The organism is Sphingopyxis sp., assembly GCF_050725655.1.
Classification (GTDB): Bacteria; Pseudomonadota; Alphaproteobacteria; order Sphingomonadales; family Sphingomonadaceae; genus Sphingopyxis.
The window spans coordinates 1-57671 of the sequence record NZ_JBOHHT010000097.1; the positions used below are offsets into that span (position 1 = coordinate 1).

47 protein-coding genes, 1 tRNA gene and 1 riboswitch (1 of these 49 running past the window's edge) are annotated in these 57671 nt (G+C 65.6%); of the genes, 27 read left to right on the top strand and 21 right to left on the bottom strand.

From position 1 onward, the window contains the following. Positions 1-37 precede the first annotated feature (37 nt). Positions 38-841, bottom strand: a complete 804-nt coding sequence (locus tag ACREBX_RS14725) for an enoyl-CoA hydratase-related protein (RefSeq protein WP_431562495.1) — start codon at positions 839-841, stop codon at positions 38-40. Positions 842-1346: 505 nt separating this feature from the next. On the opposite strand from ACREBX_RS14725, the gene ACREBX_RS14730 reads away from it, so the two are divergent. Further along, positions 1347-2114: a glutaminyl-peptide cyclotransferase gene (locus ACREBX_RS14730; protein ID WP_431562496.1), complete on the top strand. Its 768-nt coding sequence runs from the start codon at positions 1347-1349 to the stop codon at positions 2112-2114. On the opposite strand, the gene ACREBX_RS14735 is transcribed toward ACREBX_RS14730, so the two are convergent. The 4 genes from ACREBX_RS14735 to ACREBX_RS14750 form a co-directional block, all read right to left on the bottom strand. Next, positions 2111-2791, bottom strand: a complete 681-nt coding sequence (locus tag ACREBX_RS14735) for a DJ-1/PfpI family protein (protein ID WP_431562497.1) — start codon at positions 2789-2791, stop codon at positions 2111-2113. The genes ACREBX_RS14730 and ACREBX_RS14735 overlap by 4 nt on opposite strands. 21 nt (positions 2792-2812) lie before the next feature. Next, a riboswitch (ZMP/ZTP riboswitch) is annotated at positions 2813-2905 on the bottom strand. Positions 2906-2939: 34 nt separating this feature from the next. Further along, on the bottom strand, positions 2940-3158 hold the full coding sequence (locus tag ACREBX_RS14740) for a hypothetical protein (RefSeq protein ID WP_431562498.1): 219 nt from the start codon (positions 3156-3158) through the stop codon (positions 2940-2942). Positions 3159-3236: 78 nt separating this feature from the next. Beyond that, positions 3237-3566 carry an entericidin EcnAB gene (locus ACREBX_RS14745; RefSeq protein ID WP_431562499.1) on the bottom strand — a complete coding sequence of 110 codons (330 nt, stop codon included), beginning with the start codon at positions 3564-3566 and terminating at the stop codon, positions 3237-3239. 180 nt (positions 3567-3746) lie between these two features. Then, positions 3747-4079 (bottom strand): hypothetical protein, encoded by a 333-nt coding sequence (locus tag ACREBX_RS14750; protein ID WP_058536846.1) that lies wholly within the window; start codon positions 4077-4079, stop codon positions 3747-3749. A 229-nt stretch (positions 4080-4308) separates the two neighbouring features. Between ACREBX_RS14750 and ACREBX_RS14755 the strand changes: the two genes are divergently transcribed. The 6 genes from ACREBX_RS14755 (at position 4309) to ACREBX_RS14780 (ending at position 11511) form a co-directional block, all read left to right on the top strand. Then, positions 4309-5295 (top strand): ArsR/SmtB family transcription factor, encoded by a 987-nt coding sequence (locus tag ACREBX_RS14755; protein ID WP_431562500.1) that lies wholly within the window; start codon positions 4309-4311, stop codon positions 5293-5295. Beyond that, positions 5292-6233, top strand: a complete 942-nt coding sequence (gene metF, locus ACREBX_RS14760; RefSeq protein WP_431562501.1) for a methylenetetrahydrofolate reductase — start codon at positions 5292-5294, stop codon at positions 6231-6233. Before ACREBX_RS14755 ends, metF begins: the two co-directional genes overlap by 4 nt. After that, a complete protein-coding gene (locus ACREBX_RS14765) occupies positions 6230-7294 on the top strand; it encodes a homocysteine S-methyltransferase family protein (RefSeq protein WP_431562502.1) in 1065 nt (354 codons plus the stop codon). Before metF ends, ACREBX_RS14765 begins: the two co-directional genes overlap by 4 nt. A 4-nt stretch (positions 7295-7298) precedes the next feature. Beyond that, complete coding sequence (locus ACREBX_RS14770; RefSeq protein ID WP_431562503.1) at positions 7299-7823, top strand: N-acetyltransferase family protein; 525 nt, start codon at positions 7299-7301, stop codon at positions 7821-7823. A gap of 22 nt (positions 7824-7845) precedes the next feature. After that, the gene (gene metH, locus ACREBX_RS14775) at positions 7846-10464 is read left to right on the top strand and encodes a methionine synthase (RefSeq protein WP_431562504.1); all 2619 of its coding nucleotides are present in this window, start codon (positions 7846-7848) and stop codon (positions 10462-10464) included. 93 nt (positions 10465-10557) lie between these two features. Continuing rightward, a complete protein-coding gene (locus tag ACREBX_RS14780) occupies positions 10558-11511 on the top strand; it encodes a right-handed parallel beta-helix repeat-containing protein (RefSeq protein ID WP_431562505.1) in 954 nt (317 codons plus the stop codon). Positions 11512-11514: 3 nt separating this feature from the next. Here the strand turns inward: ACREBX_RS14780 and ACREBX_RS14785 are convergent, their stop codons facing one another. From ACREBX_RS14785 to ACREBX_RS14805, 5 genes are all read right to left on the bottom strand, one after another. Further along, positions 11515-12021, bottom strand: a complete 507-nt coding sequence (locus tag ACREBX_RS14785) for a YbjN domain-containing protein (RefSeq protein ID WP_431562506.1) — start codon at positions 12019-12021, stop codon at positions 11515-11517. Positions 12022-12120: 99 nt separating this feature from the next. Further along, the gene (locus tag ACREBX_RS14790; protein ID WP_431562507.1) at positions 12121-12477 is read right to left on the bottom strand and encodes an accessory factor UbiK family protein; all 357 of its coding nucleotides are present in this window, start codon (positions 12475-12477) and stop codon (positions 12121-12123) included. Between the two features lie 35 nt (positions 12478-12512). After that, positions 12513-13064 (bottom strand): TspO/MBR family protein, encoded by a 552-nt coding sequence (locus ACREBX_RS14795; protein WP_431562508.1) that lies wholly within the window; start codon positions 13062-13064, stop codon positions 12513-12515. 60 nt (positions 13065-13124) lie between these two features. Then, positions 13125-13877 carry a TlyA family RNA methyltransferase gene (locus tag ACREBX_RS14800; protein ID WP_431562554.1) on the bottom strand — a complete coding sequence of 251 codons (753 nt, stop codon included), beginning with the start codon at positions 13875-13877 and terminating at the stop codon, positions 13125-13127. 103 nt (positions 13878-13980) lie between these two features. After that, complete coding sequence (locus tag ACREBX_RS14805; RefSeq protein ID WP_431562509.1) at positions 13981-16044, bottom strand: protein-disulfide reductase DsbD family protein; 2064 nt, start codon at positions 16042-16044, stop codon at positions 13981-13983. 99 nt (positions 16045-16143) lie between these two features. Between ACREBX_RS14805 and ACREBX_RS14810 the strand changes: the two genes are divergently transcribed. Both ACREBX_RS14810 and ACREBX_RS14815 read left to right on the top strand, forming a co-directional pair. Beyond that, a complete protein-coding gene (locus tag ACREBX_RS14810) occupies positions 16144-17811 on the top strand; it encodes an alkaline phosphatase family protein (RefSeq protein WP_431562510.1) in 1668 nt (555 codons plus the stop codon). A 20-nt stretch (positions 17812-17831) separates the two neighbouring features. Then, the gene (locus ACREBX_RS14815) at positions 17832-18662 is read left to right on the top strand and encodes a pyrroline-5-carboxylate reductase family protein (RefSeq protein WP_431562511.1); all 831 of its coding nucleotides are present in this window, start codon (positions 17832-17834) and stop codon (positions 18660-18662) included. A gap of 104 nt (positions 18663-18766) precedes the next feature. On the opposite strand, the gene ACREBX_RS14820 is transcribed toward ACREBX_RS14815, so the two are convergent. Then, positions 18767-19279 (bottom strand): MarR family winged helix-turn-helix transcriptional regulator, encoded by a 513-nt coding sequence (locus tag ACREBX_RS14820; protein WP_431562512.1) that lies wholly within the window; start codon positions 19277-19279, stop codon positions 18767-18769. A gap of 79 nt (positions 19280-19358) precedes the next feature. Here ACREBX_RS14820 and ACREBX_RS14825 point away from each other — a divergent pair, with 79 nt between their 5' ends. The 10 genes from ACREBX_RS14825 to ACREBX_RS14870 all read left to right on the top strand — a co-directional run bounded on the left by ACREBX_RS14825 (position 19359) and on the right by ACREBX_RS14870 (position 27381). Further along, positions 19359-20444, top strand: a complete 1086-nt coding sequence (locus tag ACREBX_RS14825) for a branched-chain amino acid aminotransferase (protein ID WP_431562513.1) — start codon at positions 19359-19361, stop codon at positions 20442-20444. 56 nt (positions 20445-20500) lie between these two features. Beyond that, positions 20501-20575, top strand: a tRNA-Gln gene (locus ACREBX_RS14830). Between the two features lie 865 nt (positions 20576-21440). Continuing rightward, on the top strand, positions 21441-22118 hold the full coding sequence (locus ACREBX_RS14835; protein ID WP_431562514.1) for an STN domain-containing protein: 678 nt from the start codon (positions 21441-21443) through the stop codon (positions 22116-22118). Continuing rightward, positions 22115-22786, top strand: a complete 672-nt coding sequence (locus ACREBX_RS14840; RefSeq protein WP_431562515.1) for an energy transducer TonB family protein — start codon at positions 22115-22117, stop codon at positions 22784-22786. Before ACREBX_RS14835 ends, ACREBX_RS14840 begins: the two co-directional genes overlap by 4 nt. A gap of 37 nt (positions 22787-22823) precedes the next feature. Beyond that, positions 22824-23366 carry an RNA polymerase sigma factor gene (locus tag ACREBX_RS14845; RefSeq protein ID WP_431562516.1) on the top strand — a complete coding sequence of 181 codons (543 nt, stop codon included), beginning with the start codon at positions 22824-22826 and terminating at the stop codon, positions 23364-23366. Between the two features lie 14 nt (positions 23367-23380). Further along, positions 23381-24331, top strand: a complete 951-nt coding sequence (locus ACREBX_RS14850) for a FecR family protein (RefSeq protein WP_431562517.1) — start codon at positions 23381-23383, stop codon at positions 24329-24331. 72 nt (positions 24332-24403) lie between these two features. Next, on the top strand, positions 24404-24832 hold the full coding sequence (locus tag ACREBX_RS14855; protein ID WP_431562518.1) for a SapC family protein: 429 nt from the start codon (positions 24404-24406) through the stop codon (positions 24830-24832). Position 24833: 1 nt separating this feature from the next. Then, entirely contained in the window at positions 24834-25451 is a 618-nt protein-coding gene (locus ACREBX_RS14860; RefSeq protein ID WP_431562519.1) for an OmpH family outer membrane protein, read from the top strand. 365 nt (positions 25452-25816) lie between these two features. After that, positions 25817-26197 carry a nuclear transport factor 2 family protein gene (locus ACREBX_RS14865; protein WP_431562520.1) on the top strand — a complete coding sequence of 127 codons (381 nt, stop codon included), beginning with the start codon at positions 25817-25819 and terminating at the stop codon, positions 26195-26197. Between the two features lie 290 nt (positions 26198-26487). After that, on the top strand, positions 26488-27381 hold the full coding sequence (locus ACREBX_RS14870; protein WP_431562521.1) for an arginase family protein: 894 nt from the start codon (positions 26488-26490) through the stop codon (positions 27379-27381). Between the two features lie 480 nt (positions 27382-27861). Here the strand turns inward: ACREBX_RS14870 and ACREBX_RS14875 are convergent, their stop codons facing one another. Then, complete coding sequence (locus ACREBX_RS14875) at positions 27862-30885, bottom strand: TonB-dependent receptor plug domain-containing protein (RefSeq protein ID WP_431562522.1); 3024 nt, start codon at positions 30883-30885, stop codon at positions 27862-27864. A 391-nt stretch (positions 30886-31276) separates the two neighbouring features. Here ACREBX_RS14875 and ACREBX_RS14880 point away from each other — a divergent pair, with 391 nt between their 5' ends. Next, the gene (locus ACREBX_RS14880) at positions 31277-33652 is read left to right on the top strand and encodes a penicillin acylase family protein (protein ID WP_431562523.1); all 2376 of its coding nucleotides are present in this window, start codon (positions 31277-31279) and stop codon (positions 33650-33652) included. Here ACREBX_RS14880 and dacB read toward each other — a convergent pair. The 7 genes from dacB to ACREBX_RS14915 all read right to left on the bottom strand — a co-directional run bounded on the left by dacB (position 33649) and on the right by ACREBX_RS14915 (position 41916). Further along, a complete protein-coding gene (gene dacB, locus ACREBX_RS14885) occupies positions 33649-35124 on the bottom strand; it encodes a D-alanyl-D-alanine carboxypeptidase/D-alanyl-D-alanine endopeptidase (protein WP_431562524.1) in 1476 nt (491 codons plus the stop codon). The two genes, ACREBX_RS14880 and dacB, sit on opposite strands and share 4 nt — an antisense overlap. A gap of 1 nt (position 35125) precedes the next feature. Beyond that, positions 35126-36148 (bottom strand): serine hydrolase domain-containing protein, encoded by a 1023-nt coding sequence (locus ACREBX_RS14890; RefSeq protein ID WP_431562525.1) that lies wholly within the window; start codon positions 36146-36148, stop codon positions 35126-35128. Beyond that, positions 36145-37653 carry a permease gene (locus tag ACREBX_RS14895; RefSeq protein ID WP_431562526.1) on the bottom strand — a complete coding sequence of 503 codons (1509 nt, stop codon included), beginning with the start codon at positions 37651-37653 and terminating at the stop codon, positions 36145-36147. Before ACREBX_RS14895 ends, ACREBX_RS14890 begins: the two co-directional genes overlap by 4 nt. Next, the gene (locus ACREBX_RS14900) at positions 37650-38888 is read right to left on the bottom strand and encodes a dicarboxylate/amino acid:cation symporter (RefSeq protein WP_431562527.1); all 1239 of its coding nucleotides are present in this window, start codon (positions 38886-38888) and stop codon (positions 37650-37652) included. Before ACREBX_RS14900 ends, ACREBX_RS14895 begins: the two co-directional genes overlap by 4 nt. Before the next feature lie 22 nt (positions 38889-38910). Continuing rightward, positions 38911-39903 carry an N-acetyl-D-Glu racemase DgcA gene (dgcA, locus tag ACREBX_RS14905; protein WP_431562528.1) on the bottom strand — a complete coding sequence of 331 codons (993 nt, stop codon included), beginning with the start codon at positions 39901-39903 and terminating at the stop codon, positions 38911-38913. A 10-nt stretch (positions 39904-39913) separates the two neighbouring features. Further along, positions 39914-40936, bottom strand: coding sequence for an N-acetyltransferase DgcN (gene dgcN, locus ACREBX_RS14910; RefSeq protein WP_431562529.1), 1023 nt, complete (start codon positions 40934-40936; stop codon positions 39914-39916). Between the two features lie 95 nt (positions 40937-41031). Beyond that, on the bottom strand, positions 41032-41916 hold the full coding sequence (locus ACREBX_RS14915) for a LysR family transcriptional regulator (protein ID WP_431562530.1): 885 nt from the start codon (positions 41914-41916) through the stop codon (positions 41032-41034). Positions 41917-42191: 275 nt separating this feature from the next. On the opposite strand from ACREBX_RS14915, the gene ACREBX_RS14920 reads away from it, so the two are divergent. Then, on the top strand, positions 42192-43787 hold the full coding sequence (locus tag ACREBX_RS14920; RefSeq protein ID WP_431562555.1) for an N-acyl-D-amino-acid deacylase family protein: 1596 nt from the start codon (positions 42192-42194) through the stop codon (positions 43785-43787). Between the two features lie 16 nt (positions 43788-43803). Here the strand turns inward: ACREBX_RS14920 and ACREBX_RS14925 are convergent, their stop codons facing one another. Further along, entirely contained in the window at positions 43804-45225 is a 1422-nt protein-coding gene (locus tag ACREBX_RS14925) for an MFS transporter (protein WP_431562531.1), read from the bottom strand. A 229-nt stretch (positions 45226-45454) separates the two neighbouring features. Here ACREBX_RS14925 and ACREBX_RS14930 point away from each other — a divergent pair, with 229 nt between their 5' ends. Then, entirely contained in the window at positions 45455-46696 is a 1242-nt protein-coding gene (locus tag ACREBX_RS14930) for an ROK family transcriptional regulator (protein WP_431562532.1), read from the top strand. Between the two features lie 2 nt (positions 46697-46698). Here ACREBX_RS14930 and ACREBX_RS14935 read toward each other — a convergent pair whose 3' ends face one another. Next, on the bottom strand, positions 46699-48084 hold the full coding sequence (locus tag ACREBX_RS14935; RefSeq protein WP_431562533.1) for a sugar porter family MFS transporter: 1386 nt from the start codon (positions 48082-48084) through the stop codon (positions 46699-46701). 181 nt (positions 48085-48265) lie between these two features. Between ACREBX_RS14935 and ACREBX_RS14940 the strand changes: the two genes are divergently transcribed. The 5 genes from ACREBX_RS14940 to ACREBX_RS14960 all read left to right on the top strand — a co-directional run. Continuing rightward, entirely contained in the window at positions 48266-49093 is an 828-nt protein-coding gene (locus ACREBX_RS14940; RefSeq protein ID WP_431562534.1) for a class I mannose-6-phosphate isomerase, read from the top strand. After that, positions 49090-50349 carry a sugar MFS transporter gene (locus ACREBX_RS14945; protein ID WP_431562535.1) on the top strand — a complete coding sequence of 420 codons (1260 nt, stop codon included), beginning with the start codon at positions 49090-49092 and terminating at the stop codon, positions 50347-50349. Before ACREBX_RS14940 ends, ACREBX_RS14945 begins: the two co-directional genes overlap by 4 nt. Before the next feature lie 39 nt (positions 50350-50388). After that, positions 50389-52755: a GH92 family glycosyl hydrolase gene (locus ACREBX_RS14950; RefSeq protein WP_431562536.1), complete on the top strand. Its 2367-nt coding sequence runs from the start codon at positions 50389-50391 to the stop codon at positions 52753-52755. A gap of 101 nt (positions 52756-52856) precedes the next feature. Then, entirely contained in the window at positions 52857-54806 is a 1950-nt protein-coding gene (locus tag ACREBX_RS14955) for a glycoside hydrolase family 2 protein (RefSeq protein WP_431562537.1), read from the top strand. Positions 54807-55101: 295 nt separating this feature from the next. Next, a protein-coding gene (locus ACREBX_RS14960; RefSeq protein ID WP_431562556.1) for a TonB-dependent receptor crosses the window boundary here: on the top strand, positions 55102-57671 show its 5' portion. 430 nt of this gene lie beyond the right edge of the window; 2570 of the gene's 3000 nt are visible here — the first part of the coding sequence; its start codon is at positions 55102-55104; its stop codon lies off the right edge, out of view.

Genomic DNA, 57671 nt, shown 5'->3' on the forward strand with positions numbered 1-57671 from the left:
CACCCCAACCCCTCCCCTGAAGGGGAGGGGCTTTAGATTACTTCCCCTTGAACTCGGTCTTGCGCTTCTGCTGGAAGGCCATGATGCCTTCCATCGCATCGGCGGTGCCGCCCGCGACGAACTGGCCCCTGGCCTCGGCGTCGAGCGTGGTCGCGAAATCCTGTGTCAAACCGTCGCGCAGGATCTTGCGCATCGTGCCGAGCGCGATGGTTGGGCCGTTCGCGAGCCGGTTGGCGAGCGCCTTCGCCTCGGTCATCAGGTCGGCATCCTCGACGCATTTATAGATCATGCCCCAATCGGCCGCCTGCTCGCCGCCGATCTTTTCGCCGAGCATCATCATCTGCAACGCGCGCGGCACGCCGATCAGGCGCGGCAGCAGCCACGACGAGCCGCCGTCGGGGACCAGGCCGATGTTGACGAATGCCTGCAGGAAATAGGCGCTCTTGCCCGCGATGGTGAAGTCGCCCGACAAAGCAAAACTGCATCCGACGCCCGCCGCGGGTCCGTTCACCGCGGTGATTACCGGAATGTCGAGATTGGCGAGTGCAAGCAGCATCGGGTTGTAATGACCGCGCAGCGCATTGCGGCTCCGCGCCCCGCCGCCGACGGCGCTCCCCCCCGACCGGTCGCCCGCCAGGTCGGCGCCCGAACAGAAACCGCGGCCTTCGCCGGTGATCAGCAGCGCCCGCGCGCCGAGGCCGGGCAGATGATCGAGTGCTTCGCGAATGTCATCGGCCATCGCGGGCGGCATCGAATTCAGCCGGTCGGGCCGGTTCAGCGTGATCGTCGCGACATGGTCGGCGAGTTCGAGCTTGATCGTGTCGAAGGTCGGAAGGGTCATGGGGAAGAATCCTCTCGCGGCAGCTTTACCTTTACGTTCACGTAAAGTTGTGACGTATTTGCGGGGGGAGCGCAAGGGGGAAGGCCGTGAAGAACAAGCGGCGGGTTTCGGCCAAAAGGCGACATCTCTTTATCGTCATCCCGGACTTGTCTTTATCGTCATCCCGGACTTGATCCGGGATCCATCGCCGCGCTGTCGTCATGGACCCCGGATCAAGTCGGCGATTATCCCCTTACGACATGTAAGCGGCTGTTCCCCGGCGAAGGCCGGGGCCCAGGGCGTCATCGGGCAACCGTGGCTTTCCAACGCTCTGGACCCCGGCCTTCGCCGGGGAACAGCTACATGTTCGAAAGGGACAGTCACCGACTTGATCCGGGGTCCATCCGGGCGCGCGGCGTCATGGATGCCCGATCAGATCCGGCATGACGAAGGATAAGGCGGGGTGACGAAATAGGGGAGGCGGGACATTGCCAGTTAAGGCGGTGCCGCATAGCTAGGGGCGGTGATGATGTTCGTCCTCGCCTTCGCGCTGTTCGCCGACCCCGCAGTCGCCACGCCTCCGGCGCCGGCGCCGATCGAGCGTTGTGGATACCGCATCGTCGAAACCTTCCCGCACGATGCCACCAGCTTCACCCAGGGTCTTTTCTGGGACGAGGGGCATCTTTACGAAGCCACCGGCCAATATGGTCAGTCGCGCGTGGCGCGGCTCGACCTCAAGACCGGCAAGGCGCTGGCGCAGACAAAGCTGCCGGCGGACCAGTTCGGCGAGGGCATCACGCGCTGGGGCGAACAGATCATCGGCGTGACCTGGCAGGGCGGCGTCGGCAATCGCTGGTCGATCAAGGATTTGAAGCCGGCCGGCACCTTCAAATATGACGGCGAGGGCTGGGGCCTCACGATGGCCGAGGGCAGCCTGGTGCTGAGCGACGGCACGACCGAGCTCCGCTTCTTCGATCCCGCGACGATGAAGGAGCAGAAGCGCGTCACGGTGCGCTTCGGCGGCCGGCCGCTCTCGATGCTCAACGAGCTCGAGACGATCGACGGCCAGATCTGGGCGAATATCTGGATGACCGATTTCATCGTCCGCATCGATCCCGCGACCGGCAATGTCGTCTCGCTCGTCGACCTGACGGGGCTCAAGGCCGATGCGGGTGTCAGCGGGACCGACAGCGTGCTCAACGGCATTGCATGGGACGCGAAAAAGAAGCGTCTGTTCGTGACCGGCAAATATTGGCCGAAGCTATACGAAATCGCGCTCGCGGGCTGCCGCTAACCGCGCGACAGCGCCGCCTCCATTCGCGCCGCCGCGGCGTTATAGACATGTTCTTTCAGGCCCGCGGTGATCGCCTTGGGCGCGCGGTCGGGATGGCCGCCGGGGAAGGGCGGTGCCGGATCATATTCGATCGCGAGTTGGATCGCCTGCGCCACTGCATCGCCGCGCAGCCGGGAGATCAAGGTCAGCGCGAAATCCAGCCCCGAGGTCACGCCGCCGCTGGTGACGACATGGCCGTCCTCGACGACGCGGGCTTTGACCGGCTCGGCACCGACCAGCGGCAGCAGATGGGTATAGGCCCAGTGCGTCGTCGCGCGCTTGCCCGCGAGCAGTCCGGCACGGCCGAGCAGGAAAGCGCCGGTGCAGACGCTCGTCACCCACTGCGCGCCCGCGGCCTGCCGCGCGATGAAATCGATCGTCGCGGCATCGCCGAGCGCATCCGCCACGCCATGCCCGCCGGGGATGCACAGAATGTCGGCCTGCGGCGCGCCTGCGAAATCATGCGTCGGCACGATCGCGAAGCCGCTGTCGGTCATGATCGGATCGAGGGTCGCGGCAGTACCGGCGAGCGCCGCGCCGGGCATGCGCGAAAGCGCCTGTGCGGGCGCGGTGAAGTCGAGCTGGGTGATCCCGGGAAAGAGCAGGAAGACGATATTGGTGCTGGGCGTATCGGTCATGCGGATGTCCTTGCGTTGGCAGTGGATCACCCAGGCGCGCGGCTCATGACGGCCTGCCGGCCAGCCCCGCTTCCCGATGGGACCCCATCTTCAGCGCCAGTCGCGGGGCGCGCTCAATCTAACCCCTCGGTGCGACGAGGGGAAGGCGCTATTTGTCGGCGTTCGCTGGTTCGCCCGCCGTCTTGCTCGGCTCGGCCGGCGCAGCGCTGTCGCGGCTTTCGAGCATTTCGGCGGCATCGTCGAGCGCCTTCGCCTCGCTGACGGTCACGCCGCCGGGGCCGGGCTCATTGTCGGTGCGGCTGCATCCCGCTGTCGTCGTCAGGATCAGTATCGCGAGCGCGGCGCCCGTCATCCGAAGCTCGATCATCGCATGCGCTCCCATGAAAAAGGGCTCCATCCACGGTGGATGGAGCCCCCAATATCAGCCCGAAGGCGTGCCGACGACTTACTTCTTGTCGTTGGCTTCGGCCTTCTTGGTTTCTTCGGCGATATTGTCGCCGGCCTTGTCGGCGGCTTCGCCAGCGGCGTTCACGGTGCCTTCGACGGCATTGCCGGCCTTATCGGCGGCGGCGGCGGTCGCATCGGCGGCTTCGTCAGCGGCAGCAGCCGTCGCGTCGGCAGCGCCAGCGGCGGCATCGGCAGCGGCGTCGCCAGCCGCAGCGGCGTCGTCGCCCATGGAATCGGCGGTCTCGCTAGCAGCGTCCTGGGTCTTTTCCGAGCAGGCGGCGAGGCTGAAGGCCGCGGCGGCCATCGAGGCGATGATGATCTTGCGCATGATATTCCTTTCGAATGCAATGGCCGGGCGACGGCCATTGGGACTGAGAGTTAACGGCGGATCAGGGGCTTGGCAACTGCACTGCTTGATACCTGTCCCGAATGCAAAAGGGGCCACCGGCGAACCGGCGACCCCCCTTTGTCTTTGGCATTTCTTCGGCCTGAAAGGCCAAAAAGACGCTTACTTCTTGGCTTCTTCCATCGCGCCCTTGGCAGCGTCGGCAGCTTCCTTGGCAGCGTCGGCAGCTTCGGTCGCCTTGTCGGCAGCCTTGGCAGCGTCGCCCGAGGCGGCCGCATCGCCAGCGGCGTCGGCAGCAGCGCCGGCTTCGCCAGCAGCCGCGGCGGTCGCGTCGGCAGCGCCTTCAGCAGCTTCCATCGCGCCATCGGCAGCGCCCTCGACGGTCGCCGCTGCGTCTTCGGTTGCAGCAGCCGTGTCGTCGGCGGCCTTTTCGGCGCAAGCAGCGAGGCCCATCGAGGCGGCGAGGACGAGCGACAGAGTGATCGATTTCTTCATTTGGGAATACCCCTCTCGGTTTGAACTGACCGATCGGCACAGGAACTGATCGATCCCGAATTTTGCCAATCGCGCGCAGAATTACCCCCTCGCCAAATGGCGCGCAACGCCCTTTTTGCGGGAGCTTGCCTGTTTCGTCGCAATTCGGTCCCGGTTGGGGGGCGCGCGGCGGAAATTGTGGTGCGACGCTTGGTTGACCAGATATAAAGAAAGCTTTATATGTTGTTCCATGAGCGAGCTGATCGACATTTTCCGTGCCCTCGCGGACCCGACGCGATTGCGAGTCGTCGCGCTTTTGCGCGAGATGGAACTCGCGATCGGCGAATTGGCGGTTGTGCTCGATCAGAGCCAGCCGCGCGTGTCGCGCCATGTCCGGATCCTTGTCGAGGCCGGGATCGTCGAGCGGCGACGCGAAGGAAGCTGGGTTTTCCTGCGGATCGCGACCGGCGGCCCGGTCGCCGAGATTATCGGGCAAGCCGAAAAATGGCCCTTCTCCGCGCGCGAGACGCGGGTCATCGCGCATGATGCGCGGCGGTTGGCGGCGGTGCGCGACGAGCGCGCTGCGTCCGCCGAACGCTATTTCGCCGAACATGCCGCCGAATGGGATGCGATCCGTTCGCGCCACGTCGCCGAAAGCGAGGTCGAGGCCGCGATGCTGGCGATGATGCACAACCGTCGGCTCGGGCATTTGCTCGACATCGGTACGGGCACGGGCCGGATGGCCGAAATCTTCGCGCCGACCGTGCGCCGCATCACCGCGCTCGACCGCAGCCCCGAAATGCTACGCATCGCGCGCACCAAGCTGGAAGGGCAATCGGTCCCCGTCGACCTGCTCCAGGGCGACTTCTTGAATCTGCCGGTCGCCGATGCGAGCATCGACAGCATCGTCATTCACCAGGCGCTGCATTTCGCGCACGAGCCCGACCGCGTGATCGCCGAGGCGAGCCGGGTGCTGCGCGGCGGCGGCCATTTGCTCGTCGTCGATTTCGCGCCGCACGAGGACGAAGAGTTGCGCAATTTTGCGGCACACGCGCGCCTGGGCTTTTCGGACGCGCAAATCCGCGGCTGGTTCGCATCGGCCGGGCTGCTGCTGGAAAATACACAGACGCTGGAAGGCGGGGAGCTGGCCGTGAAGTTGTGGCTCGGCCGTCGTCGCAGCGACGAAGATCAACCTCCCGCCAGTGAAGGCGGACAAAGCAAAAGGCTTGCGGCATGACGTCGAATTTGAACTCGCTGGCAGAAGCGCGCCGCGCCGCGGCCTCGCCGCTGTTCGCCAATCTCGAAGGCGACATCGGCGTCAGCTTCGAATTCTTCCCGCCCAAAACCGAGAAGATGGAAGCGCAGCTGTGGGACACGTTCCGCACGCTCGAACCGCTTGGCCCCAGCTTCGTGTCGGTCACTTATGGCGCGGGCGGGTCGACGCGCGAGCGCACCCATGCGACCGTCGCGCGCATCGCCGCCGAAAGCGCCGTTCCGCCCGCCGCCCACCTTACCTGCGTCGAGGCGTCACGCGCCGAGATCGATGAGGTCGCGCATGCCTATTGGGACGCAGGGGTGCGGCATATCGTCGCGCTGCGCGGCGATGTCCCCGGCGGGGCGCCGTACCGCGCGCACCCCGATGGCTATGCCAATGCGATCGAACTCGTCGCGGGACTGAAGGCGATTGCGCCCTTCGACATTTCGGTTGCCGCTTATCCGGAGATTCACCCCGACGCCGACTGCGCCGAATCCGATCTCGATAACCTCAAGCGCAAGCTCGATGCGGGCGCGACGCGCGCGATCACGCAATTCTTCTTCTCGCCCGACAGCTTCCTGCGCTTTCGCGACGCGGCAGCGGCGGCGGGCATCACCGCGCCGATCATCCCCGGCATCCTGCCTGTATCGAACGTGTCGCAGACGCGGCGCATGGCCGATATGTGCGGCACCGCGATTCCCGGCTGGATGATCTCGCTGTTCGAAGGGCTCGACGACCTGCCCGCCGCGCGCCAACTCGTTGCGGCGACGATCGCGGCCGAAATGTGCCGCCGGCTTTACGCAGGCGGGGTGCGTGATTTCCATTTCTACACGCTCAACCGCGCCGAACTGAGCTATGCCATCTGCCACCTCCTGGGCCTGCGTCCGGCGGCGGCGCCCGCGACGGAGAAAGCCGCATGACCGTCAATTTGACCAGCAACGCACGCGAAGCCCTGCAGGCGGCGGCAAAGGAGCGCATCCTGCTGACCGACGGCGGCTGGGGGACGCAGATCCAGCTCCGCAAACTGGTCGAAGCCGACTATGCCGGCAGCCTCGGCCTGACGCACGACCAAAAGGGCAATAACGACATCCTCGCGCTGACGCGCCCCGATGTCGTCACCGCGATCGGCGAAGCCTATCTGGCGGCGGGATCGGACATTGTGTCGACCAATACGTTCAGTGCCAACACGATCAGTCAGGCCGATTATGGCGCCGAACATCTGGTCGCCGACATCAACCATGAAAGCGCGCGGCTGGGCCGCGAGGCGGCGGACAAATATGAAGCGATGGACGGCCGTCGCCGCTTCATCGCGGGCGCGGTCGGGCCGACGAACAAGACGCTGTCACTGTCGCCCGACGTCAACAACCCCGGCTATCGCGAAATCGATTTCGACGAGCTGAAAGACGTTTATCTGGGTCAGGTCGTCGCGCTGGCCGAAGGCGGCGCCGACTTCATCCTGATCGAGACGATCTTCGACACGCTCAACGCCAAGGCGGGAATCGCTGCGACGCTCGAGGCCGAGGCGAAGGTCGGGCGCGAGTTGCCGCTGATGATTTCGATGACGCTCACCGACCTGTCGGGGCGCAACCTGTCGGGGCATACGGTCGAAGCCTTCTGGTATGCCGTTCGCCATGCCAGGCCGTTGACGATCGGACTCAACTGCTCGTTCGGCGCGGCGCAGCTTCGCCCGCATGTGCGCGTGCTCTCCGACATCGCCGACGCGCTGGTGATGGTCTACCCGAACGCGGGCCTGCCCAACGAACTCGGCGAATATGACGAGATGCCCGACACGACCGCAGGTCTCGTGCGCGAATGGGCCGAACATGGTCAGGTCAACATTCTCGGCGGCTGCTGCGGGTCGACGCCGGCGCATATCGCGGCGATGGCGAAGGCGGTTGCCGGCCTCGCGCCGCGGCATATTCCGGAGGTTCCAGTGCGCACGCGGCTCGCGGGGCTCGAACCCTTCACCATGGCGGCCTGAACCGATGACCGACATTCCGACATGGACGATCCGCGACGCCGGAGCGAATGACGCGTCGGCGCTCGCGCTGATCGGCGCGGCGACCTTTCTCGAAACCTTCGCGGGCATCCTCGACGGCGATGCGATCGTCGGCCATTGCGCTGCACAGCATAATGAAGCGGCCTATCTGGCCTATCTCGCGGACGGGGGCCGGGCGTGGATCGCCGAGGCACAGCCAGGCGGTGCGCCGATCGGATTTGCGCTCGTTGGCAAACCGGACCTCGCCGCGGCGCTTGAAGGCGATATCGAGTTAAAGCGCATCTATTCGCTGTCGCGTTTCCACGGCTCGGGGCTGGGCGCGGCGTTGATGAAGCAGGCGCTGGAAGCGGCGAGCGGCCATCGCCGTCTGCTTCTGGGCGTCTATGCCGGCAACGAACGTGCGCTCGCCTTCTATCGCAAGCAGGGGTTCGCCGACCTTGGCACGCGCCAGTTCAATGTCGGCGGCAAACTTTACGACGATCTCGTCCTCGCGCGCCCGCTCGCTGCCTAATACTCAATTTCAGGATACCCCGATGACCACCGCCGCCTCTTCCAGCTTCGTCAACATTGGCGAGCGCACCAACGTCACCGGATCGGCGGCGTTCAAGAAGCTGATCCTCGCCGACGATTATGCCGCGGCGGTCGAGGTTGCACGCCAGCAGGTCGAGAATGGCGCGCAGGTCATCGACGTCAACATGGACGAGGGTCTGCTCGACGCCGAATATGCGATGACGACCTTCCTGAAGCTCATCGCCGCCGAACCCGATATTGCGCGGGTTCCGGTGATGATCGACAGCTCGAAATGGAGCGTGATCGAGGCGGGCCTCAAATGCGTGCCGGGCAAGCCGATCGTCAACTCGATCAGCATGAAGGAAGGCGAGGGGCCGTTCCTCGTCCACGCGCGCAAGTGCATGGCCTATGGCGCGGCGGTCGTCGTGATGGCGTTCGACGAGGTCGGACAGGCCGATACGATGCAACGCAAGATCGAGATTTGCGAGCGTGCCTATAAATTGCTGATGACCATCGGCTTTCCGCCCGAGGACATCATCTTCGACCCCAATGTCTTCGCGGTCGCGACGGGGCTCGAAGAGCATGACAATTATGCCGTCGACTTCATCGAGGCGGTGAAGATCATCCGCGTCCGCTGTCCGCACGTCCATTTCTCGGGCGGCCTGTCGAACCTGTCGTTCGGCTTTCGCGGCAACGAGACGGTGCGCCGCGCGATGCACAGCGTCTTCCTCTATTACGCGATTCCCGCCGGACTCGACATGGCGATCGTCAACGCGGGCCAGCTCGACGTCTATGACACCATCGACCCCGAACTGCGCCAGGCGTGCGAAGACGTCGTGCTCAACCGCAAGGTCGAGGGCGAGGCGGAATCGCCCACCGAACGCCTCATCGCCCTCGCCGAACGCTATAAAGGCACCAGTCCGGCACAGGAAAAGGCGGCCGAGGAATGGCGCGGCTGGCCGGTCGCCAAACGGCTCGAACATGCGCTGGTCAAGGGTATCGACGCCCATGTCGTCGACGACACCGAAGAGATGCGGCAACTGCTGCCGCGCCCGATCGAGGTGATCGAAGGGCCACTGATGGACGGCATGAACGTCGTCGGCGACCTGTTCGGGTCGGGCAAGATGTTCCTGCCGCAGGTCGTGAAATCGGCGCGCGTGATGAAGAAGGCGGTCGCGCATTTGCTGCCCTTCATCGAGGCGGCGAAAGAACCCGGATCAAAGGGCAAGGGCAAGGTCGTGATGGCGACCGTCAAGGGCGATGTCCATGACATCGGCAAGAATATCGTCGGCGTGGTGCTCCAGTGCAACGGCTTCGAGATCGTCGACCTGGGCGTGATGGTCCCCTGGTCGAAAATCCTCGAGGCGGCGAACGAGAACGACGCCGACATGATTGGCCTGTCGGGCCTGATCACCCCCTCGCTCGACGAGATGGTGACCGTCGCCGAGGAGATGCAGCGCGCCGGGATGACGATGCCGCTGCTGATCGGCGGCGCGACGACGTCGAAAGTGCACACCGCGCTGCGCATCGATGTCGCGTACAAGGGGCCGGTGCTCCACGTGCTCGACGCGAGCCGCGCCGTCGGTGTTGCCACCGCGCTGGTCAGCGACACCGGGCGCGATGCCTATGTGAAGGGCTATAAGGACGATTACGAGCATGTCCGCGACGTGCGCGCCAACAAGGGGCAGAGCGCGCTGATCCCGATCGAGGATGCGCGCGCCAACGGCTTCGCGATCGACGAGCATATCCGGCCGTTTCCGCCCGAGAATCCCGGGGTGCATGTCTTCGACAATTGGGATCTCGCCGAACTGGTCGAGTGGATCGACTGGACGCCCTTCTTCCGCGCTTGGGAGCTCGCGGGCAATTATCCCGCGATCCTGACCGATAAGGTCGTCGGCGAAAGCGCGTCGAGCCTTTACGCCGACGCGCGCGCGATGCTCGACAAGATCATCGGCGAAGGCTGGCTGACCGCGCGCGGTGTCGCGGCGCTGTGGCCGTGTCGGCGCGAGGGCGACGATGTGATCATCCATCTCGAAGAGAGCGAAGAACATATACGCATCCCCTTCCTGCGCCAGCAGATCGCCAAGCGCGAAGGCCGTCCGAACATGTGCCTCGCCGATTTTGTCAGCCATGACGGCGACTGGATCGGCGGCTTTTCGGTCGCGATCCACGGCATCGAGCCGCACCTCGCACGCTTCAAGGCGGGGCATGACGATTATAACGACATCCTGCTGAAAGCGCTCGCCGACCGTTTTGCCGAGGCTTTTGCCGAGCGGCTGCACGCGCATGTGCGCACCGATCTGTGGGGCTATGCGCCCGGCGAACAGCTGACTCCCGACGCCATCGTCAAGGAAGAATATCGCGGCATTCGTCCGGCGCCGGGCTATCCGGCCTGCCCCGACCACAGCCTGAAGCCGATCCTGTTCGACCTGCTCGACGCGGGCAAGAATTCGGGCGCGATCCTGACCGAAAGCTTCGCGATGCTGCCGACCGCGGCGGTATCGGGTTTCTATTTCGGGCATCCCGATGCGAGCTATTTCGGCGTCGCGCGCGTGGGTCCCGACCAGCTCGCGGAATATGCCGGGCGGCGCGGCGTCGATATCGAAACCGCGACGCGCTGGCTGCGGCCCAATCTGGATTAACCTGCGTCCGGGCGCCTGTCCGATAAGGGGACAGGTGCACGATTAACCAGCTTCGCGAACGACGGACGTGCCGAAAGCCGCTATGGGCGGCGCATGTTCAAGGCAATTCTCCGTCGGCCCCTGTTGCCGCTGCTCGCCCTCCCGCTGCTTCTCGCGCCGATGCCGCTGCCCGCGCAGACCGGGGGCGCACCCTATAGCGTCGATGGCCGCGGTTTCGGACGGCTGCAGGACGCCGTCGATGCGATCGGCGAAGCCGAGGGCACGATCCGCATCGCCCCCGGCTATCATCGCGACTGCGCGGTGCAGACGGCGGGCCGCATCGCCTTCGTCGCGGTCGAGCCCGGCCGGGCGATCTTCGACGGCGTGACGTGCGAGGGCAAGGCGGCGCTGGTGCTGCGCGGCGGCGGCGCGCGCATCGACGGGATCGTGTTCCAGAATATGCGCGTCCCCGACGGCAATGGCGCGGGGATCCGCCTCGAACAAAGCAATCTCGACGTCGTCAACAGCCTGTTCCGCAACAGCGAGGAAGGGATTTTGACCGCCGACGATCCGGCGGCGACGCTGACGATCGACCGTTCGACCTTTTCGCGCCTCGGCCGCTGCGACCGCGGCCTCAGCTGCGCGCACAGCGTTTACACCGGGGTCTATGGCCGCGTCGTCGTCACCCGCACACGCTTTGAAAAGGGCAGCGGCGGCCATTATCTCAAGACCCGCTCGCCGCACGTCGAAATCCGCGACAACAGCTTCGACGATACACAGGGCACAACGACCAATTACCTGATCGACTTGCCTGCGGGATCGACCGGACGGATCGTCAACAACCTGATGATCCAGGGACGCGAAAAGGAAAATTACGGGGCGTTGATCGCGATCGCCGCGGAGGCGCGCGATAATCCGTCGCGCGGGCTGGTCATCGAAGGCAATCGTGCGACCGTTCCGCAAGGCACCGGCCGCAAGACGCTCTTCGTCGCCGACTGGAGCGGCGAGGCGCTGGCGATCGGGCCGAACGAACTGGGGCCGGGGCTGACCCGCTTCGAGAAGATTTAAGGCTTACGCCTCGCCGCGCGTTTCGATGAGCGACGCGGCGAGTGCTTCGGCGGGCGATTTGCCGCCCCACAGCACGAACTGAAAGACGGGGTAAAAGCGCTCGCATTCGTCGATCGCGCTTTCGATCAGCGTTTCGGTCATGTCGAGGGGCAGCGATGCGTCGGCGCCGAGCAGCATGCCGTGGCGGAACAGGATCGTGCCGCTGTTCGACCAGAGCTCGAAATGGCCGAGCCACAATTGTTCGTTGATCAATGCGAGCGCCTCGTGCGCGACAGCGCGCTTGTCCTCGACGACGCGAATGTCGGGGAAGGCGAGGAGCTGGATCACGCCGTCGTCGGCGCGCCACACGGCGCGCAGTTCATAGGTCGTCCAGCTGCCCTGTGCGGTGGCGACGATCTCGTCCTCGCCCACCATTTCGTGTGGCCAGTCGTGCGCGGCAAAGTAGGACGCCAGCATCTCCATCGGGGCTGCGTCCTGGCCGTCATCGTCGTCGTAAATATCGTCACTCATGCGCGCGCCTTAGCCCGGATGGTGCGATGACGCGAGTCCGCGTCCCGTGCCATCCGGGGAATATTTTGTGCATAAACTACCAAAAGCGTGTCGCGCGTCTTAGCTCTTGGGCTTGCGCGCCGCGGGCTTGGCAGCGGGTTTCGCGGCCGACTTCGCAACGGCAGGCTTTGCCGCGGCCTTCGGCGCCGCCGCAGCCTTGGGAGCAGCCGCGGGCTTCGCCACGCCTTCCAGCTTGTCGAGCCTCGCCTTCAGCGCTTCGGCCTCGGCGCGCGCCGTAGCGGCCATTTTCTTCACAGCCTCGAATTCCTCGCGGCTGACGAAATCCATGCGGCCAACCCATTCCTTGGCGCGGTCGCGCATCGCGGACTCGGCTTCGCGGCCGGCGCCGGCAACGGTTCCGGCAATGCCGTTCACCATCTTGGCGAGGTCGTCGAAAAAGCGGTTTTCGCTCTGCATGTCATATTCCTTCGTAGGGGTCGGTCCCCTTGCCGTCACCCTATCTGGGTGCTGGCGGCAGCGGGGACAAGGGTTTCGGCATCGGGATTGCGCTGATCGATCTGGAAATTGAGGATCGCGGCAAAGCTCAGCCAGATCATATAGGGCACGAGCAGCCACGCCGCCGCCTTGCGGATCGGCGCAAAGGCGAAGGCGGTCGCGACCGTCACCATCAGGATGAAGATGATCACATAGAGCGCGGTCGTCACCTGATGCTGCCCGAAGAACAGCGGCGACCAGGCGAAATTCGCAATCAGTTGGACGAAGAAGAGCAGCAGCGCAAAACCGCGTCCCTTCGCGCCGCGCGCGTGCAGGATCATCGCGAGCGACAGGCCGAGGCAGATGTAAAGGATCGGCCAGACGGTGCCGAACACCCAGCCCGGCGGCGTGATCGGTGGCAGGTCGAGCGCGGCGAACCAGCGATTGCCATAGCCGCTGTTCGACAGCAGCCCCGACAGGCTGCCCGCAAGCACGATCGCCGGCACGGTGACGAGCGCCCAGCGCAGATAGGACATGCGAAGCTGTCCCGGCGTTGCGATTTCGGTCATGTCCGCATTATCCCCCACACGCGAATCCGTTGCATGGTGTCGCGATTGTGCGGCGCAGCGTCAAGCGGCTCGCTTCACCGCAGCGATCAGAAATTCGACATTTCCTTCGGGGCCGGTGATCGGGCTTTCGACGAGGTCGACGACGTCCCAGCCTTCGCCGGTCAGCCAGCCCTGCACTTCGGCGCAAACGCGCGCATGCACCGCGGCATCGCGGACGACGCCTTTCTTGCCGACCTCATGCCGCTCGGCCTCGAACTGTGGCTTGATCAGCGCGACGATGCGCGCTCCGTCTTTCGCAAATGACATCGGCACCGGCAGCACCTTCGACAGTGCGATAAAGCTTGCGTCGCAGACGATCAGGTCGACGGGTTCGGGGATGTGTGTCGGCGTCAGGATGCGCGCGCTCGTCTGTTCGTGGACGATGACACGCTCGTCCTGCCGCAGCTTCCACGCGAGTTGGTTGGTGCCAGAGTCGACGGCATAGACGCGCACCGCGCCGCGGCTCAGCAGCACGTCGGTGAAGCCGCCGGTCGACGATCCGACGTCGATCGCGACCGCACCCGTGACGTCCCAACCGGGATGCGAAGCCAGGTGATTCAGGGCATGGTCGAGCTTGATCCCGCCGCGCGACACCCAGGGATGGTCGCGGCCCTTGACGCTGATCTCGGCATCTGCCGCGACCTGCTGACCCGCCTTGTCGATCTTGCGGTCGCCGACGAAGGCGAGCCCCGCAAGGATCAGCGCCTGCGCGCGCGTCCGGCTTTCGGCGAGGCCGCGGTCGACGAGCAATTGGTCGGCGCGCTGTTTGGTCATCATATTTTCCCCGTCATTGCGAGGAGCGAAGCGACGCGGCAATCCAGAGTTGCGTAAAACGCTCTGGATTGCTTCGCTTCGCTCGCAATGACGATGGAAGGAGTCATTTCTGCGCCTTTTCCGTCAAAATCCCCGGCGTCAGGATCTGCGGCAGGATTTCCGGTTTTGCAGTATTCGGCGCGTACCAGAGATAGAGTGGCACGCTGTTGCGGCCATGTTCGGCGAGCGTCCGCGTGATGGCCGGATCGCCATTGGTCCAGTCGCCGACGAGCGTGACGACCCCCGCCTTGGCGAACGCGGTCTGCACTGCTTCGCGATTGATCGCCCCTGCCTCATTCGCCTTGCACGACAGGCACCAGTCGGCAGTGAAATAGACGAAGACGGGCTTGCCAGTGGCGCGCGCCTTGGCGAGCGCGTCGGCAGAGAAGGTGGATTCGATACCGTCGGCGGTGCGTTGGGCCTCGGCGACTTCGGTCACTGTGCCCGCGAGGCTGACAAGGAAGAGCAGGCCCGAGGCGAACAGCAGCCACGACCGGCGGTCACCCCGCTGGATCGAGCCATAGTGCGTGAGCAGGACAAGCGCCATCGCGACGGCAAGGATCGGCCACATCAACTGCTCGCCGCTGCCAAGCTGCCGCCACAGCAGCCACGCCAGGGCGAGCGTGGTTAGCCCCATCGGCAGCGCCATCCATTTGCGGAAGCGATCCATCCACGGCCCCGGCTTGGGCAGCCGATTTCTGAGCGCCGGGATGAAGCCGATGGCGAGGAAGGGGAGGGCAAGGCCCAGTCCCAGCCCGCCGAAGATCGGTAACGCCGCCCAAGCGGGCAGCACCAGCGTCGCGCCGAGCGCCGCGCCAAGCAATGGGCCGCTGCACGGCGTCGCAACGAATGCGGCCAGTGCGCCGGTCCAGAAACCGCCCGCCGCTCCGCCCTTGTCGGCAAGCGCCTGCCCGCGGCCGAACGATGGCAGTTCATAGGCGCCAAGCAGATTGATCGTGATCGCCAGCGCGAGGATCAGCAGCGCAAGCACGCTCAGCGGATGCTGCAGTTGGAATGCCCAGCCGACCTGCTCGCCCACGGCGCGGAGCGCGAGCAGCGCGCCGCCGAGAACGAGCGCGGTGACGATGGCGCCCGCGGTGTATGCGATCGCCTCGACCTTCGCGCTTCGCGCATCACCGCCCGAGCGCGCCAGACTGAGCGCCTTCAGGCTCAATATCGGGAAGACGCACGGCATCAGATTGAGGATCAGCCCGCCGAGGATCGCGCCGCCGAGCGCCGTCCAGAACAGGTCCATATCGATGCCGCCGGCTTTCCCGCCGATTGTCTCGCCGGCGGCGGGCACCGCGCCGGGTTCGAGCGTCAACGACAGCCCGCGCCCGCCGCCGAGCTTCAGCAGCGCCGAAACCGGCCCCGCCTTTTCGCCCTTCACGCGCGTTTCGACGATGATGTGGTCGCCATTGCGGCTGAAGCGTTGCCGCGCGGCATAATCGACCACATCCTGCGTTTCGACGAACAGGTGCGGCGCGTCGATCGCGGTGCTGGCGGGGAGGGGGATGGCAAAGCGCACCATGTCGCCGCGCTTTTCCCAAGTGCCATGGCGGTCGAGCGGCTGTGGCAGCAGCGCGCGCCAGCCGTCGAATCGGGCGCGCTCGGGGCGCGCGATCTTGCCATCGCCCGCTTTCAGCGCGACCGAAATCACCGCTTTTTCGGGCACGCACACCTTGTCGGTGCAGGCGAGCCAATTCGCGACGCCCGACAGCGTCAGGTCGGTGCCCGGCGTAACATTCTTGTCGACCTGCACCTCGGCGAGCAGCGCATAAGGATGCTCATAGACATGGTTCATCATGCCAAAGAGGATCAGCGCATCGGGCACCGGATAGCGGAAGGGCGCGATCGTCACCCCCTCGGGCGCGTTCCAGTCGACCGACAGGCCAAAGCCCGCATCGCCGCCGTTGGCCCAATAGCCATGCCATGTCTTTTCGGGTGTCATCGTCAGCGCGAGTGTCGTGGCGTCGCCGGGTGCCGGGGCGGCCGATTCGGCCACAAGCTTCGGCTGAATATGCGTCGATTGCGCCGCCGCCGGGGTGGCCGCGAGCATGGCAAGCGCCAGCAATGCCAGCACCGCGCGCCATGTCTTTGTCACAAAGCCGTCTTTCCAGCGATCCATGCCCGTCCCGCGTCTGCCTGTCGTTCGAGGCTTGCCATATAGGCGGCTTTCGACGAGAGGACAGCCCGCGCTGACACCCTTAGGTTGGAGAAGCCGTCCGTGAAGCTGAAATATCTGTCCACTGCCCTTGCCGCCGTGCTTTGCCTTGCTGCTGCCGGAACCGGTCTTGCGCAGAATTCCGCGCCGCCGGTACAGAAGGTTACCGCCGCGACCCCGGCGCCGAAGCTCGTCGTGATGGTCGCGGTCGATCAGTTTTCAGCCGACCTCTTTGCCGAATATCGCGGGCATTTCACCGGCGGCCTCGCGCGGCTCGCGTCGGGGATCGTTTTCCCTTCGGGCTATCAGTCGCACGGCGCGACCGAAACCTGTCCCGGCCATTCGACGATCCTGACCGGCAACCACCCGGCACACACCGGGATTGTCGCCAATAATTATTTCGACCTGTCGGTCGCCCGCGCCGACAAGCGCGTCTATTGCGCCGAGGACGAGACGGTCGCGGGGACGACGTCGAAGAGCGGCGAATATGCGCCGTCGGTGAACCATCTGCTCGTCCCGACGCTCGGCGATCTGATGAAGGCGCGCGACCCGAAGGCGCAGGTCGTCTCGGTATCGGGCAAGGACCGTTCGGCGATCATGATGGGCGGGCGCCAGGCCGACGAGTTGATGTGGCTCGCACCCGCCGGGCTCACCAGCTATCGCGGCACGACCTTGTCGCCGACCGCGCAGCAGGCCAGCGCCGCGATCGCCGCGGCGATCAACCAGCCGCGCCCCGCGCTGACGCTTCCCGCCGATTGCACCACGCACGATATTGCGATCCCGCTCGAAAAGGGCGGCTCGGTCGGCACCGGCCGGATGGCGCGCGACGCCGGCGATTTCCGCCGCTTTCAGGCGTCGCCCGAAGCCGATGGCGCGGTGCTCGCGACCGCGGCGGCGCTGCGTCAGGTCCGCAAGATGGGTGAGGGCAGCGGAACCGACCTCCTCATCGTCGGCCTGTCGGCGACCGACTATGTCGGCCACAGCACCGGGACCGAAGGCAGCGAGATGTGCATCCAGATGGCGGGGCTCGACCGCGAGCTCGGCGATTTCTTTGCGCGGCTCGATGCGACGGGGATCGATTATGTCGTCGCGCTGACCGCCGACCATGGCGGCCACGATCTGCCCGAACGCAACCGCCAGAACGCCTGGCCCGATGCGCAGCGCATCGACAAGGCGCTGAACCCCGGCGCGATCGGCAAGGAAGTCGCCGAAAAGCTCGGCCTGCCGCAGCCCATTCTTTATGGCGACGGCGACGATTATTATTTCTCGAAGACGCTGACCGCGGCGCAGCGGGGGGCGGTACTCGCCGAAATCCTGCCGCGCCTGCGCGCCCATCCGCAGGTCGAGGCGGTGGTGACACGCGACCAGCTCGACGCACATCCGATCTCGAAACGCGCCCCCGATACGTGGAGCCTGCTCGACAAGCTGCGCGCCTCGTACAACCCGCAGCGTTCGGGCGATTTCATCATCGCGCTCAAGCCGCGGGTCACGCCGATCCCCGAATCGGGCATCGGCTATGTCGCGACGCACGGGTCGGTGTGGGATTATGACCGCCGCGTGCCGATCCTCTTCTGGCGCAAGGGGCTCGCGGGTTTCGAACAGCCGAATGCGGTGATGACGGTGGATATCATGCCGACGCTGGCGTCGGTCATCGGCGTTCCCGTCGATACGAACAAGATTGATGGCCGCTGCCTCGACCTGTTGTCGGGGCCCGAGAGCAGCTGTCGCTAAGGACAAGAAACGAACGACCTATGACCAAAGCATTGCGGAATTTCTCCGGCCGGTTCCTGCTCGTGGGCTGCGGCAATATGGCGGGCGCAATGCTCGATCGCTGGCTGGCGGCGGGTCTCGACCCGGCGCTGGTCGCGATCGTCGACCCCTATGCCACGCCGCGCGCGGGCATTGTCCAGCACGCGTCACTCGATGAATGGCAGGCCGCGGGCGGCAACGCCGACTGGATCATGCTCGGCATGAAGCCGCAGCAGTTGGGCGATGTCGCCGATGTGCTGGCGCCGCTCGCGACGGGTGGGGTTCATCTGCTCTCGATCCTCGCGGGCGTGTCGCTGTCCGATCTTGCGGCGCGCTTCCCCGATGCGGGCGCGCAGGTCCGTATCCTGCCGAACCTTGCGGCGCGCATTGGCGCCGGGGTGTCGGCGGTCGCGACGCTGGGCGCCGCCGACGATGCGGCGATCGACGCGCTGCTCGACACCTTGGGCCATACGGTACGGCTCGCCGACGATTCGACGATGGATCTCGTCACCGCTTTCACCGGCAGCGGCCCCGCTTTCGTCTTTCGCCTGATCGAATCCTATGCTGCCGCAGGCGAACGTCTTGGCCTCTCGGCGGAAGACGCGCTGGCGCTGGCGACCGCGACGTTCGGCGGCGCGACCGCGCTGCTCGCCGACAGCGGCGAAAAGCCGGGCGTGCTGATCGCGCAGGTCGCGAGCAAAGGCGGCACGACGCAGGCGGGGCTGGATGTCCTCGACAGCGACGGCCAGCTTGCCGCGCTGCTCACCAACGTATTGCGCGCGGCGCGCGACCGCGGGCGCGAGCTGGCGGATATTGCGCGCGGCGAGGGATAGGGACAACGTCGCCCCCGCGAAGGCGGGGGCGCTGGCGTTCTTACGCTGCACGGTCGGCATCGAACGATTGCGGCCCCCCGCCTTCGCGGGGGCGACGCTTTCAATCAGCCCGTCTCTTTCCCCAGCATCGCGATCCGGCGGCGTTCGCGGGCGGGGACAAGCGCCTCGCTGACCTGCCAGAATCCGGTCACCGCCTGCTGCCCGGCGTGGGTGTAGGCGCGGCTCATCGCGTCGCGCAGCATGCCGAAGATCACCGTCTCGACCGCGCGGCCGGTGTCGGTCAGGCGCAGTTCCTTCGCGCGCCGGTCGCGGTTGCCCGGCCGCGTCGTCAGATAGTCGCGCGCTTCCAGTTCCTTCACCACCCGGCCGAGCGACTGTTTGGTGATGCCGAGCAAGGCGAGCAGATCCGAAATCGTCAGTCCCGGTTGCCGCGCGATGAAGTAAAGCGCGCGGTAATGTGCGCGGCCCAGCTCCTTTTCGGCGAGCCGCGCATCGATCGCGCGCCACAGCGAGGCGTGGGCGAAAAAGAGGAATTCGATGCCGCGGCGCACTTCGTCTTCGCGCAAGAAAAGAGCAGAGGCGGCGGGTACTTGTGAAAGAAAATTTTCATCCGGCATAGTCGCTACCGTTGCGCGCCGCGCCCGTATTTGGCAAGAGGCGCGCACCATAGACCCCCAAGCTACAGGGATTTTTTGCATGTCCGCTCCCGCCTTCACCCATCTGCCGCACCCCAATCTGATCGCGGACGATGTACGGGCGGCGGCGATCGCCGACCCGGCGTTCGGGCGTGTCTTCACCGATCATATGGTGTCGATCCGTTATACCGAAGGGCAGGGCTGGCACGATGCGCAGGTGATGCCGCGCGGTCCGCTGTCGCTCGATCCCGCGACCGCGGTGCTCCATTACGCGCAGGAAATCTTCGAAGGGCTGAAGGCATATCGCCTCGACGACGGCTCGATGGCGCTGTTCCGCGTCGAAGCCAACGCGGCGCGCTTCAACGCCAGCGCGCGCCGCATGGCGATGGCCGAACTGCCCGAGGATCTGTTCATCGCCGCGGTGAAGGAAGCCGTCGCCGCCGACGCGGGCTGGTTCCCGCCGGTCGACGGCGGCGCGCTGTACCTGCGCCCCTTCATGTTCGCGAGCGAAGTGTTTCTCGGGGTGAAGCCCGCGGCCGAATATCAGTTCCTCGTCATCACCTCGCCCGTCGGCAATTACTTCAAGTCGGGCGCCCCCGCGATCTCGCTCTGGGTGTCGGAGGATTATACCCGCGCCGCGCCCGGCGGCACCGGCGCCGCCAAATGCGGCGGCAACTATGCCTCCAGCCTCGTCGCGCAGCGCGAGGCGATCGCCAAGGGGCACGACCAGGTCGTCTTCCTCGACGCCGCCGAGCGTCGCTGGATCGAGGAATTGGGCGGCATGAACATGTTCTTTGTCTTCGACGACGGCAGCATCGTTACCCCGCCGCTTACGGGGACGATCTTGCCGGGGATCACGCGCGACGCGATCATCACGCTCGCGCGCGATGCCGGGCTGACGGTGCGCGAGGAACCCTATGCGATCGATCAGTGGCAGGCCGATGCGACAAGCGGCAAGCTGACCGAAAGCTTCGCCTGCGGCACCGCCGCGGTCGTGACCCCGGTGGGCAAGGTCACGCGCGGCGAGAGCAGCTTCACGATCGGCGCCGGCGGCCCGGGACAAGTGACAACGAAGCTCAAGAACAAGCTAGTCGACATCCAACGCGGCCGTGCCGCCGATCCGCACGGCTGGGTGACGCGCCTCTAAGGCGTCGCCTTGCCAACGCATCCCAAGACGCTATAGACGCGCTCGCACCGGCCCGTTGGGGCGTCGCCAAGTGGTAAGGCAGCGGCTTTTGATGCCGCCATTCGCAGGTTCGAATCCTGCCGCCCCAGCCAGCCGGTGTGGATTCCCAGCCAATTTCGACGCTAAGCAGCAGATATTGCTGGCCAAACATTATTGGCCAATCGCCAAGGCATTCCTGATTGTGGCTCGAGTGTGCCAACGCGCTGGCCGGAAAGGTCAGATATGGCTTCTCTCCACCTATCGGCGTGGCCGCATATTCTGGTGGCGCCTCGTTCATCCAATCTGCGATAGCCGAAGGCTTGATATTCGCTCATCTTTGAAGACGTTCGACCGGATTGAAGCGAGCCGCAGAGGGGCGGCTCTCACGGCCGCGTCGAGGAGGGGGGCGTTATTGAAATGTTGAACCAGTACGCGGCCGAGCGGGCGCCGACGAAGGCCGAACTGCAGGCAATCGCCCGATCGGCCTATAAGCTGTTGTCGCGGATTATTATCAGCGCCTGACCAACAATGGCGGGCACGCCTCGCTATTGCCGGCAGCGGAACGCCGCCTTTCCGAAGAGGAAGGGTGGGACCCACAGCGCATCGAAGATCTCAGGGCGATCATAAAGTTGTGTGAAGAAAAGAACGCCACGCGCGTCCAGCCGGCCTTTTCGATGCTCTTCTGAAGGAGCATGGCTTGTCCCGACCGACATGTCGCGCTGGGTACTGGAAGTGGCGCTTTATCCGGCCTTTCGCGACGCTACTCGGCCAGTGTCGGCGTTCATACTCGCTGTCCGAGGCGCGGTCGCGCCGATGCGGCGACCGCGCCTCGTCTCGAACCGCTAGAAACTGACCGCAACGACGGCACAGCTTTGCGCCGGATGTGGTCATCTGGCGCCGACCGTCACCAAATTGAAATGCTGACAGCCCAACTGGCTCCAACTCGCGATGGTCTCTGCACGGGGTCGATCAAGAAAAATGGGGCAGACGAGATATTCCGGCGACGGGGTGCTGCGCGCTCTTGCTTTGTCGCTGGCCCTGCTGTTGCAGGCGCTGGCGGCGGAGCCCTCGGGCGCGCGCGAACGGCAGGATGATTGGGGCGTCACCGCGGGGCAACCGCTGGCGGACGGGCTGCGGCAGTTCGGCAAGCGCAACGGATATGATGTCATCGTCGCCGAAGAACTGATCGAAGGCAAGAGGGCGGGGCCGGTCCAGAAGGCGCGGACGGCATACGACGCGCTGATGCAGATGCTGGAAGGAAGCGGGCTGGTTCCGCGCTTCACGCGTCCCGACGCCATCATCCTCGAATCGACCGCGCGCCAGGCGCCGCCCGACATGTCGCTCGAAGAGATCGATGTGCTGGCCTCGGCGTTCCGGGCGAGCAACGACGAATATCGCTGGTACGGCGAGAAACTGCTCGGGGCGAGCCTCGCGCTGTTGCGCCGGTCGAACGAGTTGGGGACGCGGTCCTATGATTTTACGCTCTATGTCTGGCTGTCGGCGGACGGGGAGATCACCGGTCTCGACGGGTTCGGTGCCAAGAGCAACGACGAGGCGCTGATAATCGCGCGGAAGCTGCTCACGGGCATGACGGTCGGCTCGCCGCCACCCGCGAATATGCCCCAGCCCGTCGGGCTTCGGATCGTCGCGCAGTGAGCGGCTTCGCCGGGATCGGCCCCATCGGCGACACGTCCGGTCCGGACGAAGGCGGGCGCGTGGCGGTGATCGCCTTCTCGGCGCTCCTTCATATCGCGCTCATTTTTCTTTTCAGCCTTGCCACCGCGGGGAATGGTATGGGCGTCACGCGCGACGCGCGGGACGGGCAGCCGCTGACGGTCGAACTTCTGTCGCCCGACCCCGCCGCGGAGCGTTCGCGCGCCGGGGGCGGCGTTGCCGATGCCCGCGACCTGCCGTTCACGAGCAAGCAGAGCGATGTGGCGATCCGGACAAAGGGGGCGAGCGAAGCCGCCGATGCCGGGAATGCGGAATTCGACACCGAACTGGCGAACCTGCTCGCCGACGATCCGCTCGCGGGGGCGGGCAAGTCGGTCTACGGTGCCATATTGCGCAAGCATATCGCGGCGCACAGCCGGCGGCGCGGCGATCGTATCGGCCGGAACGACGCCGGCCTGGTCGTGCTGCGTTTCCGCGTTGCGCGCGACGGCGGCGTGGTCGACGCACGCGTCTTGCGGTCGCCGAACAACCTGATCGGCGAAAAGGCGCTGGCCGCCTTGTGGCGGTCCGCACCCCTGCCGCCGGTCCCCGACGAACTCGCCGCGCCGATCGAGGTCGATGTGCCCATCGACTTTCAGGTCCAGGGGTGAGTGCCGGTGCGTCCGCCCGTGCCGGCCCGCTAGCGTCGTGGAGACCTTCGCCCTCCTGCAGCGCTTCGTCCAACTCTATCCCGATTTCCGGGATCGGCTGCGGCGCCGGCTCGGTTCGGCCGATCTCGCCGATGAGGCGCTCAACGAAGTCTATGTCAAACTTCGCACGACCGACAAAAGCTACGCGGTGCACAATGCGCCCGCTTATCTGTTCCGCCTGACGCTGAATGCGGCGTCCGACCTTCGCCGGTCGGCGAACCGCCATTCGCTGGCGGACCAGATCGACGCGGCGCTCGACATTCCCGATCCGGCGCCGTCTGCCGCGCGCACGGCGGAAGGCCGCGAGGCGGTCGGGCAGCTCGAAGCTGCGATTGCCGCGCTGACCGAAAGGCGGCGAATGATCCTCATCGCCGTTCGTCTTCACGAGCGGTCGTGCCGGGAAATCGCCGCCGAACTCGGCGTGTCGACGCGCACCGTCGAGATGGAACTGCGCTGCGCGCTCGACCATTGCGCCGAGTATCTGAAAAAAGAAGAACGGGAGGATTTCGCTTATGGGCAGCAGAAACCGTCTCGTCATTGAAGGACCGATCCGCCTTGACGACGCCTGACGACAATCAATTGGGGAGATGGCCCGACCGGGACGCGATGGCGCGTAGCTGGGTCGTGCGTCTGAAATCGGGCGAGGCGACGCAGAGCGACGTCGACATGCTGCTGTCGTGGCGCGCGCAAAACGAAGAAAATGAGGGAGCTTTCCGCCAGGCGGTGCGACTGTGGGAGCAGCTTGGGCCGGCGCTGTCCGGTGGCGTAGCCTTGCCGGTCGCGGGCCAGACCCTTTCGCGCCGCTGGTTCCTGGGAGGCGGGGCCGCCATGGCCGTCGTCGCGGCGGTGGCGCTCGTGCCGCTGGCTGCGCCCGTCCCAGCGGGGGCGAGGGAATATCGCACAGGCAAGGGCGAGCGCCGCCACGTCCGGCTCGAGCCCGAGGTCAGCGCCGAACTCAACACCGATTCGCGCCTGCTGTTCTGGGCCGACGCCGCCTCGCCGCGTGTGGAGTTGTCGCAAGGCGAGGCCCTGATTTCGGCGACCTGCGATCCCGGGCGGCAGTTGATTGCGACGGCGAGCGATGTCGAGGTCCGCGCCCGGGTCGCGCGCTTTTCGATGCGGTCGGACGGCCGCCTGATGCGGGTTGCTTGCCTCGAAGGGCAAATCGAGGTGGTTTCGCCGGAAGGCCGTACCACGGTCGACGCCGGGGCCAGCCTCGATTTCCGGGCGGGCGCGGTGCAGCAGACGCCGCGCGATGTCGCCGAAAGCGGTGCCGCGTGGCAACGCGACCTGTTCCTGTTCCAGGACCGTCCGGCGGGCGAAGTGATTGCCGAACTCAATCGTTACCGCCCCGGGCGCGTCTATCTTTTGGGAAGCCGCAACGATGTCCGGATCAGCGGCGTGATCCATCTCGAGCGCGCCGATGTCGCGGTCGATCACATCGCAAGGTCGCTGGGCATGAGAGTGACGCGGCTTCCGGGTGGGGTAGCGATCCTGCGAAACTGACGCGGTCGTTCGACCGCAAAAAAGATTTCGCATTTCCCGATCCCCGAACGTCATGAAAGCGAAGGGGATGAAATGGGTGCATGTCTTGCCTTGGAACCGCCAAGAACGCTCGACGCCGGGCTACCCGTGCTGTCGGGCCGGCTGGGTCAGGTTGGCACGCGCAAGGAGGCGTTCGACCTGCTGGCCGAATTCCTGCAAAGCCACAGCCTGCCCGATCTCATCCTGACATTTATCCCGCCGGGCGACCTCGCCAACCAGACGGTTCAATGGTCGACCCTGGCGAGCGATAGGCAGGCATTGATGCTGAGCGGCTTCAAGGTCATCGATCGGGCGAAGTTCGAGGCGCTTTCCGACGCAATCATTCTCGACTGGCACCGCAAGGGATGGCTCGCGCTGATCCATTTCCATTTCCTGTCGCTCGATCGCTTCGCCGACCTTTTGGCGCATGCCGAGAAAGACACGGCTCCGGCGGACGCTGCCGCCGAAACAGAGGATGCCTGAAATGATCCGGAAAAACATGATGCGTGCGGCTGGTTTTGCAGCGATGGCGCTGGCCTTTACCGGACCCGCACTTGGTCAGCCGGCCGCCCCGGCGCCCGCGCTCGGCGGTCCCGCTATCCCAGGGGTGTGCCTGCTGTCGCGTGAGGCGGTTTTCGCCAATGCCGCGGTCGGCAAGGCCGTGTCGGCGCGGATCGCGGACCTGACGCGGACGGCCCAAGCCGAAGTGGACAAGCAGCGCGCGCCGCTCGAGGCCGAGGCCAAGGCGCTCGCGGCTCTGGGCCAGGACGCCAAGGTAAAGGACCGGCGCGATGCGCTCGCAACCCGCTGGCAGGCGCTCCGGGATCAGGCGGCGCACGGCGGCCGCGAGATCGAAGCGACGCGTGCGAAGGCGCTGGTGCGTGTCGCCGACGAGGCGCAGCCCGTGATCGCCAAGGTCTATGCCGCCCATAAATGCGGGCTGCTGTTCGATCGCGGCGCGGCTTTGGGCGGAAATTTCTCGAACGACCTGACCGCAGACGTTGTTACCGCGCTCGATGCGAATATCACGACCATCAGCTTCGAGCGTGAAAAGGTGCCACGATCCGACGAACGCGACGTTTCGACAAGCACCGCCGGTTAGCGATCTGGCTAACGTCGGCTAACGCCAGATTATCGCCGCGAGCGGTCAGTCCGCTATCGCCAAATTATGCCTCAGGTGCCACGGCAGAACGGAAGCATCGCATCCATTGTGGATGCGCGCGAGTAGACATGTTCTAATTTATGGGATTTCAATTCGGGTATCGACGTTCGTCCTAAGAAGCCCGAAGTCGGCAGGGTCGTAGCGATGCCGACGCTTCGCTGGCGTTTCGGTGTTACGAAGGTAGAGAGACATTTTGCTCAAGCCCGTGTCGCGCAACGGCACGCCGAGCATTGCAGAGACCCGCGCCATGGCGCTTTTCCAATCGTTCGCCGCGGCGGGGGTTGGTGTGGCAGGAGGAGAGGCGGATGAGCGACACGGGCACGATCGAGGTCTGCGAGGAGCGCCTTCGCCAAGGGATGCTTACGAGCGACGTTGCGGCGCTGGACGAGCTAATGAGCAATCAGCTCATCTTCACCAACCATCTAGGGAGACGCCTATCAAAGAGCGACGATCTCGCCGCGCATCGTTCGGGTGCACTCCGGATCGAGACGATCGATCCCGCGGACGAGGCGGTAATCCGCTGCCTCGGCAATGTCGCGACCGTTTGTGTCGGCGTCGACCTCGCCGGCTCATTCGACGGCAGCGGCTTTTTCGGCAGATTTTCCTATTCGCGGGTCTGGCACTTTGAGCAGGACCGCTGGCAAGTCGTTCTCGCGCATTGCTCAGCCGTGCCGGTAACCTCATGAGCTCCGTTCCGGCGGAAGATCGCGCAAAGCGGCGCGGCCCGCGCAACTCGCACGTGAAAGGGCAACGCGGCTACAGCGTCGGCACGTCAATTGGAGATAGGCGCTATTCCGGTGGAATCGCCGTGGCTGTCGGCAATCGATTGGCGCAAGCCTCCTGGAGCGACGAACCAAGTCGCAGCGAGTAAATCGAGCTCCGCTGATCAAGGAGCCGCACGGCGCGACAACTCCATCAGCCGCTCGCCGTAAAGGCGGTGACCCACTCCGCAAAATAGCCGCCAAAGGAGGCACCCATGCCGACGCGTTCCTATGCTATTATCGAAGCCCCTTCCACATTGGGCCTGGCGACTGACGGAGTGGAGCGCTTGCCCGAGCAGCTCCTGGATTTCGGCCTTGCGGAGCGCATCCATGCGCGCAGCGCCGCCCGGCTGTCGGTGCCTCCGAGGAACCCTGTGCCCGATCCCGGGACCGGCATCCTGAATAGCAGTGCAATTGCGGCGTGGTCGCCGAGACTCGCCGACATAGTAGAATCGGTGCTCGACGCAGGCGAATTTCCGATCGTGCTGGGCGGCGATTGCACGATCGTGCTGGGCTCGATGCTCGCCCTCCGACGGCGCGGCCGCTACGGCCTGTTCTTCATCGACGGCAACGCCGATTTCTTCCAACCCGGGGCGGATCCCAATGGCGAGGGCGCCTCGATGGACCTTGCCCTTGTCACTGGCTTTGGTCCGTCGCGCCTGACCGATATTGAAGGTCTCTGCCCCCTGGTCCGTCCCGAGGACGCCGTCGCGTTCGCGTATCGTGATCACGAGGACCAGGCGGAGTATGGAAGCCAACCGCTCCCGAAAGAGCTTAAGGCAATTGACCTTCCCGCCGTGCGTGCGATGGGTATCGAAGCCGCAGCGCGCGAAGCGGTTAGCCATCTGACGCGAGAGGATCTGGACGGCTTCTTCATCCATCTCGATGCCGATTGCCTCGACGATGCCGTCATGCCGGCTGTCGATTTCCGCGTGCCGGGCGGGTTGTCGTGGGACGAGCTAGGGGCGACGCTTCGAATGGCCTTGGCGAGCGGCAAGGCGGTCGGCCTCGAGATCACCATCTACAATCCCAGGCTTGATGAAGATGGCAGCGCCGGGCGCGGCCTGGCCGACCTGCTAGCCGCAGCGCTCGCAACAGCAGCATCCTGACCACGGCTGGCAAACATCTCCTTTTCGGCGCAGTTGGGACGCTTCTGAATTACAGACTTTGGGTTTTGGCGACGTCAGAACACCTTCTCGGCTGTTGGCAGCAATGCGCCCAAACTACGCGCCATTCGTGGGTCGGCGAGCGGCTCCCGAAAGCGGACATTACATTCTCGTCGACTGTTTCGCGCGGGGGCCATCGCGAGTGCGGGACCAGTGGGGACCGACGGCGGGCTCGTCCTGCTGCGCGCCGCCGATCAGGCCGCGGCCGACGCGATCCTCGCCGCCGACCCGGTGGTCGTCGCGGGCATCTTCACCGCGCGGTCGGCCCCTATGCCCCGCCGATGGTCAACGCGGGCACCCTCGCCCTGCCCACGACATAGCGCGCCAGCTTTCGCGCGCTTTGTGGATGACAAGTGCCGGGAGAAATGAGCGTTAAAGGGAGGGCCACGGGTGCCCTCCCTTTTGTCTTTCATTCGTCCCGCGTCACTTTGTCTTGAAGCGGATGCCTATGCGGAAGGCTCGGCCCAAGAGGTCCGAATAGGTGCTGGCCGCGGCCAGACCGGTTTCGGGCAGCAGCAACGGATCGGCGTCGAACAGATTGGTGACGTTGAAGAAGAATTCCGCCTCCGATCCGCTTTTGACGCTGACCTTCTGGGTCAGGTTGAGGTCGACGTAGAAGGTTCCCTTGACATGATTGTTGTCATACGTCGGGAACTGGCTGGTCGAGGTTGGGCACCCGGTCGTGCATTCGATCGCGTTGGCCCTATATTTGCCCGAGCTGACGCCGCGACCGACCACCGTTCCCGAGAAGGTCGGCGTCTCGAAATTGAGGCTGGTGCGGAATATCCATTTTGGCGTGTTGCTCTGGAGTTCGACCGCCCCGACCCCGTTCACCGGCGTGACGCCGGTAATGCCGGTGTCCGAGATGCTGTCGATATAGCGCGTCGCTGTCCCCTTCAGCGTGATCGCACTTTCACCGCCGACCGGCAGGCGATAGGCGGCGTCGAAGTCAATGCCACGCACGAGCTTGCTGGCGAAGTTGAAGGGTTGAGTCCGGATCAGCAGATAAGGATTGTTGGGCAAAGAGCGGATCGGGTCATTGGTGATGAAATCACAATATTCCTGCCGCCCTTCGTAGCAGCGATTGACGGTCTCCTGTGCGCTGAGCGAATCGATCGCGCCATCGAGATCGATACGGAAATAATCGACCGATGCGGTAAAGCCGGGCAGGAACCGAGGCGTGACCACCGCGCCGATATTCCATGAATCTGCTTTTTCCGGTTTCAGGCTCTGGTTGCCTGTCGTCAGGCCCGAATAGCTCCAGCGTTCCGGACCATTCGTCAGGTCCGGTGTGAAGAGGGGGTTGCGCACCGTATCGCTATTGGCGGTTCCGGATTGGAACAACTCGTTCAGATTAGGCGCGCGAATGTCACGCGACCGCGTGACGCGGAAGCGGATATCCTCGATCGGTGCCCAGGTCGCCCCCAGCTTCCATGTGGTGACATAGCCCGAGTTCGAATAGTCGGTCGCGCGCACCGCGCCGTTGAATTCGAGGCCGAGACCGAGCGGGACCACGGTCTCGAGATAGGCTTCCTTCACATTATAGCTGCCCTTGAACGGCAGATAGTTGCCGACCGACCATTGGTTCAGGAAGCCAGGTCGCCCACTGGAATCCACCGTAGCGAGCGGCTGGAACTCGGTCGGAACGCTGCCGCGAATCTTCTCCTTGCGATATTCAGCGCCGATCGCGATGCTGACGTCGCCCGCCCAGGTGGCGAACGGCGTCAGCGACAGATTGGCGCCGGTGACGAATTGTTCCATAACCTGCTTGCGGTACGGATCGCCCAGCACATAATCGATCGCGGCCGGATCGGCGACGCCGATGCCTAGGCGATTGAGCGGTACGCAGTTCGGATCATTGTTCGTCGTGCTGGCATCGACATTGATCAGGCACTGGATCGAACCGGCAGCATAGCCGCCCGCGTTGCCCGCCGGCGCGAAGGCGGCGTTCGTCGCATCTCTCATGCGTGCAACGTGCATGATGTTGCGCAGCTGTTCGCGCAGGTCGGACCGGCCATATTGGCCATAGATGTCCCAGCGCGCCGCCTTGCCGAACGCGTCGAACTCGCCCTCGGCGCCGATGACATAGCGCTGAACCTCGCGCTTGTTGTTGATGCCGCGGAACGGCAGATCCGCCGCGGTGGTCGTGATGTTGACACCGTTGAGGCCCGCGAGGCGGCCTGCGCCCAGCGTCTGCAGTGCAAAGGCGTTACAGGTGATCGGAACCGGAACGGTCGTGCAGCCGGTCGTGTTGAGCGTCGCCGAGCCCAGATTGGGGCCGGCGTTGAAGAAGACTTCCTGCCGGTTGTACGAGCCTTCGGCGAAAATCTCGACGCCGTCCGCAACTTCGTAGCTGAGGCGGCCATAGGCGCCCCAGCGATCGTCTTTGGGGTTGAGGCCGATGCGACGACCCGAATCGTTCAGCCGCCAGTCGCCGCCGACCGTGCGCGTAACCGCGGCAGCGCCGCCCAGCGCCGGCGAGTTGAAAGAGCCGTAGTTGAACGGAATGACCTGGCCGTTCTGACCGAAATACAGGCCGCGAAGAGCAGTAGAAGCAACGCCCGCCGAGTTGGTTGAACCAGTTATAAAACCGCCAGGCGCCTGGTTGGTCTGGCCCGCATCACGCCGGAACGTGATGAATTGGGGCAGGCCATTCCCCGCGACATAGGCCGGGTTGGCAAATGCCAGATAGCCCCGGTGGTTCCACGGCCGGTCGTTCGGATCGATTTCGTAAATGCCGTCCTGATGCGCGATCTCGGCGTTGAAGATGGCGTGGCCGCGGCCGTCGGCGAACGACATACCGCCCGCGATGCTGCCCGAATAGTTGAAGCCGTCGCCCTTGTCGGTGAGGCCGATGTCGCCCGTGATGCGCAGCCCCTCCAGCTTCTTGTTGAGGACGAAGTTGACCACGCCGGTGACGGCGTCCGAGCCATAGGCCGACGAGGCGCCCCCGGTGACCACCTCGACGCGATCGACCAGCGCCTGCGGGATCGTGTTGATGTCGACCCAGCCGAAGATCGTCGAACCCACCGAACGGCGTCCGTCGACGAGGACCAGCACGCGGCCTTCGCCGAGGTTGCGCAGGTTGAGCGCGTTGATACCCGCCGAACCGTTGGAGATGTTCAGGCGCGAGTTGCCCGGCTTGGTCGAGCCGGCGAGTTGCGGCAGCTGGTTGACGAAGTCGGCGATGTTGTTCGACGGCGAGGTGTTCTGGATGTCCTTTTGCGTCAGCACGACGAGCGGGGTCGGCGCCTGGAAGCCGTCGCGCGCGACGCGCGAGCCGGTGACGATGATCTGGTCGCCGGGTGCCGCTTCGACGTTGTCCGCGGGGGCGGTCGTCTCCTGCGCCAGCGCCGGCGCGCCATGGACCAGCGCCAGTGCGGTCATCGCCGCGCCGAAATGGCCTTTGCGGCCCAGCGGTCGACGAACTCGTTCAAAATCACGCATATCAGCAGTCCCCTTTTTTGCCGAGGGCCAAGCCGCACACCGCCCGAGGCGTGCCCCGGCGCCGTGCCGGGTTGGCTTCCCTGTTTGTCCCACCTGGTCTTTCGGCGGATGCCTGGCTCCGCCTTCTTATATTTTTGATATTCGTCCCGGTCCGGCGATCGTCACAGTCCATGCGCGCAGACAGCCGGTTTCGTGACAGCGAGGTTACAGGGTGGTTGCGGGGGGTCAACAGCTTGGCCACTAACCTGGCGATATGGACATATAGCCCGAAGATATGGCGTCGCCGAATAGCTTGCAGTTATAGGACGCAGCCCGCTTGCTATGGCCTTGCGGCGCGATGCTGCGATAGGGTCGTGTTTCGTCATTTTCATTCCTGATCGGGGAGGGCCTGTTGATCCAGCGCCGCGCGTTTCTGCTGGCTTCGGTTGCGCTTGTCGCGACGCCGGGAAGCCTTTTCGCGAACCCCAAGGTCAAGGGCGCTGCCCAAACCATCAGCCTGTCCGGCGCGCGCGCGCCGGTCGAGGTGATCGAAGACGAGCTGGGCGTGCCGCACGTCCGCGCCGCCTCGCTGCACGACGCCTTCTTCGGGCAGGGCTATCTTGTCGCGCGCGACCGGCTGTTCCAGATCGACATGGAGCATCGCCGCGACATGGGTCGGATGGCCGAAGCCTTCGGGCCACGTTTCGTCGCCGCCGACAAGGCGGCGCGGCTCTTCCTCTATCGCGGCGACATCGATGCCGAACTCGCGGCGCTGCCGGCGGACGTGCTCGAATGCGCACGCGGCTATGTCGCCGGGGTCAACGCCCGGATCGAGGAACTCGCCGCCGATCCAGCGCAGCTGCCGCTCGAATATGGCATATTGGGGATCAGCCCGCTGCGCTGGGACATCGTCGACCTCGTACGCAATCGCGGCATCGGCATGGGCGACGCCGACGACGAGGTGCGCCGCGCGCAGCTGCAGGCGCTCGGGCTGCTCGACGCCGACCAGCTGATGGTGCCGCTGCGCCCCGCCTGGTCCTTCACCGTGCCCGAAGGGCTCGACTGCGCGGCGGTGAGCGACGCCGACCTTGGGGTCCTCGATCCAGCAAACCGGCCGATGGATTTCGATCCGGTTCAGGAAGCATCGTTCGACCCCGAACAGCGCTGGACCGATCGCTTCGCACTGGGCAGCAATGCCTGGACGATCGCGCCGTCGCGCAGCGCAACGGGGCGACCGATCCTCGCCAACGATCCGCATCTCGGCATCGGACGCGCCAGCCCGCGCCATATGTGCCATCTGTCGGCGCCGGGACTCGATGTCATCGGCGCGGGTGCGCCGGGACTGCCCGGCATCATGCAGGGGCATACCGACCGCTTCGCCTTTGGCCGCACGAACTTCCATATCGACCAGACCGACCTGTTCATCCTGCGCACCAAGGAAGGCGACCCCGGCCGATATTGGCACAAGGGCAAGTGGAAGGCGTTCGAGGCGTTCGAGGACGAGATACTGATCAAGGGCGCGCCGCCCGAGCGCGTGACATTGCGCTATGCCGCGGGCCGCCCGGTCGTGTCGCAGGATGCGCGCGGCCGCGCGGTCGCCTTTGCCACGGTCAGCATGCTGCCCGGCGCCAACCAGCGGTTCGCGATCATCGCGATCAACCTGTCGAAAGACTGGGCATCGCTGCGGCAGGCGTTCAAGCTGCATGTGTCGCCGACCAATCTCCATTATGCCGACATCGACGGCAACACGGGCTGGCAGACGATCGGTTTCACCCCGCGCCGGCCGAAGCACGACGGGCTGTTTCCCGCGCCCGGCGATGGCGATTTCGACTGGACGGATATTTTGCCGGTCGAGGATATGCCCCACGTCTATAACCCGCGCGAGGGCTGGTTCGCCTCGGCCAACCAGATGAACTTGCCGGTCGGCTATCCCTATCGCGAACGGATCATCAGCTTCAGCTGGAGCGATCCCTTCCGCTACAACCGCATCGGCGAGGTGCTGCGCGCCCAGCCGAAGCACCGGATCGAGGACAGCATCGCACTCCAGCACGACGTCCAGTCGCTGCCCGCACGGGCTTTGCTGAAGCTGCTTCCCGCCAATCCGTCGGCGGATGCCGCGCCCGCCGCCGCATTGCTCCGGCGCTGGGATTGCGGGATCGAGGCGGATAGCGCCGCGGCGCTGCTTTATGAAATGGTGATGCCGGCGCTATCGACGGCATTTTACGACCGGATCGTGCCCGCGGCGGCGCGCGATCTGATCGCGTCGGTCAATTTGTCGGAAATGCTGCGCCTCCTCGCCGCGCCCGACGAGCGGCTGGGCGACGATCCCGCCGCGGCGCGGGGCGCGCTGATCAACGCCGCGCTGGCGGCCGGATGGACGAAGGCGGTCGAGCTCGGCGGCCCCGATCCGGCGCGCTGGAAATGGGGCGATCTGCACCGCGTGGCGATCGCGCATCCGATGGCGTCGAACCCCGCGATCGCCGCTGCCTTTCCACGGATCGAGGGCGGCCGGTCGGGCGGTGACGGGACGACGCCGATGGCGCGCGGCTTCAACCCCAAGCGCGGTTTCAACGTGTCGCATGGCGCAAGCTATCTGTTCGTCGCCGACGTCGGCGCTTGGGACAACAGCCGCTTCCTGCTGCTGCCCGGCCAGTCCGCCGATCCGCGGTCGCCGCGCTATCGCGACTTTTATCCCTATTGGCTCGCGGGCGCGATGCAGCCCTTGTGGTTCAGCAAGGCTGCGGTCGACCGCCACGCCGCGGGTCGGCTGGTTCTGACGCCGTCCTAAAGCGCCTCGGCGATAGCGACGAGCGCGCGGTCGACCACGGCGGTGGCCTGCGCGTCGGTGCCGTCCGGCATATCGTTGGCGAGCGCCGAGAAGATGAGCGTCCGTCCGCTGCGCGTCGTGAGATAGCCCGACACCGCACGCGACGCGTTGAGCGATCCGGTCTTGGCGAACAGCTTGCCTTCGAGAAGAGTCCCCTTGAAGCGGCTCTGCAACGTGCCATCGCGCCCGGCGATCGGCAGCGTGCCCCGCCACGCCATGCCCCACGGCTGGCGCGCGATCCAGCTGAGCAGGCCGACGGCGGCACGCGGGGTGATGCGGTTGTAACTCGACATCCCCGACCCGTCGGCAAAGTGATAGCCGGTCGCGGGCAGTCCCGCCTCGGTCATCACCTTGTGCATCACAGCCTGCCCGTCGGCGATCGAGCCGCTGCCAGCCTGCCGCGCCACGCGCCGCAGCATCAGTTCGGTGTGGAGATTTTGGCTCTCCTTGTTGATCCGCACCATATTTTCGGCGAGCGACGGCGCGGGCAGTTCGGCGAGCATCGCGGGTTCGGCGGGCAGGGTGGCCGGCGTGCCCTTGCGATTCTCGGGATCGTCGGCGGGGATTAGCGGCCGGTGGCGCACTTCGATATTGCCATCGACGCGCACCCCGCGCGCGCGCAGCAGTTCGCCGAGGCGCCACGCCGCATGGTGCGCCGGATCGTCGATGCCATAACGCAGCGTCAAGGGCGCGACGTCAGTGCCGACGGTGCCCGTCAGGCGCAGGACGCGGCTGTTCGGCATGCGGTCGGCTTCGATCTTCTCTTCCTTGCCCGCGACGGTCGTGACCCGATTTTCGATGATATAATAACCGGATGCCTGCACGCCCGGCGCGGCGCCGACCGCGCCCGGCGCCAGCTTCACCACCAGCTCATTGTCGTCGAGCGTCAGCGCCGACGTGCCGGTGCCATAACGCGACTGGATATTGTTCCAGCTCATCCCCGGACCCCAGCGCTCGTCGGGGAACCAGCTGTCGTCGCCGGTGATATGGCGGACGAGCCGTGTCTTCGCCGCGACCGCGTCGGCCAGCGTCTGCAGGCAATCGACCTTGCAATCGTCGCCGCTCGACAGCAGCGCGTCGCCGCGGCCGTGCAGCACGACGTCGACCTTGCCATCGGCGCCCGCTTCGAGCCGCACGCCGGTGCCCTTTGCGGTTCGCTGGAGCAAAGGCAGCTCGGCATAAGCGATGGCGGTCGTGAACATCTTGGTGTTCGATGCGGGGATGAAGCGCTGGTCGGGGGCGATCGACAGCAGCACTTCGCCGTCGAGCGTCGTGACGAGCAGGCCGAATCGCGAACCCGCGGGTCCTTCGGCCAGTTTCTGTTCGACCGTCGTCAGCAGCGGTGTCGGCGCCGGGCTCGTCTGTGCGTGGGCCGCGGTCAGCGAAAGCGATAGGGCCGATGCGAGCGCGAAGCGTCCAATCGATGTCGTCATATTAATTTCGTTCGTCCCAGCCTGTAATGACCCGGTCGCCCACCGCGGGGCGCAGGGTGGTAATGCCGCTGTCGGCGTGGCGGGTCGGATGGACCCGGTTGGTGAGCAAGGTCCAGGCGAGGCCGCGATCGAAATCGATCCAGAGCCCGGTGCCGGTGAAGCCCGTATGCCCGATGGTTTCGGCCGAGCAGGCATCGCCGCCATGCCATCCGGCAAAGGCGCGTTCCCATCCGCAGGTGCGGTGGCGTTCGTTCGCGGTGCGCACCTCGGCCAGCATCGCAGGCGACAGCATCGAGCCATCGAGCATCGCGCGGGCGAAGCCGAGCACGCCGTCGATGGTGCCGAACATCCCCGCATGCCCCGGCGCGCCGCCGAGCGCGAAGGCGTTTTCGTCGTGCACCTCGCCCTTCATCACGCGCCCGCGCCAGCTACAATCCTCGGTCGCGACCGCCGGTCCGGGCGGCGGGCCGAAGCTCAGGCCCTCGCCCAGCGGCCAGTCCGACAGCGGCGCGCCGGTGATCCGCTCGATCGCGATGCCGAGCAGGATGAAATTGATGTCCGAATAGACCGGCGGTCCGTGGCGCCATTCGCGTTGCAGGACAAAAGCGCGCAGCCGCGCCGGATCGTCGCCATAGGTATAGATGGGCTCGACCGCGGGAAGAAAGCTGCGGTGCATCAGGCAGTCGCGAAAGGTCAGCCGACGTTCGGCGGCGTTCGCGACGTCATATTGGCGGAGGTCCGGTATCGCATCGGTGAGCGGCCGGTCGAGGTCGAGGCGTCCCTGTTCGGCGAGCTTGAGGATCATTATGGTGGTCGCGATCACCTTGCTGAGCGAGGCGAGGTCGAACCAGTGGCCGCGTGTCAGCGCCTCGCGCTCGGGCACGAGCGCGGCCATTCCGGCGAGACGGACGGCGCTCTGCCCGTCGGCGGACACCACCCCCAGCGCGGCACCGGGAATGCGGCCGCTCTCGACGGCTTCGAGCGCGGGGGCAAAACCCTGTTCGCAGATCGCCTCGATCGTCATGTCGGCGCGCGCCCTTTCACGCGCACGATGACGGGTAGCAGGAAGATCGCGGCAAAGCTCAGCGCCCCCGAAAGCAGGAAGAAACCGTCATAGCCGATCTGCGTCTGCATCGAGCCCGATGCGCCCGCGAGCAGGCGCGGCAGCAGGAAGGCAAAGCCCGAGAGCAGGGCATATTGCGCGCCCGGATAGGTCGGGCTGACGAGCATCGAGAGATAGACGACGAAGACCGCGCCCGCATAGCCGTTGCCGAACTGGTCGACCGCGACCGACGTGTAGAGGACAAAGGCCGAGGGCTCGCTGTGCCACAGCCAGACATAGATCCAGTTGCCCGCCGCGGCGGTGACCGCGCCGATCCCCAGCGTCCAGCCGAGCGACATCCGGGTCGACAGAAAACCGCCGAGTGCAACGCCGAGCATGCTCGCCGAGAGCGCGACGACACCATCGGCGACGCCGATCTGGTGCAGGCTGTAGCCCTTGTCGTTCCACAGCGGGTGCGAGAGCGTCAGCGTCAGTACGTCGCCCATGCGATACAGCGACACGAAGGCGAGCACCGCGAGCACGGGCGTGCCGTAACGCCAGAACAGTTCGACATAGGGCGCGGCGAAGGTCGACACGGAGCCGAGCGCATCGGCGGGCAGGCGGCGGATGCGCGGTAGGGCAAGCGCCAGCGCCGCGAAGGGCAGCAGCGCGAGGCCGAGAACGACCGGCGTGACGTTGGTCTTGGCCGAAATGCCGGCGCCTTGAGCGGCCGAGAGCAGCGCCCAGCCGAGTAGGGCGGTGATGAGCGTGGCGGCGAGTATGACGAACAGGCTGGTGAATATTCCCGCGACCAGGGCCTGCGCGCGGCCCCCGGTGCCTTCGTGTTCGGGGCGCATCGCCGCGAGGATCGGGAAGGGCAGGAAGGCGGCGAGGGCGATGACCAGATAAGCCCAGGTCCAATCGGCCCAGGCCACAACGAGGATCGCGCCGCTCCCTGCCGCGACCATCGCGCTGCGATAGCCCCAGAGGTTCGCGGCGACGATCGGCGCCTGTTCGGTCTGCGTCGGCGCGAGTTCGATGCGCCAGCCGTCGGCGGCAACCTCCAATGTCGTCGTCCAGAAGGCGAGCAGGACCGCGAATAGCGCGGTCAGCGGCAGGCTCTTGTCGCTCGACGTGAAGGCCATCGCGACCATCGACAGGAAAATGCCGAGCTGCGAGAGCATGATCCACCCGCGCCGTCGCCCCCAGAAGCTTGCGAAGCCCGGCACATCGTAACGCTCGATCAGCGGTGCCCAGGCGAATTTGAACGTCGGCAGCAACGCGATCCACGCGAAGAATCCGATGATGACAATATCGACGCCGTGTCGCGCGAGGCGCAGCGTCAGCACCGCGTTGAACATGTAAAAGGGCAATCCGGCAGAAAAGCCGAGCAGCAGATAGAGGCCGAGCAGGCGCCGCGCCGACGGCTTGGCGGGCGTTTCGTTCAGGAGCGCGCCGGCCGCCGCGTCGCCTGCCGCTGCGGTCACGCCTTCTCCTCCGGTTCGATCGCCTTTTCCCAGCGCGCGACGACGGTCGTAACCGTCAGGTTGGCGCTCGCGCTCGCGACGGTGCGCGTCATGTCGAGCAGCCGGTCGAAGGGCAGGATGAAGCCGACGACGAGCGCCGTCTGTTCGGGCGACACCCCGACCGCCGAGAGCACGGCGGCAAGCATGAACAGCGACGCCGACGGGATCGGCGCGGTGCCGAAGGCGGCGAGCGCGCCGGTGAGCAGGACGATCGCCAGCATCGACAGGTCGGGCTGAACGCCAACCGCCTGCAGTGCGAAGATGCTGAGCAGCCCGACATACATCGCGGTGCCGTCCTTGCCGATACTCGCGCCGATCGGCAGCACGGTCTTTGCGACACCGGGCGCGATACGCAGGTCTTCGAGCGCGATGCGCAGCGCGACGGGCAGCGTGGCGGCCGAGGATGCGGTCGAAAAGGCGACCGCCAGCGCGTCGACGATGGTGCGATAGAAGCGCAGCACCGGCCGCCGCGCGACGAAGGCGATGAGCGGCAGGTGGACAAGCAATATCTGGAGGATCACCCCTGCCGCGACGCCGACCGCCAGCCAGCCGATGTTCGTGAACACCGCGACGCCATTGTCGGCGACCGCTTTGGCGATCAGCGCGAGCACGCCGAAGGGGGTAATTTCCATGACGATGCGCACCAGCTGGAACAGCACATGCCCCGCCGATTGCAGCAAGTCCGCCATCGGGCGCCCCGGCTCGCCCGCGAGGATGACGCCGAAGCCGAAGAGGATGGAAAAGAAGATGATCGCCAGCATGTCGCCCTCGACCAGCGACTGGACGATGTTGACGGGCACGATGCCGATCAACTGGTCGTGCAGCGACTTGGCCTCGCCCAGCGCGTGCGGGACGGCGCTGCCGAGCGCGGCACCCTTGCCGGGCTCGATCAGCAGACCGACGATGATGCCGATCGACACCGCGCAGAAAGTGGTCGCGGCGAACATACCGACCGTGCGTGCGCCGACCGACCCCAGCTTACGCGGGTCGGCGAGCGCGGTGACGCCCGACGCGATGCTGATGAAGACGATCGGGACGACGAGCATCCGGATGAGGCGAACGAACAATTCGCCGATGAACGCGATCGCCGATGTCGCGGCGGGCCAGGCGAGCCCCAGCAGCACGCCGATCACCATCGCGCCCAATACGCGTTGCCACAACGGCACTGCGAACCAGCCGCGAAGAAACCCCGTCATCCGTCCCCCTGCTTTGATCGTATCAAATCCCGCCCCAGAAACCGGGCTGCGGGGGTGACAACAGGCCGTTCGACGCGCTGACCCCGCCCGCGCGATCCTCTGCAAGCCAGAGCGGTCCGTCAAGGTCGACGAAGCTGCTCTGCGCCGCAATCGCCCATGCCGGCGCAATCGACAGCGACGAACAGATCATGCAACCTGTCATCACACCCAGCCCGCGTGTCCGCGCTTCCTGCGCAAGGTCGAGCGCCGAGGTGAGCCCGCCGGTCTTGTCGAGCTTGATGTTCACGACCGCATAGCCATCGGGAAGACTCTCGAGATCGGCCGCGACATGCACCGCTTCATCGGCCGCGATCGGGATCGCCGATCGGAAACCGGTGAGATCGCCGTCGGCATCGGCGGGCAGTGGTTGTTCGAGCAGGTCGACGCGCAAGTCGGTCATCAGTCCCTGCAGGTCGCGCACTTCGTCGATGGTCCAGCTTTCATTGGGGTCGACGATCATTTTCGGTTTGGGCGCCGCGGCACGGACGGCCTTGAGCTGCGCGGCGGGATCGCTGCGGTCGACCTTTATCTTGAGCAGCGGCGCGTCGGCGAGCGCCGCGGCGGCGAGCGCCATGCGGTCGGGGGTGTCGAGGCTGACCGTCATTGCAGTGACGATCGGGCGGAGCGGTCGTTCGAGGCCCAACGCCGCCGCGAAATCGCTGCCCGCGAGCCGCAGTTCCAGATCCCAAAGCGCGCAGTCGACCGCATTGCGCGCGGCGCCGGCGGGCATCAGTTCAAGCAACTCGTGCCGGCCCGCGCCGTGCTCGATTGCGCCGCGCACCGCCTCGATAGCGAGGACCGTGCTCTCGGCATTCTCGCCATAGCGGGGGTAGGGGACGCATTCGCCCCGCCCGGTGACGCCATCCTGTGCGATGGCGACGGTCACAACCTCCGCCGCGGTCTTGACCCCGCGCGATATGCGAAACGGCGTATGCAGCGGCAGAATCTCGCCGGCAACGGTCAGGGTGCGGTGCATCGCCGACCGATCAGGCGGTTTCGGCGATGGCGGGCGTATCCAGCAGCCGGTCGAGGATCGCCTCGACCCCGAAGCGATAGGGGTCGCTGGTCGGCAGGCCGAATTCGGCTTCGATCTTGACGCACAGCGCAATTGCCTCGTCCTCGGCCATCGCCGAGGTGTTGAGCGCGATGCCTACCACCCGCACATCGGCGTTGGTCAGCCGCGCCACGCGCAGATTGGCGTCCAGCGTTTCGGCAATTCCGGGCAGCGGATAGTGCGGCAGGCCGCGCATATGCGGGCGCACCGGATCGTGGCAGAGGACGAGCGCGTCGGGCTGTGCGCCGTGCAGCAGGCCCGTCGACACGCCCGCGAAGGAGGGGTGATAGAGCGAACCCTGTCCTTCGATCAGGTCCCAGCCATCGTCGGTGCGTGCGGGCGAAATCTGTTCGATCGCGCCCGAGATGAAGTCGGCGACCACGGCGTCGAGCGGGACGCCGTCGCCCGCGATCAATATGCCCGTCTGTCCGGTCGCGCGGAAATCGGCGGCCACGCCACGCTTTTCGAGCGCGCTCGCGAGGCACAGCGTCGTGTACATCTTGCCGACCGAGCAATCGGTGCCGACGGTCAGCAGCCGTTTGCCCGCGCGCGGCTTGCCATTGCCGATTGGAATGTCGGGTCGCGGGTCGCGCACATCGTGGAGCTTGCGGCCGAGCCGCGCGGCGGCTTCGATCAGGCGCGGTTCGGCATTCAGCCGGTGGTGCAGACCCGATGCGATGTCGAATCCCGCCTCCATCGCGGCGAGCGCATCGACGATCAGATCCTCGCCCAGCTTGCCGCCCGCATTGGCGATGCCGAGCACGAGCGTCCGCGCGCCAGCGGCGTGCGCTGCGGCGAAATCCATGCGCGGCAGGTCCAAAGTCAGCGGGCAATCGTCGTGGCGATATTCGCCGACACAGATGTCGGGCCGGAACACGGCGAGCCCGCGCGAGGTCTTGATGTCGGCGGGGTCGCTGGAGTGGCCGAGGTAGAGAAGGTAAGGCGTTTCGATCATGGATCCGGGAAACCTGCGTGATGATGAGAGGCCGATATTATCCCTAGCTGCCGTAACGCCCCAATATCTAGCGCCCCATATCCTATAGCTTGATGCTATAGCTCCTCGATCACCGTCGCGAGCACCGCGAGGAAGGCCGACGCGGTTCGCGATGGCGGGCGGTTCTGCAGATAGACCGCGTTGATGTCGAAGGTGATCGCGGGCTGCAGCGGCCGGCTCGAGAGACCGGGGGGCAGCGCGGCATGCGCGGTGAAATTGTCGACGATCGCCATGCCGACTCCCGCACTTACCAGCGCCGCGGCGATATAATAGGTGCGCGCCGACACTACTTCGTCCAGCACGACCTCAAGGCGGCTGAGCTCGCTCGACAGCATCCGTCCGATCGGGCCGCCTTGCACCGGGCTGATGAACTTGTGCCCGCACAATTCGTCGAGGTGCAGGCGCGGCGGCGCGCCGGGCATATCCTCTTCGCGATAGACGACCACCAGCTCGCCCTCGCCGATCACCTGATGCGCGACGGGCGCCGACAAGGGCACCTCGAAACTGATCGCGATGTCGGTTTCATGCTCGTAAAGTTTGCGCACCATTTCGTCGTGATGCAGCGTCTGGAGGTCGAACATGACATCCTCGTGGTCGCCCAGAAACCGGGCGACCGCAGTGGGCATCGCGCCCAAGCCCAAAGAGGGAAGCGCCGAAATGCGGAGTAGTCCGCCGCGCCCGTGACGCAAATTCTGGCACGCCTGACGCAGCGCGCGCACCCGGTCCTGAATGTCGGACACTTCGGCGAACAGGGTGTGTGCGTCCTCGGTGGGGATCAGCCGCCCCTTTGACCGTTCGAACAAGGTCAGGCCGATCGAGCGTTCGGCATGGCGCAGTACCTTGGTCACCGACGGCTGCGACACGTTGAGCGACCGCGCGGCGGCGCTGACCGTGCCGTGCAGGAAGACCGCGTGGAATATCTCGATCTGGCGCAGGTTCATCCGGTTGCGATCCCAAAGTTGCGACACAGGGGCATAGGATTACCCGTTGTTTTGGCCAAATATTGTCGTGGCTTCGCTCTCTATGCCATCGGGTTATAGGGGGTGCAACAACGCTGTCTGGACGCGGGATGCCTGTTCGAGACATCTTCATTGCCGAAAAAGCCGACACGCGGCGTGTGCCGAATGCCGCTCGTCCTCATTCCCATGGAAGGATCACGCCGATGCCCCAGCCGCTTGCCTCGCTTTCGGTCCGTCGGACGATTGGTTCGCTTTCAATGGCCGCGGCGCTGCTCTGCGTTTCCGGAGCGGCCGCGAAGGCGGACGAGGCGGTCGATGTGATCATCCGGGGTGGCACCATCTATGACGGCGGCGAGGGCAAGCCCTTTGTCGGCGATGTCGCCATTCGGGGCGACCGGATCGTCTACGTCGGCAAGGCCGGACGCTATTCGGCGGGCAAGGTCATCGACGCGAAAGGCATGATCGTCGCGCCGGGCTTTATCGATCCGCACACCCATGCCGACAGCTTCATCCGCTCGCCCGACAAGGCGGTGCGCGTCAATGCGGCGTGGCTCAATCAGGGTGTGACCACCGTGATGATCGGGGTCGACGGGTCGGGCACCCCCGATGTCGCGGAGGATAGCGGCAAGCTCGCGGGATCGGGAATCGGCACGAATATCGTGCCGTTCGTCGGTTTCAGCCCGGTTCGCCAGCGCGTCGTCGGTCAGGACGCACGCGCCCCCAGCCCCGCGGAGCTCGACCGGATGAAGGCGCTGGTGGCGAAAGGCATGTGCGAAGGCGCCGTCGGCCTGTCGACGGGTCTCTTCTATGCGCCGCAAAGCTTTTCCACCACGGGAGAGGTTGTGGCGGTGGCGCGCGAGGCGGCAATCCGCGGCGGCATCTACGACACCCATCAGCGCGACGAATCGAGCTACAGCATCGGCCTGCTCGGGTCGGTGCAGGAAGCGATCGAGATCGGGCGGGAGGCGGGAATGCCGGTCCATTTCGCGCATCTGAAGGCACTTGGCGTCGACGTCCATGGACAGGCCGGCGCGGTGATCGCCGCGATCGACGCGGCGCGGAAGTCGGGCATCGACGTAACCGCCGACCAATACCCGTGGCTGGCATCGGGATCGAGCCTCGACGCGTCGCTGCTGCCGCGCTGGGCTGTCGACGGCGGCGGGCCGGCGCTGTTGAAGCGGCTCGACGATCCCGCCACGCTGGCACGGATCCGCGACGAGATGCAGGAGAATCTGCGTCGGCGCGGTGGGGCGAGTGCACTGCTGCTCATCGCGCAGGGCTTTCCCTGGACCGGCCAGACGCTCGAGCAGGTTGCGGCCGAATGGAAGATGGACAGCCGCGACGCGGCGCTGCGCATCATCCAGCAGAGCATCGAAGCCGGCGATCAGGGAGAGAAGGGCGGCGGCACCGCGGTCGCGTCGTTCAACATGGCGCAGGCCGACGTCGACCTGCTGATGAAGCAGCCGTGGATGGTGACATCGTCCGACGGATCGGACGGCCATCCGCGCATGTTTGCGACCTTCCCCGAAAAATATGTGCGCTATGTCCGCGAGCGGAAGGTCATCGACCTCGCGACCTTCATCCGCCAGTCGACGGGGCGCACCGCCGACATCTACAAACTCGACCGGCGCGGCTATCTGCGTCCCGGCTATTTTGCCGATGTGCTTGTCTTCGATCCCGACCAATATGCGCCGCGCGCCGATTATGTGCGCCCGCGCGAACTGAGCGTCGGTGTCCGGAAATTGTTCGTCAACGGCGCCCTCGCTGTCGACGATGGGCGGACCACCGGCGTCGCCGTAGGCCGCGCCCTGCTGCGGGTTCCCCCGTCCGGCTGTGCCGCGCATCCGGGTTAAACTTAACTCGCCTCCATCAGGCCGAAGCGGGCAAGACGGATGAGGTCCGGGCAAGCCGGATCGCGCCGATCAGCCCCGCGAGCGCGAAGGGAATGCCGATCCCGATCGCGCCCCAGGCGACGGCCGAGAGGTTGGCGATGCCGAGCCCCTCGCCAAAGCCCGCCGCGTTCGCGCCCACCCCGGCGATCGCCGCACCGATTGCGCCCCCCGCATTGCGTGCGGTGCCGATCGCGGCAGAGCCGCGCGTCCGCGATGCGTCGTCGAACGACCCGATGACCTGCTGTCCCAGGAAAGCGTAGGACATGCCGAAACCACCGCCAAGAAAAGCCGCGAAAACGCCCGTGGCGAACAGGCTTTCGCGTTCCATCGACAGGGGAATCCCGATATTGCCCGCGAGGATTGCGGCAGTCCCGAGCACGATCAGCCGTGGCTGCCAACGCGCCGATGCGCCGGAGACGGAGAGCGATACCAGCGTCCAGGCCAGCGCCTCGATGGCGACGACATAACCCGCCTCGAGCGCGCTCAGCTTTGCGCTGATCTGTAGCATGGCCGGCGCGTAAAGCGCAAAGGCGGTGCCCGCCGCGGTCGTGGCGAAATAGGTGAGATAGGCGACGCCCAGCGGGAAGGCGCTGCTACGGCGCGGCAGCAGCCCATTGTCGCTGGTGCGATCGATCGCGAACGCGGCCGTCAGCAAGACCACACCTCCCGTCACGAGGACGGCCGGGACCGACAGGCCCCCGGTCACGCCCGCGGTCGCCACGGCGCCAATGCCCAGCGCGATGAGCGACATGGTGGACAGCGGCAGCGTACTGTCGGTCCGGTGGTCGGTGGGCGGCGGAACGAGGAACCAGCTCGCCGCGGCAAACAGGACCGCCTGCGCCGCGAACAGCCAGAACACGCCGCGCCAAAGCCCCGCGTCGGCGAAAACACCGCCAAGCAGGGGGCCGGCGAGCGTGGCGATCCCCCAGGTCGCGGTGCACAGCGCGAAGACCCGCGGCAGATGGCGGCCGGGAAACAGCTGCGCCATGGCGACATAGATCAGGCCGCCGATCCAGCCCGCCGCCGCGCCCTGCACCACGCGGCCGGCGAGGAAAAGGGCGATGCCGGGCGCTGCGGCGCTCATGACGCAGCCGAGTGCGAAGGTGATGCCGGAAAGGATCATCGCCGCACGGAGGCCAATGCGTTCGGCCAGCCAGCCGGCGGAGGCGTCGGCGACGACCAGTCCGGTCATGAAGCCCGATCCGGCCCAGCCGAACCAGGCATAGCCGTCTAGCGCCGCTCCGACGCTCGGCATGATCGTCGCGGTGACGAGCGAATCGGCCGCCACCACCCAGCAGCCGAGCAGGACCAGCGCGAGCGCGGGGCCGCGGCCTCCCGAGAGCAGATCGCGCCAGACGGCGAGGCGGGGGGCAGGTCGGGCGGGGTTTTGGGTATTCATGCGCACTCCAGCGAAAATCAGCGTCGCCCGCCCTCTGCAACCTCAACTCTGGTTGAGATCAAGCGATAAAAGCGCGATCGGGCGTCAATGCCGCGGTGCGCGTCATTGACAGGAGGGCGCCGCTCCGCTTTATCCAAAATCGAATTATTAAAGCGGCTATGCTATATGTGTTGAGTCTGTTTGGCGGGGGGCGCCGGGCATTCGGATAAGCTTGAAGGACAATCCAGCGATGACCCTTAACCTTCCGGGTCGTGACCGGCGGCAATCGACAAAAAGCGGTCCCGAGGCGCGCGATGCACGGCTGACGCTCAGCCTTTCGGGCACCAATCTGGAGCGTGCGGGCGATTACAACCAGCGGATCGTGCTCCAGGCCATTCGCCTGACCGACGAAACCACGCGCAGCGATCTGGCGCGGGTGACTGGGCTGACACCGCCGACGATCGTCAACATCACCAAGCGGCTGATCGACCTGGGGCTCGTCAAGCCGGCGGGACGGTTGCAGGGCAAGCGCGGCCAGCCGGCGATGCGGATCGTCATCGATCCCGACGGCGCCTTTTCGATCGGGCTCAACATCGACCGCGATCATATCACGCTGGTGACGCTCGATCTCGCGGGCAAGATCCGCAGCCGCCACACGCGTGAGATCGCCTTCGCGCTGCCCGGAACGGTCGTCGATCACGTCCGCGACATCCTGCCCGGGCTGCTCGAAGAGGGCGGGGTCGACCGGGGGCGCATCCTTGGCGTCGGCGTCGCGCTGCCCGACGATCTCGGGCGGATTTCGCTGCCGCACCGGCCGACCGAATATGACGCCTGGGACGACATCGACCTTGGCGCATTGCTTGGCGAGGTGCTCCCCTGGCCGCTGCACGCCGATAACGACGCGGCCTCGGCGGCGCTTGGCGAAGTCCATCTCGGTAACGGCATCGCGCTTCCCAGCTTCTTTTACCTGCTGATCAGCGCGGGCCTCGGCGGCGGTCTGGTGATCGATCGCAGCTATGTTCGCGGCGCCGATTCGCGGTCGGGCGAAATCTGGGCACTGCCCGATCCGGCGCGCGGCGAGGGGGCGAATGTGCAGGACACGGTTTCGCTGTCGGCGCTTTACGCCCGGCTGGAAGCGGCCGGGCATGTCGTCGACGGGCCCGAAGCGCTGATCGATGGCCCGGCGGAGCAGGAGGCGGTGATCGTCCAATGGCTCGACGATGCCGCGGACGTGCTGGTTCAGCCCCTGATCGCGGTCAATTGCCTGATCAATCCGGCCGCGATCCTGATCGGCGGACGCCTTCCGGGCAAATTGGTCGATGCCCTCGTCGAGCGGCTCAATGCCCGGATGGCGGGGCGCAAGCTTCCCGTGGTGGCACCGGTGCGGCGCGCCGAGGCGGCCGACGATGCGTCGGCGATCGGCGCTGCGATCATCCCGTTCCTCGACAATGTCCTGCCGTCCGAATCGATCCTGATGCAGGCGGGGCGCTGATTTCACTCGATCCGCTGCGCCATCTCGTCGAGATCGACACCCCGCGTTTCGGGGAAGATCGCCGCGACGACGATGAACTGGACGACCATCGCGGCGGCAAAGATCACGAACGGCGCACCGGGCGACCATGCCACCAATATGGGGAAGATGCCGGCGATCAGCGCGTTCATCAGCCAATGCGTGCTGGCGCCGAGTGCGCTGCCGCGCGCGCGGACCGGCGTCGGGAATATCTCCGAGATATAGACCCAGATGACCGCACCCTGGCTCGTCGCGAAAAAGGCGATGAAGCCGATGAGCGCGGGCAGCATCAGGCCGTTATCGAGCGTGCCGAAAAGAACCCCCGCCGCGGCGGCGAGGCACAGGGTCATGCCGGCGGCGCCGGCGAGCAACAGCGTCTTGCGGCCCAGCCGGTCGATCAGCGCCATGCCGACGAGGGTGAATACCAGATTGGCGATTCCGATCAGCACCGCCTGGCGGTCGGGCGACAGCGAACCGGCGCGCGCGAAGATGTCGTTCAGATAATAGAGCACGGCGTTGATGCCCGCGAGCTGGTTGAACATCGCGACAAGGATCACGAGCATCATCGGCCGCCGATGGCGGCGCCACGAAAGCTTCTCGCCCGGCGGGTCGCGTTCGAGCGCTTGCTCGACGCGGCTTAGTTCAGCCTCGGCGGCGTCGGGCGCCGTGCCGATCCGTGCGAGCGCGATGGCCGCTTCGTCGCGGCGTCCCTTTGCGACGAGCCAGCGCGGGCTGTTCGGGATCGCGAACAGCAGGACGAAGAAGAGCAGGGCAGGGGCGGCGGTGACGCCCAGCTTCCACCGCCACGCCGTCTCTCCGCCGACCACCCCCGCTATCGTCGCGTTGCTCAGATAGGCGACGAGAATGCCGGTCACGATCATCAGCTGGAACAGGCCGACGAGGAATCCGCGGTGTCGCGGCGGCGCGATCTCGGCGATATAAACCGGCGCCAGCACCGATGAACCGCCGATCGCGAGCCCGCACATGAAACGGAAAATGAGGAACATCGGCCAGCTGGGCGCCAGCGCGCAACCCAGCCCCGCGATGAAATAGAAGGCGGCGAGGATCCGCAGGCTGTCGCGGCTGCCGAAAGCATCGCCGGGCTTGCCCGCGAACAGCGCGCCGACGAGGGTGCCCCAGAGCGCCGCCGATACGGTGATGCCGAGCGTTTCGGGGGTGAGCGCGAACAGATAGGTCAGGTCGCCCGTCACCCCCGCGATGACCGCGGTATCGAATCCGAAAAGGAGACCGGCCAAGGCCGCCGTCCCGATCGCGGCGGCCAAAGTGCCGCGGCCTCCCGTGCCGCGACCTCGCGGACGCTGCGGTCCGCCCGGCACCGGAAATGCTTCGCTGTCGTGCTTGCCTGTCATCACTCTCTCCGACGGATCGGGCGTCGGCGCCCCTCCTGATTGCCCGCAGGCATGCCACAAAGGCGATTTCGATCAAATAAATTAATTTTCATTATTATCTTGACGACGGGCGCCCGGCCGGGGCAGTTTTCCAAAAATCAGGCCCGCACCGGAACGGCGGTTGGGCAACAGGGAGAGGTTCGTGCCGGCGACATTGCTTGCGACGCATCGCATGGAAAAGCCCTGGGGGCGCCATCAGCTATGGGGTCCGTTCCCTGATTCGCCCGCAAGCGGCGAACCGGTCGGCGAAATCTGGTTCCAGGCGCCCGGCGACAGCACGCCCGATCTCCTGATAAAATATCTCTTCACCAGCGAAAAATTGTCGGTGCAGGTGCATCCGGACGACGATCAGGCGCATGCGCGCGGGCTGCCGCGCGGCAAGGACGAATGCTGGCTGATCCTGGGCGCCGCGCCCGATTCGGTCATAGCGCTCGGCACAAAAGCGCCGGTCGACGCGGCGGTGCTGCGCGACGCCGCGCTCGACGGCAGCATCGAGCAGTTGCTCGACTGGAAACCCGTGAAGGCGGGAGATTTCTTCTACGTCCCCTCGGGCACCGTGCACGCGATCGGCGCGGGGCTGACGCTGATCGAGGTGCAGCAGAACAGCGAGACGACTTACCGCCTCTATGATTATGGCCGTCCGCGTGAGTTGCATCTGGAGGACGGCATCGCGGTGTCCGATCCGCGACCCTATGCGCCCTATCCGTCGCCCGGCCGTATCGACGACGATCGCACGATCCTCGTCCATGGGCCGAAGTTCGTGCTCGAGCGGCTCGCGGGCGGCGGCCGCACGATTGCGCTGCCGGACGACGTCACCGCGTGGCTGATCCCGGTCGCGGGCAAGGGCGCCGTTGATGATGTCGCGTTCGACGCGGGTGAATGTCTGGCGCTCACCGGATCGGTGCAACTCGATGCCGATGCCGGGGCCGACCTGTTGCTGGCCTATCCGGGCAAGGAGAGATTCGCATGACCGTCGGCCGATCGGGGCCCGCCTGGACCTTCGCCTATGTCACGATGCTGTTCTTCGTCTGGGGCGCGGTGACCGCGGTCAACGACATCCTGATCCCGGCGGTGAAGGCGATTTTCGCGCTCAGCGATACCGAAAGCTTCCTCACCCAGTTCGCCTTTTTCATGGCCTATGGCGTCGTCTCGCTGCCCGCTGCGGCGATCATGGGGCGACTCGGCGCGGCCAATTCGATCATCGTCGCACTCGCAACGATGATCGTCGGTTGTCTGATCATGCCGCTTGCGACCGTGGTGCGCGAATATTCGATCGTGCTCGTCGGGCTGTTCGTGATCGCGTCGGGGATCACGCTGCTGCAGGTCGCGGCCAATCCGCTGTCGGCGTCGCTCGGCCGGCCCGAACGCTCGCATTTCCGGCTGGTATTGAGCCAGGCGTTCAATTCGTTCGGCACCGTTATCGCGCCCTATCTCGCGGCGCGGACGTTGCTGCAGGGCGGGCTGTTCGAAGCGGGGCCGGTGACCGAAGCGAAGATCGCCTATTCGCTCGGCCGGATCGACGTCGCCTACATCTTCATCGCGGCGGTGATTGCGGTGCTCGCGATGTTCCTTTACCGCGTCCGCCACGAGATCACCGCCGCCGCGCCGCCGGTCGAAACAGGCGCACGTGTCTCCAGCGCCTTCGCCTCGCCCTGGGCGCTCGCCGGCGCGCTCGCGATCTTCCTCTATGTCGGCGCCGAGGTCGCGATCGGCAGCGCGATGGTCAATTTCCTCGAGCAGCCCGATGTGTTCGCGATCAGCGCGGTCCAGGCGGGCAGCCTCGTCAGCCTCTATTGGCTCGGCGCCATGATCGGGCGGTTCGTCGGCTCGGGCCTGCTCTACAAACTGCCCGCGGGCCCGTTGCTCGCGGTTGCCGCCGTCGCGGCGGCGCTGCTCTGCCTGACCATCAGCCAGATCAGCGGGCCGGCCGCGGGCGTGCTCGCGATTTCGGTCGGTCTGTTCAACTCGATCATGTTCCCGGTGATCTTTTCGCTGACGATCGAGCGGTCGACCGCGCCGGCGTCGGCGACATCGGGGCTGCTCTGCATGGCGATCGTCGGTGGTGCACTCGTGCCACTCGTCTTCGCGCAGGTCGCCGATGCCAGCGGCAGCCGCTTCCTCGCCTTTCTGGTGCCGATGGCCTGTTACCTCGTCATCGCGCTGTTCGGCTGGCGCGCGGCGCGGGCGCCGGCGCGGACGACCAGCTTTGCAAGTTCGCCGCACTGACCACGCAATCAACGAAAATATTCAGGGAAGAGGGTCGCAATGAACAAGGGTATGAATTCGAGCCGCATGCGAAAGCTCGGCGCAATCATGGCGTCGTCCGCCGCGATGTTGCCGCTCGTTCTGGTGCTTTCGCCGGTGGCCGCGCAGCAGAAAACCGGTCAGTCGCCGGTCGAACTCGCCGACCCGCTCGTCGGCACCGCGCCGCTCGACGATCCGAAGCTGATCGGCAATGCGCCGCCGCCGGGCGAGCCGGTCTATTCGGGGCAGACCTCGCCGGGCGCGCGCCTGCCGCACGGCTCGGTCGAGGCGGCGCCGGTGAACAATAATATCGAGCTTCTCTATCCGAACGGCGTCCCCGTCCCCTATTATTACACCAACCCTACGATGATCGGCTTCACCGGCGGCGGCGGGCCGACCTATGGCGGCGGCGCCGAGCCCTTCATCATGCCCGTGGTCGGCGACTGGTCGCCCCCGCCCGCGTACAGCCAGTCATATTATGACAAGTCGCGCGAAAAGGCGTCGCCGGGCTATTATTCGGTCTATCTCGACAGCTTTCGCACACAGGCCGAACTGACTGCGACGCGCTGGGCGAGCGTGATGCGCTTCACCTTCCCTGCGAGCGAGCGGTCGAACATCATCGTCAACCTGCCGCGCCACGGCGGGTCGGTCGAGGTCGTCGGCGACCGCATCGTGCGCGGCAAGTCAAACGACAATGACAGCACCGACGGCGCCCATTTCGTCGCAGAATTTTCGAAGCCCTTCGCCGCGCTCGGCACCTTCCGCAAGGCACCCGGCGACAATATCGGCTGGGGCATCGGCACCAGCGACGTGAAACCCGGTGGGCGCGAGATGTCGGGCAGCTATGCCGGCAGCTATGTGACCTTCAAGACCAGGGCCGGCGAACAGGTGCTGGTGAAGATGGCGCACGGCACCAGCTATGAGCAGGCCGCGCAGCGGCTCGCCGCCGAAGTGCCGGGATGGGATTTCGACGGCGTCCATCAGGCAGCGCAGGGCACTTGGGCGCAACTGCTGAACCGCGTCCGCGTGACGGGCGGCACCGACAAGCAGCGCAAGCTCTTCTACTCGACGCTGTTCCAGTCCTTCGCCTCGCCGCGCCTGATCGCGGCAAAGGGCGAGAAATTCGCCGACACCAATGGCAAGGTGCAGGTCGCGACGCACGACCGTTACGGTCCGGTTCCCTTCTGGGATACGGGGCGCAACCAGATCGTGCTGCTCGAACTGATGGAGCCCGAAGCGGTCCAGAACATCATGGCGTCCGAACTCGCGATGGCGCGCGAGAAGGGCTTCATGAACACCTCGTTCCACGGCGACAATGCGGTGTTCCTGTTCCTCGGCGCGTGGGAGCGCGGCATCGAATTCGATTATGCGGCCGCCTACGAATATCTGCGCAAGAATGCGACCGACCCAAAGGGCCCGCGCGGCTATCTCGCCGAATATATGAAACAAGGCTGGATTTCGGACATCGTGCCCGATCATAATCCCAGCCCGCCCTATGCCGGCGGCAAGGCGGGCGCGGACAAGACGCTGGAATATGCGTGGGACGATTATGCGCTCGCGCTCTACGCGAAAAAGCTCGGCAAGGACGCCGATTACAAGATGTTCCTCAAACGCGCGGGCAATTACGTCAACGTCTTCGACAAATCGATCGGCTTCATCCGCGGGCGCACCGCCGACGGCAAGTGGATCGCACCGTTCGACCCGCAGGAACCCTATTATAATTTCATGATGAAGGAAGCGTCGGGCTGGTCGACCTTGTGGCTCGCGCCGCATGACGTGCAGGGACTGATCGACCTCATCGGCGGGCGCGATGCGTTCAATGCCAAGCTCGACGAGTTTTTCACCAAGCCGTACAACCCCACGGGCATCTGCCGCGATTGCACCGGCGTCATCGGCCAATATGTCCACGGCAACCAGCCCGACCAGCAGGCGCCCTATTATTACAACTGGAGCGGCCAGCCGTGGAAGACGCAGGCGCTGGTGCGCCAGATCCTCGACAAGACCTATGCCAGCGATGCTGCCGGTTACGGCTATCCGGGGATGGACGATCAGGGCGCGACCTCGTCATGGTACGCACTCTCGGCGCTCGGCTTCTATCCGGTCGACCCGTCGAGCCAGGATTATATCATCGGCAGCCCGGTGTTCGACGACGCCAGCCTCGACATGGGAAATGGCAAGACGCTGCGGATCGTCGCGCGCAACAATTCGGCGACCAATGTCTATATCCAGTCGGCGACGCTCAACGGCAAGCCGTGGAACAAGCCGTGGTTCCGTCATGACGACGTCAAGGACGGCGCGACCTTCATCTTCACCATGGGCGCAAAGCCGAACAAGGCGTGGGGCGCCGCGCCCGGCGCCGCGCCACCGTCGATGTCGCGAAAGCACTGACCCAACCCCATCGCCCCCGCCGCCCCCGCGGGGGCGCGAGCCCAGGACCCACCTCATCCCCCTAAGGGTCCTGGGCTCCCCCAAATCGACAGGACAGATCCATGCGCAACCTTTTGATCACCGCATCTTTTCTCGCGCTCGCGCCGGTCGCGGCGCACGCGCAGACCGCCGCGGTGCCCGCCGCGGACGCCGTCTACACCAGTGACCTGATGACGCGCTGGGGCAAGGAGGTGACGCCCGAAAACGCGTGGCGCCTCTATCCGCGCCCGCAGTTGGTGCGCGATCGCTGGGTCAATCTCAACGGCCTGTGGGACTATGCCATCGCGCCCAAGGCGGCCGGGCGGCCGGCGGCGATGGACGGGAAAATCCTTGTGCCGTTTCCCGTCGAGTCGAAGTTGTCGCGCGTCGCGCGCAAGGTCACGCCCGACGACCGCATCTGGTATCGCCGCAGCTTCACCGTCCCCGCCGACTGGCGCGGCCAGAATGTCATGCTCAATTTCGGCGCGGTCGATTACGAGGCGACGGTGCGCGTCAACGGATCGGTCGTCGGCTCGCACAAGGGCGGATTCGACGCCTTCGGCTTCGACATCACCCCTTATCTGACGGCGGGTGCGAACGAGCTGATCGTCGAGGTCACCGATCCGACCAGCGCGGGCACGCAGCCGCGCGGCAAGCAGATCCTCGACCCTGCCGGCATCTGGTACACCGCGGTCAGCGGCATCTGGCAGACGGTGTGGATCGAGCCGGTGCCGAAGCTCCATATCGCCGAGGTGCGCGCGACCCCCGACATCGATCGCGGCACCGTCGACGTTGCCGTGGCGCTCTCCGGTTGGGCGAGCGACAATGACGCGGTGCGGCTGACCGCGAGCGCGGGCGGCAAGACGATCGCCTCGACGATCATTCGCGCCAACCGGCAGGCGACGCTCGCTATCCCGAACGCGCATCTCTGGTCGCCAAGCGACCCTCACCTCTATGACCTCAAGGCCGAGCTGGTGACGATCGCCGATCCCTATGCGGGCGAAGCCGAGCGCGACCGCAAAGCCTATGACTCGCGATTCACCGACCATGAGAGCCGCGTCTATGCGAAGGCACAGGTCCAGGGCGCGCCGCGCGACAGCGTCGCTGCCTATTTCGCGATGCGCAAGGTTTCGGTCGGACCCGGCCGTGTCGCGGGACAGCCCGCGATCCTGCTCAACAACAAGCCTTTGTTCCAGCACGGCACGCTCGATCAGGGCTGGTGGCCCGATGGGCTTTATACGCCGCCGTCCGAAGAGGCGATGAAGAGCGACATCGTCTTCCTGAAGAAGGCGGGGTTCAACATGCTGCGCAAGCATATCAAGGTCGAACCCGCGCGCTACTATCACGACGCCGACCGCCTCGGCATGCTGGTCTGGCAGGACATGCCCTCGGGCGGCGGCGAGGATCAATATCTCGCCGGCACCAGCCAATATCAGGCGATCTTCCCGTCGGAGACGATGGCCGAGCAGCAGAAGCAATTGTCCGAAATGATCGGCGAGCTGCGCGCCTTCCCCTCGATCGTGACATGGGTCGTCAACAACGAAGGGTGGGGCCAATATGACTCGGCGACCCTGTCGCGCTTCGTGAAGGGGATCGATCCGACCCGGCTGGTCGACGCCAATTCGGGCTGGCTCGACGTCGCGCAGAAGGACTCCGACATGCTCGACATCCACACCTATGAGGACGTGCCGAGGACGCCGCCGCTGCAGGCCGACCGCGCGATCGTGCTTGGCGAATATGGCGGGGTCGGCTTCCCGGTGCCGGGGCATATCTGGAAGCCGGGCAAGGGCAATTGGAGCTATCAGGTCGCGCAGGACGAGAAGGAATATCTCGTCCGCTTCCGCCGCAAGATGGAAGGCGTGATCCGGCAGGCGAAGGAGGCCGGGCTGAGCGCGTCGGTCTACACCCAGACCACCGATGTCGAGGACGAGATCAACGGGCTTCTGACCTATGACCGCGCGGTGCCGAAGGCATCGGCGGAGGCGTTGGCTGAGATCGCCGCGCCGCTGTGGAAGGACCCGACTCCGGACTGACCGGTTGCGGGCGAGATCGTGATGGCACCTGCCGTCCTCGGAGTCGGGGATCGCGGGCGTGGAGCCGCATGGCCATCGGTCGATTTACACGGAAAACTGCGAAAAATTGCGCATTTGTCGCGACTTCGGAACGATTCATCGCGTCCCTCCACCGGCTCGAAAAATTTATTTTGACAAATTGTTTTTTATATTCTGATAGAGGCTCAACGGGTCCGATGATCCGCTGCTCGGTGACCCCGAAGGCGCCGAATAACGAGTGGGGGCGAACAGCCCCTCGAACAGGGAGGTCGATGTGATGAAGGCAGGACAAATCCATTCAGCGAAAGCGTCGCGGCGCGAGCGGCTGGTACGCGAACTGATGCTGAGCGCGGGCACGCTCGCTGCGCTGTGCAGCGCCGGGCAGGCCCATGCGCAGGCGGCACCGACGCCGCAGCCGCCGGCGGACGAAACGGCAGAGGCGGCGCCGGGCGATGCGATCGTCGTCACCGGCTATCGCAAATCGATCGAGCAGAGCCTCGAGCAGAAGCGCGAAGCGAACGCGTTGATCGAAGTCATTACCGCCGAGGATATCGGCAAATTCCCCGACAAGAACGTCGCCGACGCGCTGCAGCGCGTTCCCGGGGTGATCATCACGCGCGACGGCGGCGAGGGCAGCCGCGTCAGCATCCGCGGCCTGGATAGTGGACTTACGCTGACACTACTCAACGGCAATTTCATCGCCGGCGCCGACAGCGGCGATCCCCAGCGCTCGTTCAACTATGTCCTGCTGCCGTCGAACTTCATCGGCAGCACCGAAGTGTACAAGTCGGCCGAAGCGCGGCTCGAAGAGGGCGGCGTTGGCGGCACCGTGATCCTGAACACCCGCCGTCCGTTCGACCTGCCGGCCTGGTCGGGTTTCGTCTCGGCCGAAGGCACCTATTCGGATACGACCAAGAAATTCGACCCGCAGATCGCCGGGCAGATTTCGTGGAAAGACCCCGAAGAACGCCTCGGTTTCCTCATCGGCGCGACCTATCAGGAACGTGCGAACCGCGAGCTGCGCGGCTCGACCGAAACCTGGCGCTGGTGGAGCGACCGCGACGCGAACGGCGACATCATCACCCCCGCGACCGACGTCAACGGCAATCCGTTCGAGAATGACGACGCGATTTCCTATTGGCCCGGCACCGGCGTGACGGGTCAGGACGGCAAGCATTATTCGGGTTATTGGGCGCCGCAGTCGGTCAACGCCGAAGTCTTTTCGCAGCAGCGCAAGCGCCTTGGCATCCAGGCGACGGCGCAGATGCGTCCGATCGAAAATCTGACCGTCACCGCCAATTATTTCCGCTTCGACTACAAGAGCAACTTTCAGAGCAATGTGCTCAAGATCCCCGAATGGGGGTACGGCAATTTCTTCACCGCGCCGACCTTCGACGAGAGCGGCACGATCTTCCAGTCGGCGAATTTCCAAGTGCCCGCAGCGGGGACCGGATGTTCGGCCAACGCGACGCCATGCACGATGGAAACGCCGCAGATTGCGGGCACCTACAGCCGCGAAAAGCAGGTTTCGAACACGTTCGAGACCGAAGTCGCCTGGAATCAGGACAATTTCGACGCGGTGCTGAAATTCGGCAAGACGCGCGCGACCGGCGGCCCGTCGATGCGCTTCGGCGTCGCCGCGAAGCCGCGCCTGACGGTGACCGGACAGGAGCAGAACGGCAATTTCCTGAGCAACTGGGATTTCACCGGCGGCAATTTGAACATGGAGTTCTCGCCCGAGCTGCAGGAAAATATCAAGAACGGCATCGCCCAGATCGACGTCGGCTCGACCGGGTCGGGCTTTACCAACAGTGCGATCTCGCAGCGTTATGCACAGCTCGATCTCGTCCGCCGCTTCGACAGCTTCCTCAGCGCGTTCCGCGTCGGCGGCAAGTGGCGCGAGATGAGCATCCACCGCGAAACCGGCCGCAACGAATGGTATGCCGATCCGGCGACCAAGCGGCGCTATCAGGACACGCCCGCGGGCGCGGTTGCGCGGCCCGAATATTTCTATGACAAGCCGATCGGCAACATTGCCGGCGGGTTCGGCGCGAACCTGTTCCCGGGCATCAATTTCAACAATTATCTCGACTATATCAACGACACCTATGGCCCGTCGGTGCGCGTCCCCGAACCCAACAACACCTATGACCTGAAGGAAAAGGTGTTCGCCGGCTATGTGCAGGCCGATTTCGAGGCCGGCCCGCTGCGCGGCAATATCGGTGTCCGCGTCGCGCACACCAAGCAGTCGGGGCTGACGTCGGATCGCCTGCAGTTCCTCAACGATTATTGCGTCGACGGTCCAGGTGGTCCGCTCGATCCGAACGTGCCGATCGGCCCTGACGGCAATTGCCAGGTGCTGCCGCTTTCGCAGCGCGAGGTGATCGTCAACACGCAGGTCGATCAGTCGAAGAGCTACACCGACTGGCTGCCCAGCCTGAATGTCGTCTACGAAGTCACCCCCGACATCGTCGTGCGCGGCGCCGTCGCCAAGGTGATTGCGCGTCCGTCGTTCAACGATCTCGGATCGCAGCGTTCGCTCACCTATCGTTCGGCGGCCTATGCCTTCGATCGCGGCCAGTTCGGCGAGTTCGAAGGCTGGTCGGGCAGCGGCGGCAACGCCGACCTCCAGCCCTTCTCGGCTTGGCAGTACGACCTTGGCGTCGAATGGTATTTCAAGCGCGGCTCGGTGCTCGGCGTCAGCCTGTTCCGCAAGGATGTGTCGGACTTCGTCGTCCCGCTCGTGCTCGACGTGACGCGCGAAGTGAACGGCGAGCAGGTGCTGATCCAGCCTTATTCGACCGTCGCCAACGGTTCGAATGCGGTGTCGCAGGGCGTTGAAATCTA

What these genes read in the sequence shown, in the direction of transcription:
- dgcN (WP_431562529.1), bottom strand. Translation starts at nt 40,936, where the DNA reads ATGATCGAAACGCCTTACCTTCTCTACCTCGGCCACTCCAGCGACCCC.
- ACREBX_RS14815 (WP_431562511.1), top strand. Translation starts at nt 17,832, where the DNA reads ATGACCAAAGCATTGCGGAATTTCTCCGGCCGGTTCCTGCTCGTGGGC.
- ACREBX_RS14935 (WP_431562533.1), bottom strand. Translation starts at nt 48,084, where the DNA reads ATGACAGGCAAGCACGACAGCGAAGCATTTCCGGTGCCGGGCGGACCG.
- ACREBX_RS14915 (WP_431562530.1), bottom strand. Translation starts at nt 41,916, where the DNA reads ATGAACCTGCGCCAGATCGAGATATTCCACGCGGTCTTCCTGCACGGC.
- ACREBX_RS14865 (WP_431562520.1), top strand. Translation starts at nt 25,817, where the DNA reads ATGAGCGACACGGGCACGATCGAGGTCTGCGAGGAGCGCCTTCGCCAA.
- ACREBX_RS14745 (WP_431562499.1), bottom strand. Translation starts at nt 3,566, where the DNA reads ATGCGCAAGATCATCATCGCCTCGATGGCCGCCGCGGCCTTCAGCCTC.
- ACREBX_RS14735 (WP_431562497.1), bottom strand. Translation starts at nt 2,791, where the DNA reads ATGACCGATACGCCCAGCACCAATATCGTCTTCCTGCTCTTTCCCGGG.
- ACREBX_RS14955 (WP_431562537.1), top strand. Translation starts at nt 52,857, where the DNA reads ATGCGCAACCTTTTGATCACCGCATCTTTTCTCGCGCTCGCGCCGGTC.
- ACREBX_RS14825 (WP_431562513.1), top strand. Translation starts at nt 19,359, where the DNA reads ATGTCCGCTCCCGCCTTCACCCATCTGCCGCACCCCAATCTGATCGCG.
- dgcA (WP_431562528.1), bottom strand. Translation starts at nt 39,903, where the DNA reads ATGCACCGCACCCTGACCGTTGCCGGCGAGATTCTGCCGCTGCATACG.
- ACREBX_RS14765 (WP_431562502.1), top strand. Translation starts at nt 6,230, where the DNA reads ATGACCGTCAATTTGACCAGCAACGCACGCGAAGCCCTGCAGGCGGCG.
- ACREBX_RS14750 (WP_058536846.1), bottom strand. Translation starts at nt 4,079, where the DNA reads ATGAAGAAATCGATCACTCTGTCGCTCGTCCTCGCCGCCTCGATGGGC.
- ACREBX_RS14950 (WP_431562536.1), top strand. Translation starts at nt 50,389, where the DNA reads ATGAACAAGGGTATGAATTCGAGCCGCATGCGAAAGCTCGGCGCAATC.
- ACREBX_RS14925 (WP_431562531.1), bottom strand. Translation starts at nt 45,225, where the DNA reads ATGAATACCCAAAACCCCGCCCGACCTGCCCCCCGCCTCGCCGTCTGG.
- ACREBX_RS14785 (WP_431562506.1), bottom strand. Translation starts at nt 12,021, where the DNA reads ATGAGTGACGATATTTACGACGACGATGACGGCCAGGACGCAGCCCCG.
- metH (WP_431562504.1), top strand. Translation starts at nt 7,846, where the DNA reads ATGACCACCGCCGCCTCTTCCAGCTTCGTCAACATTGGCGAGCGCACC.
- ACREBX_RS14820 (WP_431562512.1), bottom strand. Translation starts at nt 19,279, where the DNA reads ATGCCGGATGAAAATTTTCTTTCACAAGTACCCGCCGCCTCTGCTCTT.
- ACREBX_RS14930 (WP_431562532.1), top strand. Translation starts at nt 45,455, where the DNA reads ATGACCCTTAACCTTCCGGGTCGTGACCGGCGGCAATCGACAAAAAGC.
- ACREBX_RS14920 (WP_431562555.1), top strand. Translation starts at nt 42,192, where the DNA reads ATGGCCGCGGCGCTGCTCTGCGTTTCCGGAGCGGCCGCGAAGGCGGAC.
- ACREBX_RS14875 (WP_431562522.1), bottom strand. Translation starts at nt 30,885, where the DNA reads ATGCGTGATTTTGAACGAGTTCGTCGACCGCTGGGCCGCAAAGGCCAT.
- ACREBX_RS14800 (WP_431562554.1), bottom strand. Translation starts at nt 13,877, where the DNA reads ATGACCAAACAGCGCGCCGACCAATTGCTCGTCGACCGCGGCCTCGCC.
- dacB (WP_431562524.1), bottom strand. Translation starts at nt 35,124, where the DNA reads ATGACGACATCGATTGGACGCTTCGCGCTCGCATCGGCCCTATCGCTT.
- ACREBX_RS14860 (WP_431562519.1), top strand. Translation starts at nt 24,834, where the DNA reads ATGATCCGGAAAAACATGATGCGTGCGGCTGGTTTTGCAGCGATGGCG.
- ACREBX_RS14900 (WP_431562527.1), bottom strand. Translation starts at nt 38,888, where the DNA reads ATGACGGGGTTTCTTCGCGGCTGGTTCGCAGTGCCGTTGTGGCAACGC.
- ACREBX_RS14755 (WP_431562500.1), top strand. Translation starts at nt 4,309, where the DNA reads ATGAGCGAGCTGATCGACATTTTCCGTGCCCTCGCGGACCCGACGCGA.
- ACREBX_RS14870 (WP_431562521.1), top strand. Translation starts at nt 26,488, where the DNA reads ATGCCGACGCGTTCCTATGCTATTATCGAAGCCCCTTCCACATTGGGC.
- ACREBX_RS14795 (WP_431562508.1), bottom strand. Translation starts at nt 13,064, where the DNA reads ATGACCGAAATCGCAACGCCGGGACAGCTTCGCATGTCCTATCTGCGC.
- ACREBX_RS14855 (WP_431562518.1), top strand. Translation starts at nt 24,404, where the DNA reads ATGGGTGCATGTCTTGCCTTGGAACCGCCAAGAACGCTCGACGCCGGG.
- ACREBX_RS14725 (WP_431562495.1), bottom strand. Translation starts at nt 841, where the DNA reads ATGACCCTTCCGACCTTCGACACGATCAAGCTCGAACTCGCCGACCAT.
- ACREBX_RS14730 (WP_431562496.1), top strand. Translation starts at nt 1,347, where the DNA reads ATGATGTTCGTCCTCGCCTTCGCGCTGTTCGCCGACCCCGCAGTCGCC.
- ACREBX_RS14835 (WP_431562514.1), top strand. Translation starts at nt 21,441, where the DNA reads ATGGGGCAGACGAGATATTCCGGCGACGGGGTGCTGCGCGCTCTTGCT.
- metF (WP_431562501.1), top strand. Translation starts at nt 5,292, where the DNA reads ATGACGTCGAATTTGAACTCGCTGGCAGAAGCGCGCCGCGCCGCGGCC.
- ACREBX_RS14790 (WP_431562507.1), bottom strand. Translation starts at nt 12,477, where the DNA reads ATGCAGAGCGAAAACCGCTTTTTCGACGACCTCGCCAAGATGGTGAAC.
- ACREBX_RS14740 (WP_431562498.1), bottom strand. Translation starts at nt 3,158, where the DNA reads ATGATCGAGCTTCGGATGACGGGCGCCGCGCTCGCGATACTGATCCTG.
- ACREBX_RS14945 (WP_431562535.1), top strand. Translation starts at nt 49,090, where the DNA reads ATGACCGTCGGCCGATCGGGGCCCGCCTGGACCTTCGCCTATGTCACG.
- ACREBX_RS14805 (WP_431562509.1), bottom strand. Translation starts at nt 16,044, where the DNA reads ATGGATCGCTGGAAAGACGGCTTTGTGACAAAGACATGGCGCGCGGTG.
- ACREBX_RS14770 (WP_431562503.1), top strand. Translation starts at nt 7,299, where the DNA reads ATGACCGACATTCCGACATGGACGATCCGCGACGCCGGAGCGAATGAC.
- ACREBX_RS14780 (WP_431562505.1), top strand. Translation starts at nt 10,558, where the DNA reads ATGTTCAAGGCAATTCTCCGTCGGCCCCTGTTGCCGCTGCTCGCCCTC.
- ACREBX_RS14890 (WP_431562525.1), bottom strand. Translation starts at nt 36,148, where the DNA reads ATGACGATCGAGGCGATCTGCGAACAGGGTTTTGCCCCCGCGCTCGAA.